We start from the raw sequence: 56187 nt of genomic DNA on the forward strand, positions 1-56187 counted from the left end.
GGAGAGATACCCAAGTGGCTCAAGGGGACCCTCTGCTAAGGGGTTAGACTGCGTAAGTGGTGCGAGGGTTCGAATCCCTCTCTCTCCGCCATATTTTTTCTAAGTGATTGTGACGGAAAGGCCGTTCAACAGCTGGTCTTTTTTTTACGCCTCAAATAAGCAAAAGATGAATCAAACCAATAAATGGATTGAAGAAATCGAAAAAAAAAGCTTGTACTGAAGCGGAAAAGATGTTACAATAACAAACGTCGTCTGAAAGACGATGGTTATATCAAGGCCCGTTGGTCAAGGGGTTAAGACACCTCCCTTTCACGGAGGTAACAGGGGTTCGAATCCCCTACGGGTCACCATTTTCCTCAATGTAAGTGAAGCAGCTCTCAAGAGTTCGTTTTACAATCATGAGAGCCATTAGCTCAGTTGGTAGAGCACCTGACTTTTAATCAGGGTGTCGAAGGTTCGAGTCCTTCATGGCTCACCATTTTCTTTAAAAGGTTTTCCCCTATACGTGCGGTAGTGGTGGAATGGCAGACACGCTATCTTGAGGGGGTAGTGGGCGTACGCCCGTGGAGGTTCGAGTCCTCTCTACCGCACCATAACCTAACATTTAAACCCTTGCGGCGCAAGGGTTTTTCTTATGTTTACATACCTCTCGCCATTTAGATAATGAGGAAAGTAAAGAATTCGATTATTCTTTACTCGCGTCAGTTGTCTGCCATCTATTCGATCGGATTCTTAATTAATATGTAACAGGCGGGTTAGTAGGGAACTGAAATGCGGTTAAACCTTGCTTAGCAAGTTACCTAATGCCGCTACAACGGCTATAATTACAACAATAATGCCAGCAAGACCAATGACCACAACTTTAGATTTTTTCATGTGACCTCCCAGAGCCTAAGAATAAATTCTATTATACTACGATAACGATGCAATGTTAACGAAGCAGGTTCGCTATATAGCGAACCTATTTTCGTTGCAGCGGGGAGACCGGCTGCCTGTAATTGATTCAGCGAAGCAATTTTCGCTTTCCGTGAACATAGGTTCTCGAGTAACGAAAATCACTTCGCTATAGGGCAGAGTTGGGTTCAAACCGAGCCGCCCAGCGAAAAACGATTCGCTAAAGAACGAACCAGCTTCTCTATATGCAACTGCCCAGCAGGGAGGATGCATATTATGCATATCAATGGCTGATCAGGCTTGAAGCAAGCAGGTTCCTGTCCCCGGCCCCAGCCTCAGCCTCAGCCCTTGCGTCAGCCCCAGCTCATCCGGCATTCACACGCTATTACGCTCATCACGCACGCATTAAAAAAAGGAAGGGCGCTTATCCAAACGCTCTTCCTTTTTCGTCCTTTAGGAACTTGTTAACGTATACTTCATAACCAGCCACACCATCGTAATGACAATGGCGACGCTGGACGCGACGGATAGCCATTTGAAGAACCAATACGATTTAGGGTTTTTATCCTTTATGCGATCCACGCTCCTCTCGCTTCCGGGGTGAGGCGTATTGACTCGACACGTATGCGGACAACGCCCGCTGGGGTCTCGACGGTTACGACATCGCCAGGCTCAGTCAGCAGCAGTGGATAGCCGACAGGCGACAGAAACGAGATGCGATTATATTCTGCGTTTGCTTTGTTAGGAAAATCGATCGTGAATGATTCCGATTGCTCCGATTGTTCCGATATATAGGATATTGTAATTTGGCTGCCGATGAGGACAACGTTATTTAATAGTTCTTCGTTGTGTTCGGCAGACTCGAGCAGTTTTTCCACCGCCCTCGTATAGTTGGAAAGGTAGCTGTTCATCTCATTTCTTTTTTTGCCGTAAACCGGAAAGTAATTATCGAGAAACTTTTTCTTTTCTTCTCCTAATACGACGAGCTGACGGACGAGCCGAGACTTCAAGCCTGACTCCGGGATACTAAGGTTCATAGTAGATTTCACCCCCGGTCCGAACATGATTGTGCTCTACGGGTTTGCTTGCGGTTGTTGTTGCCATAGCAGTCACTCTGATCTCCTCCTAATAGTAATAAAGACCCCTTAGTTAAAGAGGTCTTGATGCTACTCTAACATAGATTGCCCATAAGAGCCAGTGTAAGCGCTTTACTTCCTGCACGGAAAAAGTTGCACGGTTTAAACCGAACCGTCACAATAGAGGAAAAGGAGGAGATCAAGAAGATGGATTTGTTGACCTATAAGGAAACGGACGGCCTTCGTCTAGGCGTACGAACAGCTGCAGGAGTTTTGGATGTCGGGGCGGCTGCCGAGAAATTAACGGCAAGCCCCCATACAGCAGCCCCTGCGACGCTGCAGCAGTTGTTTGACGGCGGTGATACTGCACTGGCTTCTTTGCAGTCTCTCGTTAATGAAGCAGAGGGAGACCGCTCATTATTTAAAGAAGAGGCAGGTTTAACCCTAGGGCCATGCGTGCCGAATCCCGGCAAAATCATATGTATCGGCCTCAATTACCGCAGGCACGCGGAGGAGACGAATATGCCGATTCCGGCTTATCCAATCCTGTTCAATAAATTCGCCAACGCTCTAGCGGCGCATGGAGAGGACGTACCCTTGCCCCGCAGCAGCGAAAAGATCGATTATGAAGCGGAGCTCGCCATCGTTATCGGCAAGACGGCCAAATATGTAGGTAAAGATGAAGCCCTTGATTATGTATTCGGCTATTGCACAGCCAATGATTTGTCGGCCCGGGATTTGCAAAGCCGGACAAGCCAGTGGCTGGCCGGCAAGTCCTGCGATAAATTTGCGCCGCTTGGACCGTATCTCGTGACGAGAGACGAGGTTGCAAATCCGAATGATCTGGCTATCAGCTGCAAAGTGAATGGCGAGCTGCGCCAAAACTCCAACACCTCGGATATGATTTTTAACTGCGAAGAAATCGTGAGCTACATTTCCCAGTGCATGACGCTTGAGCCCGGAGATGTTATTTTGACAGGTACGCCTGAAGGGGTTGTGCTCGGCTATCCGCCGGAGAAGCAAGTGTACTTGCAGCATGGAGACGTCGTGACGATCGAAATCCAGCGTCTTGGCGCTTTGACGAACCGGATGGTTACGGAGTAATGCCATATCGCATCAGCGACTTTTGAGCAGCTTCGTACATACGCTTCCGTAAATAGTCGCCTTCCGTGACGAGAATACGCTTGCCAAGAAAACGGATGCGGGATAGCACAAAATCGCTCTCATCTCTTAAGTAAATGAGTGTAATCCGGTACGTATCCGTTGACTCCTCATAGCTTACCTCTTTATCGAAGCAGGAGAACGCATATAGAATGCGGGACAGCTCCCGATTAAACTGAGGAATGATTTGGATGACCGCCTGCTGCTGCTTTGAGGCATAGTAGGCGGTCATCTTTTTTTCCGCCGCTTCCGCTTGTTGCGCTGGAATAAGGGCTTCAGCCGCCTCTGCAATGTTTTGCAGCTTGGTTACCATCACGCAACGTCTGCGCAAATGGAACCAGAGCAAATACCACTCCCGTTTGACCATGGAATATTCGAGCTTATACGGATAACCGTGCTGACGCATTCGGACGGATCCGTCTTTCACCGCATAAGTCAGCTGAAGACCGAGCCTGTTGGTTAACGCTTCGCGAAGCGGCCGCAGCAGCGGGTGATAAAGCTGGCCTGTCAGACTGGCTGCTTTTTCTAAAATTTCTTCCGCTATATGCTCACTCTCATCTATCGCTCTGTCCCCATCCCGGTTCATCAGCGATCGAAGCTTGACCAGTGTAGACGGAGAAAAAGCGTGCTCGGCCTCCGGCCGGCGCAGCATAGCAGACAGCCATTCGCGTTCTTGCGCCGTAACCGCAACAGCTTCGGCATCCTCTAGACGGGCTATCATTTGATAATTATAGATTTTCTCGAACAGGCTCATAGCCGGCGGCCAGCTCCTTCCATTCTTCAATGAACTCCTGTCTTAATGAGCGGGGCTCGAGCACCTCGCAGCTGGAGCCAAAGCTCCGCAGCCAAGGCTTAATCTCCATTGTTCCATTAACGGATATCTCATAGATGAAAGTCTGATCACTTTCCTCCGTAACCGTTCCCCATTGTCCTTGCAGCCGCACCCGTTCTCGAATAAAATTCGAAGCTGATCCTTCGGGATGATAAAATCGCGCTTTTACCGTCACTGTTCTGCCGGTGTCGACGAGCCAGCTAAAACGAATTTTCTGCTGCAAAGCTTGCAGCTTTTGTTCAAACTCCGTTTCCTCTACGGCAGTACTCTCCTGCAGCTGTGTTAGTCCTTCCATTCGGTAAATGGCTATTCCTTGACGGCTGCTATGACAAAGCATATACCAGCGCCCATATTGATGGTCGTAGGCGACACGCAGAGGCAAAGTGGTGTGCTGACGCCCTTCGGATTCGCGCTCGAACAGCGGATTCGTATTTTTGGAGCCATAGCTTTGCGGAGCTTTTGGGGTGAAATAAAGGAAGCTGAGTTTTTTTCGCTCGCGAATCGCTTTCAAAATCGTATAGAGATGCGATTCATCCAATATACGAGAATGGTAATGGTATTTATAGAGGAAGGAGCTTTCCGGAATCGAGCGCTGCTTTAACGTTTTTTTCAAGCTGTCCCGCAGCAGATAGCCTTGCACGGATGGAATTTGCGTATTCGCCATTACATCAATAAAGGCATATAAATCGCTCAGCTCCGCATCCGACAGCTCCGTTATGAACCGATTGTCAGCCGTGTAGCGGTGTGGTCGCGAGCCCGATTCCTTGCGTATAACTCCTGTGCCTTCCAAATATTTGAGGTCGCTGCGGATCGTTTTTTCGTCAGGCATAGCCATATCCTCAGGCATCCCGTCGCAGCATTGCTGGAGCACCTCGGCAGCTGTTAAAGACTCTCGCTGCAGCGCGATGATGATCTGCGACAGCCGTATGCTTTCCGATTCTTTGACCGATTTGGAGCGGAATAGAAACAGCAGCACCGGATCGGCGGATTCATAATAGCTGCTTCGAAGCAGCTCAGCCAATGGTAGGCTTTGTTCCTCTTTGGGCTGCTGCCACGCTGTTCCCGCAATTTCCTTTAAGCGGCGCATCGTTTTGTCGAAGGTGTGCACGGAAATGCCAAGACGATCGGCAAACTGCTGGCGGCTGTATGCCCCGCTGGTTAGAGCGAGCATGCGCAGAAACTGTATCTCTTTATCAAAGCTTTCCCTTGCCAATCTTCCGTTCCCTCCCATTCCATGATTAAACTCTATTGTAGCAAGAGTAGAGTGGGCGGAGTGAATTTTTATGGAAAAAGACAGAGTCGTCATACTTTTACCATGTTCTGCATGAAGCTGGTGCGTAATAATAGGGAAAGCGAGAGGGGAGCTGGCCCGGACCCGGGCAGGGATTTCATTCCACAGGAATAATCCCGCAGTGCCGGCGCGGTATCCGCGCAGGGCGTGCTGTCTAGGAGCAAAGCATTCTCGCTGAAGGGGTTCGAATCCCCGCTCGCTATCTAAGCGATTCATTGGTGAAGAGTATAAGCATATTCAAACAAAATCAGCGATTGGCGGCGTTGCTCAGCAGGCTCAGACAGCTGCACCGCAGCCCGGCTATGCAACCCGCGGATACCGAATGACTGCCGTGTCAACCATCTGTTGTTCCGGTCTGCCTGACTAGCAAGCCCAAAGCAAGCAAGGCTTGGACGTAAGGCGGCAAAGAGCGGCGGTATTGGCCCGAACGCCATTCTTAAGCCGGATTCCGCCGAGGAAGCGGGAGCGGCGCGGCCAATCGCAACAACCGTAATTAACTTTATTGTGACAGCAATAAATGAGGAGGATATACATATGAACAAATGGACCATTCAAAACGATCAAAGAGGGCTGCTGTTTAAGAAGGGCAGCTACGTTCGTCTGCTGACACCTGGGGACTATCGGTTCCTGCCTTGGGCAGGCTATTCCGTTGAAGTGCTGGAGCTCGCAATGCCTTTCCAGGTGCCAGGCAAAGACTTGGAGCTGTTTATCCATGACAGCCGTTTGCTCGAAGAGCTGGTCATCGTCGATGTGCAGGATGATGAATATGTGCTGCATAACGAAGACGGACATTGCAAAAGCATACTGATGAGCTCCGGCAAGTACGCCTTCTGGAGAGGCTTGAAGCAGCATACCTTCGTCCATTTCGATATCCGGCAGCCGGAGCTTCCGGCTAAGCTGAGCGCAGCCGCGCTCAAAAAGCTTACTGGACTCTATACGACGCATGAGGTTGCCGATCAGGAGATTGGCTACTTGTTCTACGACAATGTTCAGCAGCGGAAACTGGGGCCGGGCAAGTACCGTTTCTGGAAGGGACCGGTTTCAACGTCAGTGCAAACGATTGATACTCGCCGCCAGCAGCTTGATCTAATCGGCCAGGAAATGATGACGGAGGATAAAGTGACGCTGCGGCTCAACTTCGTCTGTCAGTATAAGGTGACAAATCCGCTTAAAGCATTGGAAATCAAGGGATTCGAGGATCAGCTCTACATTCAGCTTCAGCTAGTCTTGCGAGAGTATGTTGGAACGCTTAAGCTTGACGAACTGCTGCGCACGAAGCAGGAGATCGGAACGTTCGTGCTGGAGAGAATGCAGCAGAGGAGCGAAGAGTACGGCACTGAGTTTTGCTCCGCGGGGGTTAAGGACATCATTTTGCCCGGTGAGGTTCGAGACATTATGAATACCGTGCTGCTCGCTGAGAAGAAAGCGCAGGCTAACCTGATCACTCGCCGTGAAGAGACGGCATCGACCCGCAGCCTGCTTAATACAGCCAAGCTGATGGATGAGAATGCGACCCTGTTCCGGTTGAAGGAGCTTGAGTTTTTGGAAAAAATAAGCGACAACGTCGGCAGCGTCTCGCTTACGGGCGGCGGCAACCTGCTGGAGCAGTTGAATCAGCTGTTGGCAGGCGGCAGACAGGCCAAGCCCATCGAATAGATTCGTAGAAAGGGGGAGATAGACGATGGAAAAAGATTATACCCGCTTAATTCAAGATGAACTGGCGCGGATAGAAGAAGAGGAAGGCGTCCGGATTGTGTATGCTTGCGAATCGGGCAGCAGGGCTTGGGGCTTTCCTTCGCGGGACAGCGATTATGATGTCCGCTTCCTCTTTATTCGTCCGGTAGAATGGTATTTGTCCATTACGGAAAAGCGGGATGTGATTGAGCGGCCCATTAGTGATTTGCTTGATATTAACGGTTGGGATTTGCGGAAAGTGCTCCGGCTGTTCCGCAAATCGAACCCCCCGCTGCTAGAGTGGCTGCAATCGCGTACCGTTTATCAAGAAACCGGCTCGGCAGCGGAGGCGCTGCGCAGCTTGTTGCCGCTTACCTTTTCCCCAAAATCATGCATGTATCATTATTTAAATATGGCGAGAGGTAATTATCGTGATTACTTGCAGGGCGAACGGATTCGGCTGAAAAAATATTTTTATGTGCTGCGCCCAATATTAGCTTGCGGCTGGATTGAGCAGCATAACGAAATGCCTCCGATCGCATTCGAGGAACTGATGAAGGAGATTTTGCCTCTAGACGGCGAGGTCGGCAAGGAAGTCATCAGCCTATTGGAGAGGAAGCGCGCAGGCGAGGAATTAGACAGCGCTCCGCCTCTGAAAGCGATAAATGATTATTTGGAGGAAAAGATTGTTTATTTCGAGCAAGCGGCATCAGCAGCACCGGCTGTTCATGAGGATACCGAACAAAAGCTGGATATTCTCTTTCGCGAATTGTTGACCGAAGCGTGGCAAACGGATTGAAATGGACTGTAAATAAAAGGATTGACAGCCATTCAAACAATCGTTACACTAATCACATATATCCGCTAGGATTAATTGGTTATTGAGATAATTACACATTTATAAATGCGAAGCAGTTCACCAGAACACTGGAGACTGATCGGATTCCGTATGGAAATCCGTCAGTCTCTTTTTTATTTTTCCACGGAAAAGGATGGGATGGAGACATGGGAGAGCAGGAGAAAAAAACATGGAAATTCGATACGCTGCAGGTGCATGGAGGACAGACGGCAGATCCGACAACCGGTGCGCGGGCGGTGCCGATCTATCAAAGCACCTCCTTCGTCTTCAAGAGCACCGAGCATGCGCAGGCGGTCATCAACTTCGATGAAGCCGGTAATACGTATTCCCGCATCGGCAATCCGACAAACGAGGTGCTGGAGCAGCGGATTGCAGCGCTGGAAGGGGGCGTAGGTGCGCTAGCTGTAGCTTCGGGCTCAGCAGCCGTTACTTTCTCTATTATCAACATCGCCGAAGCGGGCGACGAGGTGGTGTCCGCCTCTACGCTTTATGGCGGAACCTACAATCTATTTGACGTTACGCTGCCTAAGCTAGGCATCCATACGACCTTCGTCAATCCGGACGACCCGGAAAACTTCCGCCAAGCGATCACGGAAAAAACGAAGGCGCTGTTCGTAGAGTCGATCGGTAATCCAGGCTTGAACATCCCTGATATTCAGGCCATTGCCGACATCGCTCACGAGCACGGCATTCCGCTTATTGTCGACAATACGTTCGGTTCGCCGTATTTGATCCGGCCATTCGAGTACGGCGCCGACATCGTCGTTCACTCTGCTACCAAATATATTGGCGGCCACGGTACGACGATCGGCGGACTTATCGTCGATGGCGGCCGCTTCGATTGGGAGAACGGCAAGTTCCCCGGCTTCACGAATCCGGACAGAAGCTATAACGGCTTGAAGTATGTCGAGAAATTCGGAGAGCTGGCCTATATTACGAAGGCTCGCATTCAATATTTGCGTGATATCGGCGCATCGCTGAGTCCGTTTAATGGATTTCTGCTGCTGCAGGGGCTAGAAACACTTTCCTTGCGGGTTGAGAAGCATATCAGCAATACGAAGCAGATTGTGGATTACTTGAACGGTCATCCCGAAGTCGCTTGGGTCAATTATCCGGGGCTGCCAGACAGTCCGTATTACGAGCTGTCGCAGCGGTACTATCCGAAGGGGCCGGGATCGATTTTCACATTCGGGTTAAAAGGCGGATACGAGGCAGCCAATGTATTCATCAACCATTTGCAGCTGTTCTCCCATCTTGCCAACGTGGCTGACGCCAAGTCGCTCGTTATACATCCAGCTAGTACAACGCATGCACAGCTGTCACCCGAGGTGCTGCTGCAGACGGGCGTCGGACCGGATTTGATCCGCTTGTCGATCGGAATTGAAGATCCCCAGGATTTGATCGACGATCTGGAGCAGGCGATTCAGGCTGCGGCGCAGTCAGCTGCGGACAGCGTTGCAAATTCAGCGGGAGCCGCAGGCTAAAGGGGGCGGAAAAATAACGGATGCCGGAACTCGCACAATGGCTGGAAATAGAGCAAGAGCTTGATGTCCCGGTAACGATGCGGGACGGGGTCAAGCTGTCAGCCGATATCTATCGTCCCAAGAAAGGAGGGCCTTACCCGGTTCTCCTCATGCGAACGCCTTATAACAAATCGGATGCGCAGACGATGAACTATGCGCATCCCTCGTGGTATGCCAGGCATGGCTACATCGTCGTCATTCAGGATACTCGGGGCCGATGGCGCTCGGAAGGAGAGTTCCAGCCCTATGAGAAAGAAGCGGATGACGGCTATGACACCGTGGAATGGGCGGCTTCCCTCCCGAACGCTTTACCGAAGGTTGGCATGTACGGCTTCTCCTATGTCGGAGCTGTCCAATGGCTTGCGGCGGTCAACCGTCCGCCCCATTTGACATGCATCGTGCCCGGCATGATCGGCTCCGATGCCTATCAGGGCAAAGCTTACCGGAATGGAGCTTTTGCATTAGCGCTTTCGCAATCCTGGGTGCTGTTCGCAGCGCAGGATACGGCGCTTAGGCGCAACCGGCTGGATTGGGCAGCGGAGCTTGGTGCGCAATATGCCGGGATACATAGCGTCTACCGCAAGCTGCCATTGACAGCTTTGCCGGATGCCGTAAAGGAGACGGCGCCCTATTATTTCGAATGGTTCGATCATCCGACCCGCGATGATTATTGGACGCAGCTGTCGCTTCGCGAGCAATACGAGCGGGTTCAAGTTCCGGCGCTTCATATCGGGGGCTGGTACGACATTTTCGTCGACGGTACGATCGATAATTTCAATGGCGTCCGGCAGCATGGCGGCACGGCTGTCGCCAGAGGCCATCAATATTTGCTGATCGAGCCATGGTTTCATATGCCTTGGTCGCGATATGTCGGCGAGCTTGATTTCGGGGAGGAAGCTTCCAACCGAATCGACGCGCTGCAAATCGAATGGTTCGATTATTGGCTGAAGGGGGAGCACAGCAATCGTTTCGAGCAGCAGCCGGCGGTTCAATATTTTGAGATGGGCAGCAATCGTTGGCGTGTATCGGAAAACTGGCCGGTTCCCGGAACGAAAGCGACGCCTTACTTTTTGCGCAGTACGGAACGCGCCAACTCTATTAATGGCGACGGCGTACTAAGTTTGACCGCGCCCGCAGCGGAGCCGCCGGACGTCTATGTGTACCATCCGTCGATTGCGGTGCCGGCTTTGGGAGGCCGGTCGGGCGCTGTCCCTGATCTAACCCCGATGGGGCCGAAAAACCAGCTTCCTGTGGAAATCCGCAATGACGTGCTCGTATATACGTCGGCGAAGCTGGAACGGGAGCTAGTTATAGCGGGAGAGATTACGATAGAGCTGTACGCAGCGACCAGCGCGGAGGATACCGATTTTGTCGCTAAGCTCGTTGACGTCTATCCCGACGGCAGAGCCTACAATATCGCAGAAGGCATTATCCGCGCCAGCTACCGCTATGGTCTCGACAGGCGGGAGGCGGTGCCGCCAGGAGAAGTATTAACGTATTCATTCTCGCTTGGTCCTACAGCCTATGCTTTTAAACCCGGGCATGCCATTCGGCTGGATGTGACCAGCTCTTTATTCCCGACCTTCGACCGGAATCCGAATAAACTGGTCAACCCGGGCCAGGCGACCGAGGCGGACTTTGTGACGGCGACGCAAACGATCTATCACGATAAGGAGCGTCCATCCAAAGTATGGCTGCCTGTCGTCCAGCGCTAGCAAGTGAAAAGACAACAGCAGGAGCAGCAGGAGGTAAACATGCAGAAAAAGTATATTTGGTTCGACTTAGGCTACACACTTGTCTATCAGAATCGAGAGTCGCTCTATCAACAGTTTTTATTGGAAGAAGGAATAGAAAAACCGCTGGAGGAAATTGAAGCAGCCTATCATTTAACCGACAAGCTGTTCATGCGGCAGTATCCAGGAGCGCTGGGCAGGGGGCTGCATACCTTTTACCCCTGGTATATTGGGGTGTTGAACTATTCGCTAGACGTCCGGTTCGATCTTCATACGCAAGCAGCGAGGCTGATTGAACTGCAACAGGGGGATGGCGGGCAGACGTGGCGGGCATTTCCATTCGTCCGGGATGTGTTTGAGGCTTTAAGAGCCGAGGGCTGCGGCATCGGTCTAATCAGCAATTGGGATACGGGCTGTAAAAGCGTTCTGGCAGCTAACGGCTTGATCGATTATTTCGATGAGCTTATCGTCTCCTCTGAGGTTGAGCTGGAGAAGCCGGATGAACGCATTTTTACGCTTGCAATGGAGAAGGCAGGTGTCAGTCCAGAGCAATGCGTCTATGTCGGCGACAATTACTATGATGATGTGGTTGGCAGCGCGAAGGCCGGGATGGACTGCTATTTAATTAACAGATTCGGAAGATTGGGAGTCGAGGAGCTGAAGTATGACCGGCTAATTACTTCGATTCAGGAACTTCCTGTACTGCTTAGGCAAAGTAGAAACTTAATTCAAACCTATGACTGAAGGGGATAGAAACATGTTGAACAACAAACGTCATTATTTATGGGTATCGATCATTTTATTGCTTTCGCTCGTAACGGCCGCATGCGGCAGCAGTAATAGCGGCGGCAATAAGAATAACAGCAGCGGGAAAGAGACGGCTGCTCCAAGCGCAACTGCTGAACCGAAACAGGAGGAGAACAAGCCGGAAGGCGGCAAAGTCGAGGGCGGCAGCGTCGTCGTATCGATTCCGCAGGATTTGGACTATCTGGACCCTCATTTGGCGGTAGCTGCAGGCACGCAGGAAGTATTGTTCAACGTGTTCGAGGGGCTGCTCAAGCCGAATGAGAAAGGCGAGCTGTATCCGGCAATTGCAGAATCATACGAAGTGTCGCCGGATGGGCGTGTCTACACGTTCAAGCTGCGCTCGGGCGTGAAATTCCATAACGGCAATGCAGTTACAGCGGAGGATGTGAAGTTCTCGTATGACCGTCTGGCAGGAACGGCAACGGGCAAGCCTCTGTCCCCTGCATTCAATAGCGTGGAGTCCATCGAGGCACCTGATGCGGCGACCATTATTATTAAATTAAAGGAAAACAATACCTCTTTCTTGACCTCTCTTACGGCAGCCGTTATCCCTAACGGCTATGAGGACAGCAACAAAAACCCGATCGGCACCGGGCCGTTCAAATTTAAGGAGTATTTGCCGGGTCAACGAATTAGCGTGGAGAAATTCGCGGATTACTACGTAAAGGGCGTTCCCGTGCTGGACAAGGTTGAATTCCGTATCATTACCGATCCGGAAGCGTCGCTGCTCGCATTGAAATCCGGCGAGGTCGACATTTATCCGCGGATCGGAACGGAGAAACTGGAAGAGCTCGGCGATAAATTCCAGGCGGTAAGTGCGCCGCAAAATCTGGTGCAGCTGGTAACCTTCAATATTGACCGTAAGCCGTTCAACGATATTAAAGTTCGCCAGGCGATTAATTATGCCGTCAATGTCGATGAGATCATCGCCGGGGTAGCGCTGGGCAAAGGTACGAAGCTTGGCTCCAATCTCAGTCCCGTGCTGGCGAAGTATTATCAGGAGGGACTGGAGGATACGTACGCGACGGATATCGAGAAGGCGAAAAGCCTGCTTGCCGAAGCGGGACTCAAGGATGGCTTTGAGACGACACTATCTGTCCCTTCGAACTATCAGTTCCACGTTGACACCGCTCAAGTTATCGCACAGCAACTGGGCAAAATCGGCGTTAAAGTGAAAATCGAGCCGGTCGAATGGGCCGTGTGGCTGGAACGCATTTATAAAGGAAGAGATTATGAGCTGACGATTATCGGCTTGGACGGCAAGCTTGATCCGTATCAGATCTTGAATAAATATTTATCCGACTCGCCAAACAACTTCTTCAATTACAAAAGTACAGAGTACGACAATACGCTGCAGTCGGCGGTTGCCGAGGTGGATGACGCCAAGCGCGTAGAGCTGTACAAAAAAGCGCAAACGATACTGGCTCAGGACGCGGCGGCAGTGTACATTATGGACCCGAATCTGAATGTCGCGTTGAACAAAAAGCTGGCCGGCTATAAGCAATATCCGCTGTATGTGCAGGATCTGTCGACCGTTTACTTTACGAACTAAGGGAAGGAACTGCGAGGATGAATTACTACGTGCGGCGGCTCTTAACGCTTCTATTAACGGTGTTCTTTGTCGTTACGCTAACCTTTGCGGCTTTTCGAATCATACCGGGCAATCCGGCGCTCACCATATTGGGAACGGAAGCATCGGATGAGCAAATTGCGCTGCTAGAGGCAAAGCTCGGCATCGACCGGCCGCTGCCGGAGCAATTTGCCGATTGGCTGAAGGGAGCGCTAGCGCTTGATTTCGGACAATCGCTGCGTTTCTCCGAACCGGTGCTGAAGCTGATTCAGGACCGGTTTCCCGTTACGATCAGTTTGTCGTTGCTTGCTCTGGCAATTACTGTTGCAGCAGCCGTGCCGCTCGGTATTGCGGCAGCCCGTTCGAAGGGGAAAGTGGCGGATATGATCATCTCAATCGGCACACAGCTTGGCCTTGCGATTCCATCCTTCTGGATGGGAATTGCACTCATTCTCGTGTTTGGCCTAGCGCTGCGCTGGTTTTCGGTCAGCACTTACGTGCCCTGGTCGGAGAGCCCCTATTTAGCTTTGAAGTCGCTGCTGCTGCCGGCGATCGCGCTTGCGGTACCGCAAATTGCAATCGTTGTGCGCTATTTGCGTACGACGCTGCTGGAGCAGTTGAATCTGGATTACGTCAGAACGGCGCGAAGCAAAGGATTGAAGGAGCGTTCCGTGCTTTTTCAGCATGTGCTGCGCAACGCCTTGCTTCCCGTTATTACTGTCGTCGGTATCAACTTCGGAGAGCTGCTTGCCGGCAGTCTCGTTGTGGAGCAAGTGTTCACGCTGCCGGGGTTCGGCAGCCTGCTCATTACGGCGATCGGCAATCGCGACTATCCGCTGGTGCAGGGGATGGTTCTTCTGATCGCTTTCATCGTCGTGACGGTGAATTTTATCGTCGATTTATCATATCGTGTGCTGGATCCAAAAATCAGAATGAAATAGGGGCATTGCGATGAATAAAAAAGCGAGCTTCAGCCTGTTGCTCGGCATAAGCTTTGTCGCGCTGCTGCTGGCCGTTATGCTGATCAGTTTGTTTTATACGCCGTATGAGGCCAATGAAATGAATATCGCCGAACGGCTGCAGGCGCCTAGCGCTAAACATTGGCTCGGCACCGACAATTTCGGCCGTGACGTGCTCAGCCGGGTTATGGTAGGGGCACAAACTGCGTTTCTAGTCGGTTTGCTGTCGGCGGGTATTGGGCTGGTGTTCGGTTTTATTATCGGTACGGCAGCCGGTTATACCGGCAAATGGCTGGATGAGCTGCTTATGCGCGGTATAGACGGGCTGTTAGCTTTTCCGGGTATATTGCTCGCGCTGCTGCTTGTCTCCATCTTCAAGCCAAGCATGTCGCAAACGATACTAGCAATTGGCGTTTTATCGATTCCTTCCTTTGCTCGCGTCGTGCGCAGCGGTGTGCTTCAGCAGAAGGAAGCGGAGTATGTGAAGGCGGCCAAAGGGCTTGGCGCAGGCCATTTGCATCTTATTTTCAAACAAATATTGCCCAATATCGTCTCGTCGATTTTGACGACCGCGGCGCTCAGCTTCTCGGCTGCTATCTTAATTGAAGCAGCGCTCAGCTATTTGGGCTTGGGCGTACAGCCGCCCGATCCGAGCTGGGGACGGATGCTGAACGAAGCGCAAAGCTTTATCGGCAAAGCGCCGTGGTTTACGTTGGCACCGGGTGTATTTATCATACTGACGGTGCTTGGCTTTAATCTGTTAAGCGATGGTATTCGAGATTTAAGGGATACCCGGCAATGATAGGGAATTGGGAGGTGACGCGATGAACCCGCTGCTCGACATTCGCGATCTGAGGCTGGAGCTGCAGCGCACGCGCAAGGAAAGCGTCGCCGTATTGGACGGTGTATCGCTTTCGGTCGGAAAAGGAGAAACCGTTGGCATCGTTGGCGAATCCGGCTGCGGCAAAAGCGTGCTGTCGCTATCCATCCTTGGTTTGCAGCCGAATGCAATGCGCATTACTGGCGGTGAGATGTGGTATAAGGAGGAGCATCCGCTGCATGGGCTGAAGGAACATGAGATAAGGCGTTACCGGGGAAGCGAGATAGCGATGGTGTTCCAGGATCCGATGAGCTCGCTGAACAACGGATTGACGGTAGGCGCTCAAGTAACGGAGATGTTCCGGCTTCATTCCCGTTGCTCTCGCGCGGAAGCGAAGGAAAGGGCTATTGCGTTATTTCGCAGAGTTGGCTTGGCCCGACCAGAAGCTTTGCTCAAGGAATACCCCCATCAGCTGTCTGGCGGCATGAGGCAGCGGATCATGATTGCGATCGCGATCAGCTGCAATCCGGGCTTGCTTATTGCCGATGAGCCGACGACAGCGCTGGATGTTACGATTCAGGCGCAAATTCTCGATCTGATGCGGCAGATCCGGGAGGAGAACGATACGGCTATTATGCTCATCTCGCATGACCTGGGCGTAATTGCAGATATGTGCGATCGCATCGCCGTCATGTATGCCGGACAGATTGTCGAAGAAGGGCCAACTGCTGCGATCTTTGAGGATCCGCGCCATCCATATACGATCGGTCTGCTGCAATCGATACCTGCGCCGTCCAAGAAGCGGGAGAAGCTGTTTTCAATTCCCGGGACAGTACCGGGGCTTGCTGAGCGGCAAAGCCTGGGGTGCCGTTTCGCGCCTCGCTGCGGATTGGCTACGAAGCATTGTTACACAGAGGCGCCATTATTATTCGGAGCATCCGCCGGTCATGCGGCAAGATGCTGGCTGCTGGCCGAAAGAGGAGGGCAGACCGATGCCGTCGTCAGTTGAGCCGATTATGGAATTGATCGATATTCGCAAACAATATGGAAGCGGCGTTTTGAGCCGAAAGCACGCGGTTCGCGCTGTAGACGGCATATCGCTGACGATTAAGCCAGGGGAAACGCTGGGGCTTGTCGGCGAAAGCGGCTGCGGCAAATCGACGGTTGGTCAAATCGCCGCGAGACTGCTGGAGCCAAGCGATGGCAATCTGCACTATAAAGGCCAGACGTTAGCCGGGCATAAGGGAGCGAAGCGGCTGCGCCAGCAAATTCAATATGTATTCCAAGATCCGTACACCTCGCTTAACCCGAGCCATACGATCGGAAAGACACTGGAGCAGCCTCTTATTATTAACCGTCTGGGAGGCGATAGCAAGGGAAGAAAACGTCTCGTTAAGGAGATGCTGAGCAAAATCGGTTTGGATGATTGGCATGCAGACAGCTATCCGCATCAGCTTAGCGGCGGACAAAGACAGCGGGTTGGCATTGCCCGTGCGCTTATGCTGAATCCGGAGTTCATCGTACTGGATGAACCTGTATCGGCGCTTGACGTATCGGTGCAGGCGCAAATATTGAATTTGCTGAAAGAGCTGCAGCAGGAGCTTTCATTGACTTATTTATTCATCTCGCATGACCTTAACGTCGTTCATTATATGAGCGACCGGGTTGCGGTCATGTACTTGGGTCAAATCGTCGAGCTAGCCGACGTTCAGCAATTGTATGAGCGGCCGCTTCATCCCTATACGCAAGCACTCGTATCGGCGATTCCGGCGGAAAGCAGACATACGAAGCGAGAGCGAATAGTACTGCATGGCGAGCTTCCAAGCGCCTCCGAGCGGATGAGCGGCTGCGCATTTCGAACGAGATGTCATCATGCGCATGAGCGCTGCGCTGCCGAGCAACCGAGTCTGGCCGAACTGGAGCCGGGTCATTGGGTCCGCTGCCACTTGCATTCCCTTGCCTGAATAGATGGAGCTAACAAGGCTGAGATTCCCGGTCCATGGGGAATTTCAGCCTTGTTTTCCTCTTTTGCACAAGCGGTGTATAATGGGGAACGAATAGGCAGATCGGTATAGTAAAGGAGTTGATGGGGATGTCTCGTGAAATTCGCTCGAATGAGCTCGTGGCATTAAAGGAAATTGCGGAAATGCTCAATACGTCGAATGAGATGGATCTCATCCTTAATGATGTGCTCGTTAAACTGCTGCAATTAACCGGCTTTTCAACGGGCTGGATTTTTATGATCGACGACGATACGCCCGGCAACGAATGCGCGGCGTCGCATAATTTGCCGGAAGCGCTGACTGTTGGCAACTACGCGCTCATGTGCGGCGAGGATTGCTGGTGCGTGGAGCGCTACCGCGAGCATGAGCTTCATCAAGCGGTTAATATTATTGAATGCAGACGGATCAATTACGCCGTTTCGCTTCAAATCGGAAGCACAGAGGGCATTTCGCATCATGCGACGGTGCCGCTGACAGCAGGCAAAGACCGGTTTGGACTGCTTAATGTAGCCCAGGCAGGCAAAGACTTTTTCAGCGAAGAGGAATTGGCGCTGCTGCAGGCGGTCGCGTTCCAGATCGGAACTGCGATCAAGCGGATTCGGTTATACCAGGCGCAGGAGAAAAATGCGATGCTGTACGCAAAGCTTGGCGACGTTATCCAAAAGCTGAACGCGATTCAAAACGGCGATCAACTGCCGCTTCAGGCAGTAAAGCTGATCGGAGATGCATTTAATTGGCCGCATGTGTCTTTCTTTATCTATGAAAGAGATTTGTCGTTGCGGGCTCATTATACGAATGGCCGGGTCAACAAGGATTGGCGCTCGCTTAAGCTTCATGAGGCGGGACCAGTCAGTATGGCCTTTCAGGAAAACAGACTTGTAATCGAATCTAACGGGGCGGTTGAATCCTGTCATTCGCTGGCTGCAATCGGCATTCCGCCCTACGCATCAGCAGCGGCTATTCCGCTCCGGATCCGGAACCGGACGATTGGGGTGCTGTTTGTCAGCAGTCCGGGCAGCAAGCAATTTGACGAGCTCCATGAGGACTTTATGTATTCGCTTGGCGACCATTTCACTTTGAGTATGGAAAACCTGCGCGTCTACGAGCAGCGGCGTGAACTGGCTCGCATGGAGGAGCGGAACCGGATGGCACGTGATTTGCATGATTCGGTTATCCAAAAAGTATTTTCCCTCTCTTTCCTCGCGAAAGGAGCGGAGACGGTGCTGTCCGAGGGAGCCCCTGTCGTAAAGGAATCACTACAGGAAATTCAGCAATTGGCTCAAGAGGCGCTCAAGGAAATGCGCGGCCTGATCTGGCAGCTTCATCCTCCGGGTCTTGAGAACGGTCTTCTTCCTGCCTTGAAGCAATACGGGCAAGGGATGAACCTCGACATATACACTCAGGTTGACGGGGTGAAGGAGCTTCCGCGTGCCGTTGAAGAAGCGTTATGGCGAATTGGTCAAGAGGCGCTTAATAATGTAAGAAAGCATGCGGGAACAACCGAAGCTTATGTTCATCTCGTAAAGACGGATATGATGGCGACTCTGGAAATTATGGACAGAGGCCGGGGCTTTTCGATGGAACGCAAAAAGTCGGACTTAACGATGGGCATGATGTCGATGAGGGAACGTGCGGAATCGCTTAATGGTCAATTGACGATTCGAAGCGGCAAAGGAAAACCGACCATTGTGAGAGCTGAAATTCCAATTACGGCAGCGGAAGAAATCTGCAGCGAGAATGAGGGTTTAGTGTGAAAATAAAAATATTGCTGGTCGACGACCATCAAATCGTGCTGAAAGGCATTTCCTTTTTTCTAAGCATGCAGCCTGATTTTGAATTGGTTGGAGAGGCGCAGAACGGCAAGGAAGCAGTAGAAAAAGCAGGAGAGCTGCAGCCGGACATCGTATTGATGGATTTGAATATGCCGGTTATGGATGGCATTGAAGCAAGCGCTCAGATAGCGGAGCAGCATCCTCACATTAAAGTGCTCGTATTGACGAGCTTCTCGGATCGCGGTCACATCCTGCCTGCGCTCCAGACGGGAGCCGTCGGTTATATGCTCAAGGATGTGGAGCCCGAACAGCTGGCGGAAGCGATCCGCAGCGCTTATATGGGCAATATTCAGCTTCATCCCGATATTTCGGCTGCGCTGCTTCATCAATTGCAGCCGCAGTCCACGCAAGCTTTGAACAGTGGAGCGGCTGTTATTCCGGCCCAGACGGGAGCGGAAGCGATTGAATCGTTAACGCCGCGGGAGCAGGAGGTGCTGCAGCTGCTTACGAAAGGGCTCAGCAACAAAGAAATTGCGCAAACGCTGGTCGTAGCCGAGAAAACGGTAAAAACGCATGTGAGCAATATTTTGGGTAAATTGCGTCTGTCCGACCGGACGCAGGCGGCGCTTTATGCCGTACACGCTCTTCATCCGCAGGAATAGCTTTCTTAGAAGTGGTCTTACGTCTATAGTCTTACGACTAGTCCTCCGTCTTCGGAGGACTTTTTTATGCGATATTTCCGTCTAATTACCGATGTGCCGCTGCTCTTTTCGTACTAAACTACAGGTAGTTACAAAAAGTTAGTGCAACTATTGCTAACTACAATAATTGCTTGAGGCAATAAAAATTAAAAAACATTATGTGGAGGGAATTACTATCATGAGTACTGTACTTTTCGTTAAAGCAAACGACCGTGACATTGAGCAAGCGGTTAGCGTTAAATTGTATCACGCATTTTTGGATAGCTACAAAAAGAGCCATCCTGAAGATACAGTAATTGAGCTTGACCTGTTCAAACAAGAGCTTCCTTACATGAATGCCGACATGATCAACGGTAATTTCAAAGCGGCTCGCGGTTACGACCTGACGCCTGCTGAGCAAGCGCAAGTTGAAGTGGCTGGCAAATATATCGATCAATTTCTGGCGGCAGACAAAGTCGTATTCGGCTTCCCGCTTTGGAACCTGACGATCCCTGCTGTACTGCACACTTATATCGACTACATCTACCAAGCAGGCAAAACGTTCAAATATACCGAGCAAGGTCCAGTTGGCCTTATTCCGGACAAAAAAGTCGCATTGCTTAACGCACGCGGCGGTATCTACTCCGAGGGTCCAGCTGCTGCAGCGGAAATGTCCCACAACTATGTGAAAAACATCATGAGCTTCTTCGGCGTAACGCAATTCACTGACGTTATCGCAGAAGGCCATAACCAACTGCCAGCACAAGCGGCTGACATTGTTGCAAGCGGCGTTGCTGCTGCTGAGAAAGCTGCAGTAAGCTTCTAATTGACTATTCATGAACGGATAATAGCAAGAAAAGACAAGCGGGTATATTTTATATACCTTGCTTGTCTTTTTTCCGCTTTAGGAGAACGGAGACGATCAATGGAGCTCGGAGACGAGGTTGATGAAATGGCGTCCCGCTTGGGAGAGGTAATGATCCTTGAGCCAAATGAGGCCGGATGTTGAGACATGCGGCGATACTTCAATCTCATAGGCATGAATGCGGGGCGTATGGTGCAGTTTAAGGACGGTAGCCGGAACAATCGATGAAGCGAAGCCTGTGGAGACGAATTCCATTAGCAAGGCGATGTCGGAGCATTCGCCGAGCAAACGGGGCGTAATTTTGACGCTGGCGAATTGTTCGATGATACGGTGGTAGATACCGAGGCCTTCTGTGCTTGGCAGCATAAGCGGGTAAGGCTCAATCGTCCGGTAGTTTACCGGTTTGCCCTCCAGTCCGCTTGGATCGGAAGTGACGAAGTAGAAGGGCTCTCCTTGGAGATGCAGCACGGAAAACTCGCTCAGCTCCAGCGGCAGCCGGACGATCGCGAGCTCGATTTCTCTTGATCGGACGAGTCTGCATAGCTGGGATGATTCATTTTGCTGAATTTTGTACGTAATGTTGGGAAACTGCTGCTTATAGCGGAGCATGAGCTCCGGGAGCCGGGCATCCGACAGCGTATTGATTCCGATCGTCAGCTTTCCCCGGACGCCTTGTCCCGTTTCTTGCACTTCCTTCTGGCATTCTTCCATTTCTTTCGTAATCTTAAGCGCTTGCCGGTAAAGCGTCTTGCCTGCATCCGTCAGTTCTATCGTTTTTCCGATACGGTGAATGAGCTGTACGCCAAGCTCATTTTCCATTTTTTTAAGCTGCTGGCTCAGCGGGGGTTGTGCCATATGCAGCTTTTTAGCTGCGGCAGTAATGCCTCCCTCTTCTGTAATCGCAATAAAATAACGCAGCTGGCGGAGATCAAGTCCCATTTTACGCGTCCTCCAATCTATACAAATCCATATGATAAAAGTATGCAAATTCAATTTTAATAATATTTTTCATATTGTGATGCCTATGGTAGCATGGTTGCAGCATAAAAACAAAGGGGCGCTTCGCCAGTATGAGACATCTTATGAATAACAGCTTGAGCACGCTGCAATGGTTTATATTTATGATTACCAGTTCGATTGCGCTTCCGATCGTTATCGGCAGCGCATTTCATTTGTCTGCGGGAGAAGTGGAAGGGCTTGTGCAGAGGACGCTGTTCATCGTTGGCTTGAGCTCGTTTCTGCAAGGATGGATAGGTCACCGCATGCCGCTGATGGACGGGCCTGCGGGCTCCTGGGTCAGCGTATTTGTATTGTTCGCGGATGTTGCAGTTCGCCATGGGCAACAGCCCTCGCAGTCGCTGCAATTGCTGGAGGGCGGATTGCTCGTAGCCGGTGTGCTGCTAATTCTATTGGGGGCAACGGGAGCGATTTATAAAATATTGCCGTTGTTCACGCCGCTCGTTACCGGCTCATTCCTGCTGCTGCTCGTCGTGCAGCTTAGCGGTGTTTTTTTGAAAGGGATGCTTGGCATTCATGGGGAGACGGACATACCGAATTATGGTGCCTCCCTTATCGCTTTCGGCATTTTTGGTCTCGTCGTCTGGCTGTCGTCGAAGGGAAAAGGATGGAGTAAAACCTATGCGATCCTAATTGGAATAGCGGGCGGCTGGATCATCTTCGCTTTGATAGGCAAGGCGCCGTTTGCGCTTTCGGCTGGAGATACGCCATTTGTTAAGCTGCCTGAGGTATTCGCATGGGGCCCGCCTGAATTTAATGCCGGTATCGTGACAACGGCGGTGTTGTTTACGATTACGCTTGTATCGAATACGATAGCAGCGGTAACGGCGGTTAGCGAGCAGCTTCCCGAGGCAAACAAGGATATAATGAAGAGAAGAATGAACAGAGCAAGCTTGATTGGCGGCGTCTCTCATATGCTGACGGCATCCGCTTCAACGGTAGGAGTCGTACCCCTCCCGGTATCGGCCGGTTTCATCCGGATGACCGGGCAGCGGTCAAGAGGACCGTTCCTCGCGGCTTGTCTGCTGCTGGTGGGAATTGGGACTCTGCCTGTTGTGCTGCGTATGCTGTCGCAGGTTCCGGGGCAGGTGGCAAGCGCTGTGCTGCTGGCTTCCTTCGTACAACTGGCAGGCATATCATTCGCAAGCTTGTCCAAGGAAACGAACAACCAGCGCGGGTTGACGATTCTAGGCGTTGCCATGCTTGTCGGGATCGGCATTATGTTTCTGCCGCCAAATGCTCTGGCTGGACTGCCGCCTACTTTACAGGATGTTGTCGGCAATGGTCTGCTCGTGGGCACGCTCATCGTAATCGCCTTGGAGCGGCTTTGGAAGAAGCCGGCTGCTGTCCTTAATAGCGGGCCATGAGGTGCGGGAATTGTGTAGATCGACAAATTTTGACAACAGTAGTTCTGAAGTAGTACGATAGTAGTCTAATCAACCTAGACGGCTAACGGAGATGATAGGGATGGACAAACAATTTTTTGATGAAATGAGAAAAATCAGCCATGAGGATGAGCTGCGATCGAAGCTGCTGATGCATGGCATGAAGAGGCTGCTGGAGGAGAAGCAGGAGAAGAAAGTGTACCGCGGACCGCTCGCCTTTTGGGCTCGCCGAAAGGCGCTGCGACAGGCTGAAACGTATGTCGCACCGTGGAACCCGAGCGACTCCATGACTCCTTAAAAGCACGGCCGTTCAAAAAAGTTGTGACTTTTTGACTGCGAATGCGTATACAATCCTATAAATATCCAATCGAGGGGAGATATACGTATTGAGCAACTTTGGGTCGCAACCAGATTTGGAAGCCGTTAAGCCGCATACAAAGATGGGCGGGAACGGGCCGATGAAGCCGGGGACTGTCGTTAAAATCATCGTCGGCATCGTCGCTGCCATCATTATTGTGATGGGAGTGTTCACGTCATTTTACACGGTACAGGAACAGGAGAGGGCGGCGATTTTAACCTTCGGCACCTATACGGAGGAGAAGACCGCAGGTCTTCATTTCAAATGGCCTTATCCGATTCAAGACGTCGTAATCGTACCAGCAGAGCTTATCCAAAGCATTACGATCGGCTACCGCCAGCAGGGCGACAAGGTCGTTCCGATTGATGAAGAAGCGATCATGATTACAGGGGACGAAAATCTCGTATCTGCAGACGCCGTCGTCCAGTGGAAAATAAGCAATATTGAAAAATACTTATTCAATATGGATAAACCCGAGCAGTTTTTACGCAACTCGGCATCGGCTTCCATCCGCTCTGTAATTGGCTCCGAGAAGCTGGATTACGCCATTACGGACGGTAAAACCGTCATTCAGGAGAAAGTGCGTGAACGGCTGGTTGAGCTCCAGGCTAAATATGATACAGGCATTCAAATTCTCGGCGTGAAATTCCAGGATATCGAGCCTCCAAGCGGTCAAGTGGAGGAAGCGTTCCGTGAAGTTACGAATGCGCGCGAGGAGAAAAACACGAAGATCAACAATGCCGCAAAGTATGAAAACGACCGGATTCCGAAAGCAAGGGGCGAAGCCCAGGCGCTGATCGAAAATGCGGAGGCGGAGAAAAAATCACGGATTTTGAACGCTCAGGGTGATGTGGCGAAATTTAATGCCATCTACAGCGAGTATGCGAAAAATCCTTCTGTAACAGAAAGCCGGCTTGTACTGGAGACGCTGGAGAAAATATTGCCGAACGCGCAAATTTTCATCACCAATACGAACAGTGATACCGTCAACTACTTGCCTTTGAATGAATTGATGAAGCCGAAGTCCGGCTCGCCAGCCTCCAATCAGGGAGGTGCGGCACAATGAAGAATAAACACTGGTTTATAGTAGCCGGTATCATTATTATAGCGATCCTGTTATCCGGCTCGATGTTCGTCGTCAAGGAAGGGCAGTACAAGGTCGTGCTCAAATTCGGCGAAGCCGTCCGATATGCCGAAACGCCAGGTTTGAAATTCAAGCTGCCATTTATTGAGAACGTCGTCGAATTGCCAAAGTACCAAATGACGTACGAGAGCAGTCCGACGAACATGCTGACGAAGGATAAGAAGCCGATCATCGTCGACAATTACACGGTATGGAGAATTAATAATCCAAAGCAGTTTAATCAGAAAGTAAAATCGGTGGGCGTCGGCATCCAGCGGATCGATGAAGCCGTGTACAACTCGGTGCGGCGTAAGCTGGCGGAAATCAACTTCGATCAGATCATTAGCGAGAACACGGCCCGCGGCAATATTAATGACGAGATCACCAAAGATGTAGCGGATGCGCTTACTCGCGATGAATACGGCATCGAGATTATCGACGTTCGGATTAAACGTACCGACTTGCCGGAGAGCAACAAGCAAAGCGTATTCAATCGGATGATTTCCGATCGTCAGTCGATCGCTGCACGTTACTTGTCCGAAGGGGACGAGGAGTCGCGTAAAATTACGTCGAAGGCCGATCGTTCGGCGACGGAAATTATGGCGCAGGCGGAAGCAGACGCGAAAAAAATCATAGCCGAAGGCGAGAATGAAGCAGCAAGAATCTATAATAACGCCTACGGAAAAAACCCAGAGTTCTACAGTCTGTACCGGACGCTGGAGAGCTATGTGACGACGCTGCAAAATGAACCGGTCATTATGCTCCCGATTGATTCGCCTTATGCGAAAATATTGTTAGGCAAGTAACAATCAGTCAGTAGTCAGCATTAAGTTATCGGCATATGGCCGATAATAGGCGGTCTGCCCCGAATGCAATCGGGAGCAGGCCGTTTTTTTTGTACACTCATAATAAAATGGACGGGCTTTAGAACAACCACAGTTAAATGAGACGTATAATTGGCTCATTTCAATCAAGCGCTTTCAAAGGCTGCATGATACAATAATACATAAGAAAACGGATTAAATTCGAAACAGGAGAGGGTGTTCGAGTTTGGCTACATTTAGAATCGGCTTGGTCGGTTTAGGAAATATGGGTACGGGACATGCGAATTATTTGATTGAGGGCGGCATTAAAGGGGCAGAGTTGACTGCCGTAACCGATGTTCGTCCAGAGCGTTTGGCGGAAATTGCAGAGCAATGGGGCGAGCATATCCATCGCTTTGAGTCGCCTGAGGAGATGTTCCGTTCGGGAACGGTCGACGGCGTTATTATCTGTACTCCGCATTATGATCACCCGGCACAGGCGATTTCGGCATTTGAGCACGGACTGCATGTACTGATTGAGAAGCCTGCCGGTGTCTATACGCGCCAAGTGCGCGAGATGAATGAGGCTGCTGCTAAGAGCGGCAAGGTTTTCGGTATTATGTACAATCAGCGGACCAATCCGCTGTATGCGAAGCTGAAGGATCTGATTTCATCAGGCGAGCTGGGCGAGGTACGCCGTACAAACTGGATCATTACCGATTGGTACCGGACGCAAAGCTATTACAATTCCGGCGGCTGGCGTGCAACTTGGGCAGGCGAAGGCGGCGGTGTTCTCATCAATCAAGACCCTCACCAGCTTGATTTGTGGCAATGGACGACTGGCATGATGCCAACCCGTGTACGCGCATTTTGCCAATTCGGCAAGCACCGCGATATTGAGGTGGAGAATGATGTAACCGCCTATGTAGAGTATGAGAATGGAGCAACGGGCGTATTCGTCACGTCTACGTTCGAATCGCCGGGCACTAACCGCTTTGAAGTATCGGGTGACCGCGGCAAGATCGTGATTGAGAATGGCAAGCTCACCTTCTGGCGTCTGCGGACCCCGGAATCCGAATTCAATGCCAACTTCAAGAGCGGCTTCGGGCAGCCGGAATGCTGGAAGTTCGACATTCCAATTCAGCATGGCGGCGGGCAGCATAAGGAAATTACGGAGAACTGGGTGAGCGCAATCGTGAACGGCACACCGCTGCTGGCTCCGGGCGAAGAAGGCATCAAAGGCTTGACGCTGTCAAATGCCATGCTGCTGTCCACTTGGACCGACAGCTGGGTTGACCTTCCGATCGATGAGGATTTGTTCTACGAGAAGCTTCAAGAGCAAATCGCCAAATCGGATTCAGCGAAAAAAGCCGATCATTACGAAACGTTAAGCGTGAAGGGCACGCATTAATAGCTAACATCGAACCCAAGCAAGAAGGCTGTTTCAACACTATGCTGACGGACTCGTGTCGGCACCGGGGAGGAAATTCAAGCAATGTCCACAGCAAACGGAATGAACTATGCACCGCAAGGCAAGCCCCGTCCTGTCGTAAAGGCAGGCGAGTTCCCATTCGCTGCCATGTCGCTTGACCATGGCCATATTTATGGCATGGTTAACGGTTTGCGGGAAGCGGGGGGCACGTTGAAATGGGTTTACGACCCGGACCCTGCGAAGGTAAAGGCATTTCAGGATGCCTACCCGGAAGCGCGAGCGGCCGAGTCGCAGCAGCAGATTTTGCAGGATGCTGAGATCCAATTAGTCGCAGCGGCGGCTGTGCCGAATGAAAGAGGTCCGCTTGGCATTAAAGTGATGGAAAGCGGCAAGCATTATTTTACCGATAAGACGCCGTTTACGACGCTGGAACAGTTGGCTGCAGCCAAGACAGCGGCCAAGGCGACGGGGAAAAAATATGCGGTTTACTATAGCGAACGGCTTCATGTGGAAAGTGCGGAGTTCGCGGGTCAGCTTGTACATGACGGGGCGATAGGCCGAGTTATTCATGTCATGGGGCTGGGCCCTCACCGGCTGAATGCAGCGATGCGTCCGGACTGGTTTTTCCAAAAAGAGAAATATGGCGGTATTCTATGCGATATCGGCAGCCATCAAATCGAACAGTTTCTCTATTATGCGGGCTGCAAGGATGCGGTTGTCCAGCATAGCAAGGTAGCCAACTACAACAATAAAAATTACCCGGAGCTTGAGGATTACGGCGATGCAACACTGGTTGGCGACAACGGTGCGAACAATTATTTCCGCGTAGACTGGTTCACACCGGACGGGCTGTCGGCTTGGGGCGACGGGCGTACGATGATTGTCGGCACGAATGGTTATATCGAGCTGCGTAAATATGTGGATATCGCCCGCAGCGCATCGAAGGACAATTTGTATCTCGTCAACGGGGAAGGCGAATTTAAAATCGATGTGCAGGATAAGGTCGGGTTTCCGTATTTCGGAGCGCTAATTCTGGACTGCTTGAACGGCACGGAGCTGGCGATGACGCAAGAGCATACGTTCAAGGCGGCAGAGCTGTGTTTGCAAGCACAGAAGCAAGCGATCCGGGTGGAATAGCGAAGCGAATACGAGAAGAGGAGAATGCCCAATGAAGCTATCCGTATTTACAGTAGCGACCCCGGAATTGACTCCGGAGGAGCTTGCGGCTGCAGCACGTGAAGCCGGTCTGCACGCAATCGAGTGGCGGTATAAGGATGCGCCGGAGGGCGCGGAAGGGATGCAGCCTTCGTATTGGGGACATAATTTGAGCACGCTGCTGCCATCGGGCGGCGACGCGATGATCGATCGGCTGCGTCAGGCAGCAGAAGCGAGCGGGCTGAAATCGATCAGCGTCACACCTTATCTGCAAGCGGGCGATTTGGAAGCGACGGAAGAAGTATTGAAGGCGGCAAACCGGATGGGTGTGCTATATATCCGTCTCGGGGTGCCGGGCTATGACCGGAGCCGGCCGTTTGGCGAGCTGTTTGAGCTGGCCCGCCGCTATTTGCTCGAATCCGAGCAGCTGTGCAAGAAATATGGCGTCAAAGGGTTGGTTGAGACGCATCATCAGACGATAGCGGCCAGCGCATCTGCAGCATATCGTCTAGTTGAAGGACTCGATCCGAATCATATCGGCGTTCTGTATGATCCTGGCAACATGGTTCATGAAGGCTATGAAAACTACCGGATGGGCATGGAGCTGCTGGGGCCATATTTGGCTCATGTTCATGTGAAAAATGCCAGCTGGAAGGAAGACGGCGTTTCAGAGGACGGCAGCGTTCGCTGGAAGTCGGAGTGGTGCGGGCTGAAGAATGGTGTTGTGCCGTGGAAACAGGTCATCGATGATTTGAAAGCGGTCGGCTATGAAGGCTATCTTGGCGTCGAGGATTTCAGCGGTCAATTCCAGCAGTCTCTGGACATGCTGCGGAATTTCACCGAATATGTGAACGGACTGCTTCAGGAGAGCTAGTCGTATGATGGATTATGGATATCGCTCGGAAGGGCCGATTGAACCGATCTTTCATTCTCATACCAATTACGAGGTATATTACTTTCATGAAGGCCAATGCAACTACTTGATTGGCGACAACATTTTTCATATGGCTCCAGGCGATTTGATCATAATGTATGGCATGACGCTTCATTGCGCCAAAATCGATCCATCCTATCCCTATGTCAGGTCGATCATTCATTTCGATCCCGGGATCGTAAGGCCCTATGCGGAATTGCCGCATGGGGTCAATTTGCTGGAACCCTTCGAGCAGTTGAAAAACTACCGCCTTCGCCTTCGCGGTGAAGATAAGGCGGAGGTAGAACGAATATTGGAGCTGATGCGTGTCTATCAGCTTCGTGAGGATGCGATCGGCGAGAACAGGTTTCGGCTTGCTTTCGTCGATTTGCTCTATTTTATTTTCGGATTATGCGCGTTGCCATTAAAGGAACGGCAGGAGTACTCTTCCGACAAGGAGGCGTCGGTCCAACGCATCATTTCACTTCTGGAACAAAGCTACAAGGACGATCTCCACATGGAGCAGCTTGAGGCGCAGCTTCATATGAGCAAGTCCTATCTCTCGAAGCTGTTCAAGGAAGTGACCGGCGTCACGATTTTTCATTATATATACCGGCGGCGTATTAATGAGGCGAAAATCATGTTTCTGATGGAGCCGGAGCTCTCGGTTACAGAAGTGGCATTCCGATTGGGCTTCAAGCATCTGGCCCATTTCAGCCGCTTGTTCAAACAGTTCGCGGGAATAACACCGGAGCAGTTCAAGCGGGGGAACGGTGAAGTGCGGGCTGTTGAATGAGAAAGGCTGCATGGCCAGCCGATAGGACCCTTTTTCCTGTAAAGGAGAAAGGGTCCTATTCATGCTGCCCTTGTCATACAAATGCTTCAGTTTGCAGGAATGCAATGAGTAGTCGAACCTGCCCGTCTAGCCCGTGGATGGGTTGTTCGGGGTATGGCCCTTTTGGTTCCGGTTAACAGCAGCAGAAGCGGCTACATTGTTCTCTGCTTCGGCCGAGTTGACCCGGAACGCATGCATCTTGCCTTGGAAAGAACGTTTTTTGTTATGAGACATGGACGTTTCCTCCTTATGAAGCGATTGCCCAGACGAGCCGGGACAATTATAGAATGGCCTTTATGGACAGTTAATATCGGGGGTAAAATAAGTATGGATCGCCATTTCAACGGAAACGGGAAGTGATGTTTAATGAAATATGAACTTGGTCCTTGCTTGCTGGCCTTCCGATTGTCGGAAGCCGGAATAACGGTAGCGCAATTGGCGCAATTGCTGCAGTATAAGCCGGAGAGGCTTTTTGATTACATAGAAAACAAAAGAGTGATGCCTTTAAAAACGGCGATTGCCGTAGCCGACACCTTAGGCTGCCGTGAACGTGATCTTTATGAGCTAAAACCATACTAAAAAAATCTGTTGCAAAAACTAATGACATTAGTTAATATAAAACTAACGATATTAGTTTATTAAAGAAGGTGGTTAGCTATTGTGCGAATGACAAAGTCCAATCTGGTTTATCAGCTTACCTACTTGCCTAATATATTCCCGGTTAATTGTTACCTTATTGAAGAAGAGGATGGCCTTACATTAGTGGATGCTGCCCTCCCCAACAATGCGGAGGCGATTATGAAAGCGGCCGAAACGATCGGCAAGCCGATCGTCCGTATCGTATTGACGCATGCGCACAGTGATCATATCGGCGCTTTGGATCCGCTCAAGAGCCGCCTTCCCGAAGTGAAGGTTTATATATCCGCAAGAGACGCTCGGCTATTGGCAGGAGATGTCTCGCTTGACCCGGGTGAATCACAGCTTCCGATCAAAGGCGGAGTGCCTAAGCCGGGAGCGATTAAGACTGTGCCTGACGTACTGCTGCAGGAAGGGGACCGGATCGGATCGCTGCTGGCCATCTCGACACCGGGGCACACGCCAGGCTCTATGTCTTTCCTGGATACGCGCAGCCAGACGCTAATAGCGGGAGATGCGCTTCAATTGCGGGGAGGCATCGCGGTAAGCGGACAGCTTAAACCGTGGTTTCCGTTCCCGGCTCTAGCTACCTGGAACAAGCAAGCGTCGCTGGAGAGCGTTCGTAAGCTGCTGACTTATAAGCCTGCTTTATTAGCCGTCGGGCACGGGAATATGCTGCCTGACCCAATCGCGGCTTTAACAAAGGCAATTGCGACAGCCGAGCGGAAACTCACTTAAACATTACTGCAGGCAGAGAAGTACATTTCAATGAATAGAGGGGGATCTTATAGATGTCGCCACGACAAGGATTGGATCAGCAAACGATATTGCAAGCAGCGGCAGAAATAGCGGATGAGCGGGGGCTGCAGGAAGTAACGATGGCGCTGTTGTCGCAAAAGCTTGGCGTTCGCTCGCCATCGCTGTACAACCATGTGGAAAGTTTAAGCGGCTTGCGCTTCAAGCTCACGCTTCACGGGTTGAAATGCTTGAATGAAAAGATGCTTCGGTCGGCATTTGGCCGATCGGGTGACGATGCGGTATTTGCTTGTGCGAAAGCCTATATCGAATTTGCGAGGGAGCATCCCGGCCTGTATGAAGCTACGCTTGCCTCGCAAATTCATACGGATGATCCGGAGTGGAAAGCTTTAAGCAATGAACTGGTTCAGCAATTGATTGAGCTTTTGCGGGCTTATGATCTGGAGTATGAGGAAGCGATTCACCTCGTCCGCGGCTTGCGCAGCATTTTACACGGCTTTGCTTCATTAGAAAGAGCGGGAGGCTTCGGCATGCCGATCCATCTCGACGACAGCATTAACCGGGTGCTTAGCGTTTATTTGCGCGGCATTCATGTCGACAAGAAATAAATGCCTCTCTTTTCCGTCATATAACGTCACTCCTCTGCAGTAAGTATAAGAAGCAGAATGACTTATATCGATTGGAAAAGGGAGGCGTTTTGCCGTGAACAATTTGCCGCGAAATTCATTACTTTCGCTTGGAGGGCTGCTTTTCCCGATTATTGTACATGGCATCCATATGCTGCTGCCGCTTCTCGCAACGAGCGGGGCGACGCTTACGAGCAGTATCCATAAACACCAGAACGGCGGACAAAGTTTGCAGGACCCGTTCATGGACGGCTTAATTCTCGGTATTACGGTTATATCCACGTTATTTACGATCTGGTACCTATATCGGATTTGGACGCGCAAGGACTGCAGCCGCACTGCGGCATGGAGTTACACGGCTATATCGGTGTTCTGCTTTGGACTTATCCTATTTCTTATGTAATAAGTTTTGAAATAGCCAAATCATGTTCGTAAAATTGCTGTTGCACGTCCTGCCTTTCTCTGTTCTAATGGAGTCAAAACATATCACCTGACGAACGGATGGATTAGTAGGATGGAGACCAAAGGCAGCATTCACAGATTCGGCATGAACATGACGCCGCGCGTCTGGCACAACTCCAAAATCGATTTTGGAGCCTCGATTATTTTTAGCCTTTTTAATGTCGTTTTCAATCAATTTTTCGTCGCTTTCGCCCTTCAACAGGGGGCAAGCTCACTCCAAGTCGGGGTGCTGTCGGCGGCTCCGGCCATCGGGCTGCTATTCTCTCCTCTATGTGCAAGCTGGATCGAGAAGACCGGCAATCCCAAGCCTTTCGTTATGATACCGAATGCGATCGGCAGGCTGCTGCTTTTGCTGCCGGCCTTTTTCGCTTTTCCTTCCGTATATGTGGCAACGGCGCTAGCTATCCAATTGCTGATGGGGATACAAGCGCCAGCTTACGCATCGCTCGTATCCAGTATGTACCCTACCGAGGTGAGAGGGCGGCTGATGGGCTATGTCCGTGTTGCCATGGGCATGCTGATGATTCCGCTGGCTTACCTGGTCGGAAGCTGGGCGGACGCTGCCGGCCCCCGTTTCCCGTTAATTTGTGCGGCTGTAGCTGGCTTTGCTTCCATACTGCTGTTCAACACGGTGAAAATGCCGAAGAAACCCGCGGTAAAACCTATAGGTCCGCCAAAACGATTTTCATTTGCCGAGCAATGGAGGCTTGTAAAAGGCAATCGGCTGCTTGCCGTTATGCTTGGCGCAACGATGCTGGCAGGCTTCGGCAATATGCTCTCTAATCCGCTTTATCAAATTATTCAGGTCGAGGTGCTGGAACTCAGCAATTCGCAAATCGGCTTTGCCCGCGTCTCGTATTTTACGGCGCTGCTGCTGACGTATTTAATTGCCGGCTGGGCCATCGACCGTTTCAATATGAAATACGTTCTATTATGCGGTATTGCCGCCTACGCCATCGTCCCGATGCTTTACGGCTTTTGGGGCACCTATTCAGCCGTCCTGCTGGGCAACGGCATTCAAGGAATCGGCGAGGCGATTTGGGATATCGGCATTCTCTCCTTTATTTTCAGGCTTGCTCCGGGAAGAGAGGCTGCGGTCTTCGGCATTCATCTGATGCTGTTCGGCATTCGCGGTTCCATCGGCCCGCTGCTCGGCGCGGGCTTGTACGACAGCCTGGAGCTCCCGCTGCTGCTTGGAACAGCATCCGCCTGCGGATGGATCGGCACGATGATCTTTATTATCGGCAACCGCAATAAGAAAAAGGTCTCTATTCCGGCCAAGGCACCATCGCTATAGCGTTACTCGTTCTCGCGTTCATATGTCATTCATATTGCTTTGGTACAATCACTCCGCGATACCACTCGTTGCGACGATCCCCTGTCGTTCAACAAAGAGGAAAGGCGGTAGTGAAATGCAAATGAATAAATGGAAGCTGCTGCTTAGTGCAGCGGTTATTACAGCGGCTTTAAGCGGCTGCGGGGCAAATGCGCAAACGGACGAGCCTGTAACTGCTGCTGTCGGCGAGCTGCCGGACCAACAGCGTCCCGGAGGCATGATGCTGGGCGGGACGTTAGGGAAGATTAAATCGATTGATGGACAAAGTATTACGATGTTTGTCTCCTCGTTCCAGCCCGGCAATCGAAACGGCGGCGGTTTAGACGGAAGCGGTACTGGCGGAGGCAGAGGAGGCCAGCAGGGCGAAAGGCCGCAGCGTCAAGACGGGCAAGCTCCTTCGGAAGGCGGTATGAATTTTGAAGACATGTTCACCGATGAGACGACGGTAATTACGGTTACGGATGAGACAAAAATCGTTGCGACAACTTTCGAGAACAATGAGCGGAAGGAAACGGAGCAATCATTGTCGGATCTGAAGGCGGACGACGTCATTACGGTCACGCTAAAGGAAGGAACGCAGGAAGCTGAATCGATCCGGCTCGGCGGCTTTGGCGGCGGAGGCATGATGGGTGGCGGCCGCCCGCAAGGACAGCAAGGTGACGGAACGGCAGAGCAGCCTGCGCAATAGCCCCAGAAAAAACAGATAAGGCCTAGATTTACAAGAACAGCGGTTAGGTTGCCGCTTCTTGCAAGTCTAGGCCTTTCTCTCCTTATAAGGGACCATGGATTAATACAACGAAATCGTCAAAGTATCTTTTTCGTACAAGGAATGAAGCGTAGCTTCACTGCCGTTAATCTCGACGCTAATCAGCGAGAGAATACAATTCTTCAGCGCGTTTTTTCCGGTTTGAAGTTTGCGTGTAAGCACGTCCGTTAGCTTGTCTATCGCTTTTTTGTTCGTATCGGTCAGGTAGACGGGAATCGTTTTGTTATTGAACATTAGTGTCGTTTTCATCATTGTTCCTCCACTCTATATTTGGAATTATGTTTTACGCCGTCTGGCGCAAGATGGCTTTAGAAACGGTTTTACTTCTATACGGTCATAATAGTAAAAAAGTTTCGGCAGCCTGTGACAAACTTTTATGTGATTGTGATTATTCAAATTGCAGTTTATCTGATTGTATTGTACACGATAAAGATTAATCATTTCTTAAAAATAAATTAGATTTTGGTTACAAAATGATGTCTAGGCCAGTCTCCGCCCTATTTTCTTGCCGATTTGGACGAAATGACCGGTTTTTTCTAGGAGGAATGCCGTTGCCGGGGGATGAATGACAACGGTTATGAAGTTGAAATACCCCCAGATGACAGCCTTGAAACAGTCCAGAAAAAAATATTTGAGTCCACATTGTAAGGACTGAAAATGTATAAGGATTGCGCGGGTTTGTATACTAATGAAGGCTGTTTCCCCAGCCCCTTGCTCTTATTTATGGAAAGCCGGTATCATTGGGCTTGAAAAATCCCCTTAAAAATTAGGAAATGACAAAATCGCATATAAAAAGAGTAATAAATCACCTATTTTTTGCAGGAATAGAGTTTTATAATGAAAGACGAAAGCAAAAACAAACAGATTTTAATCGAAGTAAGGAGTGTATACGCATGGGAAAATTTCCAATCGGTCTGCAATTGTATACGTTGCGCGATGCAACAAGCGAAGACTTTGAAGGAACGCTGCGCAAAGTAGCGGCATTGGGCTATGAAGGTGTCGAATTTGCCGGCTACGGCGATATTGAAGCGGAAAAAATGCGCGATCTGCTGGAAGAGCTTGGACTGAAAGCAATCGGCAGCCATGTCGGACTTCATCTGCTCGAGGAGCGGATCGATGAAGAAATCGCTTATCTGAAAACGATCGGCGCCAAGTATGCGAGCATTCCTTGGTTGAACGAAGACCAACGGAGCGCTGAAGCTTGGGCGACCCATTTCGTCAAATTTGAGGAATATGGTAAGCGTTTCCGGGATGCAGGCATTCAACTTCTTTATCATAACCATGACTTTGAATTCGAAGTTTCGATTGACGGCCAATTCGTGTTCGACGCGCTCTATGAGCGTATCGGCTCCGATTTGCTGAAGGTTGAAATGGATATCGGCTGGGTTCAATATGCTGGACAGGACCCGCTCGAATATATCGCTAAATATGCGGGCAAATTGCCGCTTCTTCATCTGAAAGACTACCGCAAAACCGAGCAAGGCATCGATACAGTTGAGCTTGGCCGCGGCGAGTTGCCTTTGTTGCCAATTATCGATAAAGCGTCGGTATCCGGCGTAGAGTGGATTATCGTGGAGCAAGACAACTGTGCGAATCCGCCGCTTGAAGCTGTAGCGGAAAGCATTCAGTGGCTGAAAGACAACTATTTGAACAAATAATTTTATTTTAAAGGGGCAGGGGAAAATTATGAGTAAAGTAAGAGTAGCGGTTATTGGCTGCGGTTCGATTTCGAAGCACCGTCACATTCCAGAGTATGTTTCCAACGAGAATGTTGAGCTAGTTGCATTCGTCGATCCTGTAATTGAACGGGCTCAAGGTTATGCCGAGCAGCATGGCGGCAAAGCATTCGCCGATTATGAAACGATGCTGGCTGAAATTAAGCCGGATGCAGTTAGCGTATGTACGCCAAATGCAACTCACGCTGAAATTTCGATCGCAGCTGCAAAAGCAGGCGCGCATGTATTGGTTGAAAAACCGATGGCATCGACGGACGAAGAAGCGGCAGCTATGATCGAAGCGGCAGCAAGCAACGGTGTGAAGCTGATGGTAGGACATAACCAGCGTTTTATACCTGCCCACGTAAAAGCGAAGCAAATTTTGAAATCCGGCGTTCTGGGCAAAGTGCTGACATTCAGAACTTCCTTCGGCCACCCGGGTCCGGACGGCTGGAGCATCGACGGTGCAGGCAGCTGGTTCTTCCGTAAGAATGAAGCAATCATGGGCGCTATGGGCGATCTTGGCGTGCACAAATCCGACCTGATCCGCTGGCTGCTTGATGACGAAGCGGCTGAAGTTGCAGCATTCATCGCAACTTTGGACAAACCGGGAGATGTCGACGACAACGCTTCTGTACTTGTTCGTATGAAAGGCGGCTCCATCGGTACGCTGGTTGCGAGCTGGACGTACTACAAAGGCGAAGACAACAGCACGGTTCTCTGGTGCGAGAAGGGCGTAATGAAGATCGGCACGGATCCAGAAGATCAAGTTATCGTCGAGCTGCGCAACGGAACCGTTGAGAAGCATAAAGTGGGCGCGATCTCTACGAACGAGAAGCAGCTTGCCAGCGGCGTAATCGATGCTTACATCGATGCGATCGTAAACGACACAACGCCTGAAGTAACTGGTGAAGAAGGCCGTAAATCGCTTGCTGTTATTTTGAGCGCATTTGAATCGCAAGCTTCGGGCAAATTTGTCGAAGTGAAATAAATAGGTCTTAATCTCTCATACCTGCGACGGACTGAAAAATCCATCGCAGGTATTACTTTTAATTTAGTATTCTGTATTGTATAATAGTAAACAGTAGAGCATAGAGGGGCGTTGCGGATGAATGTGCAATTCAAGAAAGGCGTGCTCGAGGTCTGTGTACTCGTTCTTGCCTCAAGCGAAGACCGGTACGGCTACGAGCTCGCAGTGAAAATATCGGAGAAATTCGAAGTGGCTGTCGGCAGCGTATACCCGCTGCTCAATCGGTTGACGCAAGAAGGCTATTTCTCCACGTATTTGAAGGAGTCGACAGAAGGACCCCCGCGCAAGTATTATCGGTTGACGGAACAGGGCTGGCATCATATGCGCTTACTCATCAAGGAATGGTCCTCTTTCACAAGTGCAGTAAATGAAATTATTGAGGAAGGAATGAGACTGTGAGCAGCATAACGAGAGAGAGTTATATGAAGGAATTGGAGAGTCTGCTGCAGAAAGTGCCGGAGCCGCTGCGCAAGGAATGGCTGTATGACTACTACATTCATTTTCAACAGGCTTACGAGAACGGACAAACGGAGCAAGAGGCAGCGGCTGAGCTTGGAGATCCGCGGCTGATTGCGAATGAGCTACTGCTCAGCTACCGTGTCGCACAAGCCGAATCGAAAAACAATGTCGGCAATTTGTCTAGAGCGGTATTTGCAACGGCAGGAATGGGATTGTTTAATTTAATATTCGTCCTTGGGCCGTATATCGGAATAGCAGGCGTATTGTTCTCGTTATGGGGGACTACAGCGGCACTCGCTCTGGCAGGTGTAGCTACCGTCATCGACAGCCTCTGGAACGGAACGTTCTCCATCGGCCAGGCGGTATCACTAGGCATTATCTGCATATCGTTATCGATGCTGCTGGCAATTGGAATGCTCAAGCTGACGAGAATGTTTTTCGCAGCCACTTTAAAATATTTGCAATTCAATACGCGTGTTATTAGGGGGGCAGGCAAATGAGGAAATGGGTCGCCAGCGCTTTAATCCTATTAGGAATTGGAATCATCGGTGTCTTTCTGACGTTTGACCGCGACGAGATGTGGAACTTTGGTACAGAGCCCTATTCGAAAAGTGAGACGATCGATGCGAGCTCCGCCCGCAATATAGCAATTGAGACAAAGTCGTTGAACGTCAACGTCGTCAGAGGCACACAGAAAGAGGTCGTTGTCCGTCTGGAAGGCCGGGCAAGTGCGAAATACGCCGATCGCTTCGATATGGATGTTGAACAGTCGGGCGATACGCTGCACATTATAGGCAAATACAAGGATGCCCTCACGATTGGTTTTAACTTCGAGAACATCAAGCTCATTGTTGAGCTGCCGGAAAAGGCGTGGGATCAATTCGAAGTGAAGTCTGCCAGCGGCAATATTCGTTTAGCAGATATTCAAGCAAGCCAGCTTGAATTGGCGAACAGTTCCGGCAATATAAAGGTAGAGGATTATGCGGTTACACAGCTTAATTTCGCTATAGGGAGCGGTAATATCGTATTAGAGGATGGTACCGGCGAGATCAAAGGGGATACGAGAAGCGGTAATGTTCATATTGATTCGGAACAAATCTTAAATCCAATAACACTGAAAGTCCGCAGCGGCAACGTCAAAATAGAGAGCGAGAACGAGCCGGAATCCGCAAAAATTCAGTTCCGTACAGGTTCTGGCAACAGTAAAGTGAAATGGAGTCAGTTCAGCACAGTGAATAGTAATGACGGTGGGCTGGACGGCGTTGTTGGTTCCGGCAGCGGGAATATCGTGATCGATGTTGAAACGCGCTCCGGCAATTTGCGGATTCAATAAATAATGCAGCATGTAAGAAGCGGTTCCTGCGGTCATCATGGATGATCGGGAATCGCTTCTTTTGCGATTATGGCTTGGCTTGTTTACACTTGTACATCCGTAAAATGCTGTTGTAAGGCGGTTGAAACGCTTGAAAACGCTTTCTGAACGGATTCTAATCTTGCACATATGCTATACGCCGCGTATAGCAAGTTGAGATGCGTTTCGTTCAAGCTAGACGCAATAATAAGCTCAAATTACAAAAATGAGCGCATTCTCATAAAGGTGCAAAACTGCCGATTAAGCCTATGAAAACGCGCTTTTTACCAGTTTTTGAGCCGTGAAACCCCCTGAAGGCCATGTTACGATAGGTTGCGTCAGGAAGCACAGCAATCCACAATTTGCAAATCCATTGCAAAAAAAACATACAACCTTGAGGAGGATGATTTACATGAAGATGCAAACATTACGAGTGGGTGTCGCAAGCTTAGCAGCAGCAGCTTTGATTAGCGTAGGGGTAACGACTCCAACTGCAGGTGCAGCACCGGCTGTGAAAACAAACTCCAATGTCATTACTATTAATCAAGATTTTATCAATCAAATCGCGAAGCAATACGGTATTGATTTGAACAAAATTAATTTCGGCGGCATTACAATTAAGTTCCCAACGAACGGCGGAGACACGAACGGCAATTCAGGTTCGACGACGAAGCCGGGAACAGGCAACAGCGGTTCGGGTTCGACAACGAAACCAGGAACAGGCAACAGCGGTTCGGGTTCGACAACGAAGCCGGGAACAGGCAACAGCGGTTCGGGTTCGACAACGAAGCCGGGAACAGGCAACAGCGGTTCGGGTTCGACAACGAAGCCGGGAACAGGCAACAGCGGTTCGGGTTCGACAACACAACCTGGCACAGGTAATAATGGCTCCGCATCGATTTCTCAGTTCCAACAGCAAGTAGTCGATTTGGTTAATCAAGAACGTTCCAAAGCGGGATTGTCTCCATTGGCTGTAGACAGCTTATTGACTAAAGTTGCAACGGAAAAAGCAAGAGACATGGACGTGAACCATTACTTCAGCCATACGTCCCCAACTTACGGATCTCCATTTGATATGATGAAGCAATTTGGCGTGACTTATTCCTATGCTGGTGAGAACATCGCTGCTGGTCAAAGAACGCCGCAAGAAGTCATGACAGCTTGGATGAACAGCCCGGGTCACCGTGCGAACATTCTGAACGCTAATTACAAAAAAATCGGCGTTGGTTATGTCAATAACCAATGGGTACAAGAGTTCACTGGCTAATTTAATTGAGCATGGGCGTCATGCTGAATACATGGCGCCTTTCTTTTTATACGACATATAACGATTAGGGAATACCCTGTACTTAAAATACAAGTCAGGCTGTCATACAGGCCGGACATTAGGAGGATATATTTTGAAAAAATCCGCCATTACAGCAGCAGTTCTAGGTTTATCGCTTATGCTTGCCGCAGCTCCAGCTCATGCAGCAACAGAAACTTCTACTCATACAATCAAAGAAGGCGATACCTTATGGAAGCTGTCTCAACAATATAAAGTTAACTTCGAACAGCTGGTGAAAGCCAATGCGAAGCTTGATCCGCAAAATTTGGCTATCGGTTCTAAAGTTGTTATTTCTGCCGCAACCGAGAAGAAGGCAAGCAAGCCAAGCGCGAAATCGGAAGCAGCGAGCCAATCGGTAAAGGCGCAATCGGTTACAGCAAGCAATGGTACTGTCCATGCCTTCAGCGACAAGCTGCAAGTGAAAGCGACGGCTTATAGCGCTGCCGCTTCTGAGAACGGCAAATGGGGAGCTGTCGATTACTTCGGCAATCCGTTGAAGGTGGGGACGATTGCAGTCGATCCGAACCTGATTCCGCTCGGTACGAAGGTTTATGTGACTGGCTACAGCCACGACGGCCTGCCAAGCGGCGGTATGATTGCTACTGCTTCCGATATGGGCGGGGCAATTAAAGGGAACCGTATTGACATCTTTGTTCCTGGCAGCTCGTCGCAAGCCAGCACATTCGGTATTCAAGATGTGAATGTTTATATTTTGAAATAGTTTTCGGAATAGGAAAAAGGCGCGGAAGCTCTTGCTGGACAAGAGCTTCCGCGCCTTTTATTATTTTTGGTTTTTGTAGGCGGTCTTGCCGAGCAGCTCAGGCAAGGTGACGAATTCATAACCTTTTTGCCTGAGTGAAGAAATTAATCGCGGAAGCGCATTGACGGTTCCCGACAAATCTTGACTGGAGCCCCCGCCGGCATGCTGCAATATAATAGATCCGGGCTGAAGCGTTCTTCTTATGTTGCGTAACACGGTTTCTGTAGAAGGATTGTTTCGCCAGTCTACGGAATCGACATCCCAATTCACGACTACAAACTCGTTCTTTTTGGCCCAAGCCACCTGCGAAGGAAGGATTTCACCGTAAGGCGGCCGTATGTAGCGCGGATGATAGCCAATAATGCCGTGTATGATGGCATCTGTACGGCTTATTTGTTTACGGAAGTCTTCTTTGGACAGCTTGGACATTACGGCATGGTTATAGGAATGATTACCGACAGCATGGCATTCACGGTTCATCCGCCTTACAAGCTCCGGTTTTTGTGCGGCTCTAGAGCCAACCACGAAAAAAGTGGCGCATACATCGTATTTAGCCAATACATCCAATACCGCAGGCGTAAACCTTGAATCTGGCGCATCATCAAAGGTTAACGCTACTCTCTTCTTGTTCCGGGGACCGTTAATGACAAATGTGCCAGGAAACTGCTTTTGCAGCTTTGTCCAAGACATGTCTGCTTTACGCGGCTTCGATTTTTCTTTCTTTTTTGTTTTTTCATCCATTTCTGCTTCGATCTTCGCTTGATAGGAGACGGAGGCTGCTGCTGCACTCCCGGAGTTGCATAATTGGAGAGGAATGAGGATTGCCGTTGCCAATAGAACTAGGCACGAATATTTTTTGAAGTTGGAAGCCCGATCCAACGCCATCGTATGTATGTACCTCCCTTTATGAGCCTGCTTTGTTTCAGTTCATCAGAATACTGTCCGGCTATTGTTCCACCATGTCTCTCTTTCATTCATAAAGAGCAATAAGAAAGACCATCGTCTAGGGAAGACGATGGTCTTAGTTGAGACAAGTTTTATTTCATCTTGAAGACTTGAATTGTACGCTGCAATTGTGTTGCCATTTGCAGCATGCGCTCCGTCTCGACGACAACATCCTGTACGGACGAGATTTGCTCATTCATGGATGCGGATACTTGCTCCGTTCCAGCGGCGGACTGTTGAGTGATGGAAGAAATATTTTGAATCGCGTCGGAAATTTTTCTTGCGCTGTCCAGCATCGCATCACTTTCGTTAGCAAAAGCAGCAATCTGTTTCGTAATAAATTGTACGCTTTGTACGATTTCTACAAATACCTGCTCCGATTCACGAATGCGTTCAGTCTGCAGCTGTACGACTTCTTCATTGATTTTCATATTATCAATCGTATGCTTGATTCCTTGGTCGATGCTTTTTACCAAGTTGAATACTTGCTTAGTTGAAGATGTCGATTCCTCAGCCAGCTTGCGGACTTCTTGAGCAACGACAGCGAAACCTCGGCCGTGCTCGCCTGCCCGAGCCGCTTCAATGGATGCGTTCAGGGAAAGCAGATTAGTTTGCTCCGCAATGTCCGAGATCGTCTTCGTAATGGCAGAGATACCTTGCGCTTTGCGTGCCAGCTCAGTAATCGTCTCTGATACATTGGCTGTAGCTTCGACGTTGCGGCGCATCCCTTCGGATTGCACTTCCAGCGCTTGACGGCCTTTATCGACTAGTTGAAGTGTCAGCTCAGAACGTTCATTCATTTCCTTCGTGGATTGCGCATAGCCTGCAACCATTTTCTCAATCTCTACAATAGAGTCGCTCATATCCGAGACATCCTCGGATATTTCATTAGCCCCCGTAGCAAGCTCATTCGAAGAGGCTGCCACTTGCTCCATCGCTTCTTTAATATGGGTATTGCGCTCAAAGATGCTTCTGCTTGTTTCCGAGACATGCTTGGTAATGCTGGAGGTTTCGGTTAAAATGTCGCGAAGCTTGTCGATCATGCTGTTGAAGGCATGGCCGAGTTCTCCTAATGAGGCATTGGAAGTATCGATTTTTTGTGTAAAGTCGCCTTTGGAAATACGGAATGCGGCAGTGGACATATCCTCGTAAGCGCCGCTTAAGGAGCGCTCAATGAAGGCGATGAGCGGATAAGCAGCTGCAGCTAAGATGACCGCAACGATTATTCCCGCTACTACAGATCCGCCGGTAAACGAAAGCACTAGGACCATAGCAATGGTAAACAGCGCCAAAGTAAAGTAAGTCGAAATCAATAGCTTATTACGTACCGATAACGAATAGTACCATTGGATCATTATGTAAGCGCTCCTTTTAATTTAATATCCATATTATAGCACCGGTATGTCGATTGGTCTATAAATGAATGCCGTCAAATTTTCAATAATAATGGTGATTTCTGACGAGTAATGCTGTAAGACGATAACGTTTTTTATCGAATTATGCAATTTTTATTATTTACTATATTGTAAATTAATTGAAGGGGACATATAATCATACTTGAGAACTAGTTGTAAACATAAGGTTTAATTATAGAAAGGAGGAAAATTAGTATGAATATGGATGCTATGCCGTTGGCAAGGCAAGTCGATTTCGTATTTAAACAGCTGGAGGAAGAGCTGGTGAATTCACCTTCGGGTACCGTAATGATTCATATCCGTAACAATGCAATCGGAAAATTTGGCCTCCGCCAGAACCCGATCGAAAGCAAAAACGGGAGTTTTGAGAAGCGGGAGCGGGGGATGACACCTACGCAAGTACAAGCTTTTCGGAAAATGGCTATTGATGCTTTGCAGTTCAGACGCAATTGGACACATGGGGAAATAATGTATGATTTCGCTGTCAGGCCGAGTTCGGGGACTTGGTCGGCTAGCATCTGTTACGAGTCCAATTACAATACGTCGAATTGGAGCTATCGTTATCAGCCAAAAGCTCCATCTATGCGCGAGAATTACCGAGATAATATGGAATCCTAGTGGAAGAGAAGGCAAAAAGGACCGCTGATCCTAATCAGCGGTCCTTTTTGCTGTCATCTGGTTCTCTAATATGGTCTTGGCCGTGATCATGCGTATGCTGGTGAAAGGCGTGATCGTTGGCTGAGGTGGAGCTCGGCAGCAGATAGCCTAAAAGCAAAGGCAGCAAAAACAGTCCGTAAATGAGCAGGCTTTTAATTCCGCCGCTTGCATGAGAATGACCTTCATGCCCGTGCTCATGCTCGTGATGTTCGTGTTTATGCCCGTGATGATGGTCGTGCCCGCATTCACAGTCGATGACGGAATGCGTAGGGTCTGGCCGGAGTGCTTCATACGCTTGGTGAATAGCAGCTGCCAGCAAGCCAAGCGAGGAAAGCTTTACGTAAAGCTCCATACTGGGCTCTACGAACGAAGAAAGCTGCCCGGTATGATGAAAGTAGGCAATCAGCATCGCGAAGCCAGATAGCAATGCCGCTCTTATCCAGCGGTCATTCATAGCAATACCTCCATAAGCCAGGCTCCCGCCAAAACCAGGGTAAAGGTCAACGCAATGAGCGCGGCTACGATTTTGAGCTTAAAGGCGGAAAGCAGCATCATCGTATTTTTCAAATCGATCATCGGTCCAAAGACAAGGAAAGCCAGCAGCGGACCTGTACCGAATATGCCGTTGAAGGAAGCGGCGATAAAAGCGTCGGAAGTGGAGCACAGAGACAGCAGGAAAGCGAAGCCCATCATGAACAGATAGGAGAATAAGGGCTGATCGGCGACGGCGATAAGGACGCTTTTATTAATAAAGGTCTGAATGACTGCCGTTAGCATGGCACCGAAAATTAAATATTTGCCCATCTCGAAAAATTCGTCGGCGGCGTGTCCAAGCGTTGCTGACAATCGGGAACCCCAGCCATAGCGGACTGAATGGGATGTTTCCGAAGGTCCATGATGATCGGCTCCTTCATGGATAAATACCGATTTATGCTCTTCTTTAAGCGGGTTGGAACGCATGAAGCGATAGAAAAGCAATCCGATTATGACGGATATGACAAAAGCTAGTCCGATCCGGGAGTACGCGATGATTGGCGCTGAACGAAAGGCCGAATAAGTGGAAGTAAATACAATAGGATTGACGATTGGTCCAGCGACCAAGTAGACAATTCCGATATAGGCCGGCATTCCTTTCCGGATCAGACGGCGAACGACGGGAATCATGCCGCATTCGCATAACGGGAACAACAAGCCGAGAAGAGCGCCAAACAGGATACCAACAACAGGGTTGCGAGGGGTAAACTTTCGAATCATATCGTCGGTTACGAATACTTGCAGCAGCGCTGAGAACAAAACACCAAGCAAAATAAACGGGAAAGTTTCTAATATAAGGGATAGAAACAACGTTTTAAAGGTTTGCAAATTAGGATCGTGAAGCAGTGTTTTCGACCAGGGCTGGTTCGTAATCAAGAGCGACAACATAATGAGACAGCCTACACCAAGCAGCGGAGGCCCGAATTTTAAAACGAATTTAGTCATAGAACGACTCCTCTGAACCGGTGCGAATTAATTATTAATCAGTCTATGCGGGAGGAGAAGAGATAGGACAACTTTATCGGATATACGAATTTGGATAATTTTTCATATCCCTTGACTTTCCTTCTTGGGAAGGTATAATCGTTGTAAATGCGATGATGGGAATAAGTAGGCATAGGTGTTGATGCGTCCAGAGAGCCGGTGGTTGGTGCGAACCGGTGCAAGCCTAATGACTGAATGGATCCCGGAGCGGAGAGCGGAAAGCGGTATGATCGGTACCGTCTATGCTTATCCGGTTGTTCTCCGTTACGGAACAAATGAAGGCTTTTGCCAGTAGACGCTAACCACCGATTAGGCAGCGATACAGCAATAGCGAATTAGGGTGGCACCACGGTCCCTCGTCCCTTGCGGCGGGGGATTTTCTGCGTTTATAAACAGGTATGAACAGTGATTAAAAGTTTAAAAGGAGTCGATAACGATGGGTAGAGTATTGTCAGGCATTCAGCCAAGCGGTCAGCTTACGCTGGGGAACTATATCGGAGCGATGCAAAATTTCGTCAAGCTGCAGCATACAGAGGAATGCTTCTTCATGGTCGTGGATCTTCATGCGATAACAGTGCCGCAGGAGCCGGCTAATTTGCGCGAGCAAACGGAAGCGGTAGCGGCATTGTTTATTGCGGCAGGGATCGATCCGTCCAAAGCGAATGTGTTCGTACAATCACATGTTCCCGCGCATGCGGAGCTGGGATGGTTGTTGACGACGCTCACAAATATGGGCGAGCTTGAGCGGATGACACAATTCAAAGACAAGTCTGCTGGCAAGGATTCCGTTGGCGCCGGGCTATTTGTCTATCCGTCACTGATGGCGGCCGATATTCTTGTCTATAATTCGAATCTTGTGCCGGTAGGCGAGGACCAGAAGCAGCATCTGGAGCTTACTCGTGATTTGGCGCAACGCTTTAACTTCCGCTTTGGCGAATATTTCACAATTCCGGAACCTTATATGCCGAAAGTAGGCGCGCGGATTATGTCTTTGGACGATGCCAGCAAGAAGATGAGCAAGAGCAATCCGAACGCAGGAAGCTTCATTGCGCTGCTTGATCCGCCGGATGTCGTTCGTAAAAAAATTAGCCGTGCAACGACGGATTCGGGACGTGAGGTTAAATACGATCCTGCGAATAAACCGGAGATTAGCAATCTGATGAGCATCTACTCGCATTGCGCAAATTTGCCGATGCAAGAGATTGAAGCCCGTTACGAAGGGCAGGGCTATGGTCCGTTCAAAAAAGATTTGGCGGAGCACGTTGTCGCGGTGCTGGAGCCGCTGCAAACGAGGTACAATGAAATTCGCAGCTCCGGGGAAATTCATAACATTCTGAAGCAAGGCGCCGAGCGGGCAGCCGTTATCGCAAACCGTACGGTCGCCGAAGTAAAAGAAAGAATGGGCTTTATCGCCCCTAGATAGTGAATTAGAGAAAGGGCCGGCGCGAATATCGCGCCGGCCCTTTTCTCGTTATCCCCGCCGCCGCAATCTCGCTTTGACGATAAAGCCGCTGCCGATCATAAACAGCGTTAGAACGGCCATTAACAGAGCCAGCCAGCCGTTGATGGAAATGGATACGGCGGTTGCCAGCATGAATAGGACGGACAGGACGGCGAACAACAAAGACATCGGTTTGGACATGTTCAAACTCTCCTTCATAGCGATAAATAAAATAATTTTAGAATGTAGCATAGTTTGCGAATGGGTGAGCATAATAAGTTTGCAAGCTTGCAAAACACACAAAAGTTCCTATACTGAAAGGAGAAATTCCGCATGGCTAGCAACAAAAGCAGCAATCAATTGGTGGTACCTCAAGCTCAACAAGCTCTCAATCAAATGAAAATTGAAGCAGCACAAGAGCTTGGTGTGCAAATTCCAGCGGACGGTTACTATGGTAACGTTTCGACACGAGATGCAGGTTCATTGGGCGGATACATTACTAAAAAGCTTGTACAAATTGCCGAGCAACAACTGTCCGGCGGTTCCAGCAACCTTCGCTAAACTTTTCTATACACAATGAGTTTTACCTAAGGCTCAAGGGAAACCTTGAGCTTTTTTAGCTTTTATTCCGTTACACAACAAACAACACAATAAGAAAGCCCCTTTTATTGTCCATCAGGGGCTTTCTTGAGTCAATACCAATCATTTCTTCATTAATAAGAGTTCATCCGCAGCCGTTTCATTAACCGTTCATCGCTTAGCCAGCCTACATAGGAGCCGACCGTTTGATAGTCACGATCCATGAGAAGAACGCCAACAAACGGATACTGCTTGCGATGCCGGTAGCGCACGTCAGACCAGCGCACCTCATATCCCCAATTATGCTCCTTTACTTCGGCACATGCAAACTTGGTGAAGTAAAGGAAGGAGCGAATGGCCGGGTCATTTCTCGAGTTGGCGACGGCAGGGTGATCGGAGCATTTCACTTGGTCTACCCAATTTAATTTCCCGCCCCTGAGCTCGCCTATTTTATAGCTGCCGTCCTCAATATGCTTCACGACATTCCAGCCGGTGAGTGAGATGGTCGGAATCACGATATGGATGTCGGAAGCCTTTTTTTGCGAATCAAGCTTCTGAACCGTTCGGAGCGTCGATCGCTGCGCAACCGTTCGCCAAATGAAGTAAACAACCGTAAGAGCGTAGAGCGCGGTGAAAATTGCTGCGGCACTCCATAATCCTATTGCCCAAAGCCCGATGGCGACGATATGGGTGATGAAAATAAATGGATCGAAAATATGGATGATATTCCACGAAATCCATTTGTCAGTGAAGGGACGCATAGCCTGTGTGCCGTAAGCATTGAATAGGTCGGTGAATACGTGAACACATACCGCGAGCAATACCCAGGAACCGATATGAAGCCAAGGCAGGCTTCCTCGGTAGACCAATTGAAGAATGGCCGTAATAAGCACGGTCCATATGGCGATTGCGGGCAAGGAATGGGAGACGCCGCGATGGTTGCGGATGTAGCTGGCATTGCCTTTAAGACGCAGTATGGTATCGAAGTCAGGTGCTTGCGAACCGACTATGGTGCCGATTAAGACGGCAGTGTGAATCGAGGGATTGGAAGCAATAACGGGATCGACGGTTGCCAGACCGGCCAAACCGATGCCCATTACAAGATGCGTGCCTGTATCCACGGTGTGGTCCTCCTTCTTAGGTTGCGCTGCGTTGAATCCGCGAGTTAGATGTAGTATCAACGGAGAGAAGCGACTTTATCAATGGAACGGAAGCCAGTATAATTTGGAAAGGAAGGAGCTGGAGCATGATGCAATCGATATGTTTTGCAGAATACAAGATTGAAGAGCACAGCCGGGCAGAATTTTTAGCCTATACCGAGCAACTGCTTAAAGAGCAGAAACATGTACATTTATATGAAGGAACAGATCAAATAAATCTATTCGTGGAAATTTGGTATGCGGACAATGAGGCGGAAGCCGAGCAAATAAAAAAAGAACGCTGCAGCGAGCGTTCTCCTTGGTATCGCGTATCCGAATGGATTATCGGCGGTGCGGGCAAGATGCATGTCTGGAGTTTCAAGCCCGCTGGTACGCAAAGCAGTTAGATTTCTTCTTCACGGTTATTCATAGGCGTGGTGTTGGTGACTACGCCTCCTTCGAACGGATACTCGTATTGGATAGGCCCGTCAAAGGTTACATAATCCAGATTCAGCATCAGAAGCAGATAGCGCATTCCGGTCGACGGGTCGCTGATGATGATGTGATCACGTCCGGCAGCTTCGATAATGCCGCGGAAAATTTTAGCGTTCCACTCCCGGTTGTTCTCGTAAGTCATGTAGAAGCTAGCCATTTTGCCCCGGTTCAGGCGCAAAATATTTTCTACATACGATTCTTCCGCTACAGGAACCGCAACGATATTGCCCCCTTGAGAATTAATAAAGGAGCCGCTAGGCACCATAGGCGGAGAGGCTTGAGCCCCAACCATCGGAGCGTTTTTGCCCATCATCATGGGCATCATGTTCGGCATCGCATTTGGCATCATGTTTGGCATGGCGTTTGGCCCCATCGCATTCGGCATCATGTTTGGCATAACATTTGGTCCCATCGCATTGGGCATCATGTTCGGCATAACATTTGATCCCATCGCATTGGGCATCATGTTCGGCATAACATTTGATCCCATCGCATTGGGCATCATGTTCGGCATAACATTTGATCCCATCGCATTGGGCATCATGTTCGGCATAACATTTGATCCCATCGCATTTGGCATCCAGTTAGGTGTCATCGCATTGGGCATCATGTTTGGACCCCAGGAAGCGGGCAAGGTCGCAGGTGTATTAGGGGCTTTCGATGCCGGCAGAACAGCGGAAGCGTTAGCTTCTTTGGAAGCTGGCAGTGTAGCGGTCTGACCGCTCGGATAGCCATAGCCCTGTGTTGCTCCGCCCACATTTCCATAATTGCCGTATCCGTCTGTGTGGACTGGGCTTACCCCGCCTTTGTAATCATAACCTTTAGACATTCTGTTGTTCCTCGCTTTCGATCTTGGAAATGAAAAGGTTGCTAGTAAACGCTCGGACAGTCTTCTGGCGTTGCAATAAAGAAGCAGTGCGCTTTATAGCGTCCACTGTTCGCTTGGTCATACCATGTACCCGGGCAGCCTCCGGCCGGACGGAAAAACCAAAGCGCATTCGATGCCGGGTGTTGGCGCTCGCCGCTCATGCCCCATTGGGCGAAACGGATATCGCTTTCTCTCGCTTTTTTTATAATCCAAGCAATTGCTATAGCGTTGGCCTTTCACTTCCCTTCGCGTTCATACTGGCCGCTTCAAGCCGTTTTTATAGGCGTTAAACTACATACTCAGTGTATTGAGCGCCCAGCAAAAGGGTTCCAAATTATTTGTCACAATTTGAGTGGCGAATTGATGAACAATAAGCATGAACGTTGTCATTGCCATCTTTTTTCGGTATGATAAAGAACGATTCATCAATGAAATGTTTAGGCGCCAAACTTGCGTTTTGCGGCATACCTTAGGAGGCTCGCTTCGTGTTTAAAGACTTGATTGCATTAACAAAACCGCGGCTGCTCAGAATGAATGTTTTCGCCGCTATCGGCGGTTTCTGGGTAGCATCGAAGTGGAATATCGACTGGCTGGCGCTGTTGTGGGTCGTAATCGGATCTACGATTACAATCGCTTCCGCATGCGTCATTAATAATTACTGGGACCGGGAACTGGACCAGAAGATGGAACGGACGAAAAACCGTGCGCTTCCAACGGGGCGATTAACGCCGGGATTCGTACTCTCCTATGGCATCGCGCTTGGTGTCATTGGACTAGCCGTACTGTTTCTGCTCGTCAATCCTTTGACCGGCTGGCTAGGCTTTCTCGGTTGGTTCGTCTACATCTTCATCTATACAATATGGCTCAAAAGATCGTCGACCTGGAGCACCTCGATCGGCGGTATTTCTGGAGCTATGCCGCCGGTGCTGGGCTATTGTGCTGTAACATCGGAAGTGGATGCAGGAGCGTGGCTGTTGTTTGCCTTCCTGTTCCTGTGGCAGCCGCCGCACTTCTGGTCGCTTGGCATTCGCCGGGTGGAGGAGTATCGGGCGGCACAATATCCGCTTCTTCCAGTCGTCAAAGGCATCAAGCGGACAAAGCTGCAAATGATTCCGTACACGGTTCTGCTAATTCCAACCTGTATTTTGCTTTACACTTACGGTTACGCGGGTATCGTGTTCCTGATTATTTCTGTATTGGCGAGCGTTATTTGGGCCGTACACACAATAATGGGATTGAAAGCTGCCAATGATGAGAAATGGGCGAAAGTCAATTTTCTAATTTCGGTCAACTACTTGATGGTTGTATTTATTGTCATGATCGCCAATACGATTAAATAATGGTCTTACTGTGGGGAGGATAAACGAGGCATGTTGTTTTTGAAAAAGCACAGCTTCAAAATCGCCGTGTTGGCATTATGCGCGGCTATGGGTATTTATTTATCAGTAACCTATTTTGGAAATCAAAAAGAGTCGCTGCCTGTACTTCAAGCAGCGCCTGCATTTACGTTGAATGATATCGACGGCAATGAAGTATCGCTGGATTCGACAAACGGCAAGGCAAGGTTGGTTTATTTCTATTTCGCCAACTGTCCAGACGTATGTCCGCCTACGACATTCCTTCTGTCCGAGACGCAGGACTTGCTTCAAAAGGACGGCGTGCTAGGCAAGACTGCGGAAATGATGTCGATAACGTTTGACCCTGAGCGAGATACGCCGGAAGTGATTCGCGCATTCGCGGAACGTAATTTCGCGGAGCCGGGTGCAGGCTGGCTGTTTTTACGGGGGGAAGAAGCAGCAACAATGAAGCTTGCTCAAGATTTTGGCGTTGGTGTGAAAAAGGATGAGGCGAACAATTCCTTTATTCACTTTAATGTTATTACGCTCGTTGATAAAAAAGGCCAAATTCGCAAATGGATTAGCGGCAATGACGAAGAGTTGACGCCAGAGCAGCTCGCATCTGACTTGAAGCTGCTGGCTAAGGAATAGTAAATGGACATTTTGCTTCATATTTTATGGACAAATGTATTGCCGCTCACATTGATGATAGCTGTTGGCTTCACAATGCAGCGGCTTTTTTCTTTGGATATCAAGACGTTGTCGAAGCTTAATTTCTATGTATTTTCGCCGGCCGTTATTTTTAATTTGCTCTATACGACCAAGATTTCTGCCCAGTTGATCGGCAAAGTGCTGCTGTTCGCCGTTGTTTTTCTCGTGCTGCAAGGAGCCGTCGTCGAACTGGCCGTCAAGCTGAGAGGCTTGAAGGGCGGCATGAGAGGGGCGATGCGCAACAGCGTTCTGTTTTATAACAGCGCAAACTATGGCATTCCGCTCAACCAATTGGCTTTTGCAGCCAATCCGTATACACTGTCCGTGCAGATTATCGTCATGGTCACGCAATCATTGCTTCCGAATACATACGGCATTTACAGCGTCAACGCTCATAAGCTTGATCTGCGTTCGACGATGCGGACGATTTTGTCCCAACCGATCATTTATGTCATTCCGTTAGCCTTTATATTTAACGGCTTCGGCATTAAGCTTCCTCAGCCGGTGGAAACACCGATCGTCTACTTGGCGAATGCCTTCATTGGAACGGCGCTTCTCACGCTGGGCGTACAGCTTGGCAGTATGAAGTGGAGATGGGACCGGAGGTTATTCTCTAACGTCATTCTTTCCAACTTCTTAAGGTTAATTATTGGTCCGGCTCTGGCTGCTCTCATTATTTGGGCATTAAATGCCTTTATCGAGATTGATAAAATGATGGCCGCTGCTTTGATCGTGTCCTCTGCCGTACCGACCTCCTTAAGCAGCGTACTGTTAGCGGTCGAGTTCGACAATGAGGCGGAATTTGCTTCTCAAGCTGTCTTTCTATCGACCGTGCTGAGTATCGTGACGGTAGCCTTTGTCATCTATATTCTTCATATTTGATCCTCTTTGGTCCAACCAGGGGCGGGCTCAGGGTACATAATATGTTCCTCGAGGCCCGCTTTTTCTAATTGCTCGATTAAATAATCCTCCGGTGTATGCTCGACGCCTGGATAACCGCGGCGGGTATAGATGTGCTCGGCATCGGGAAACAAATCGCGAAGCATGCCCCGGATTCGTTTGCCGGAACTGTCATTATCGGTGAACAGGTATACCTGTTTATTTCCTGCTTGCTTGCGAAGGCGCTCTAACTGCTCCGGTCCCGGCGTTCCAAATGTGCAGTAGATGGGGACGGCTTCATGCAGCACTCTGCGTAACCGGCTTTTATCGTTTTTCCCTTCGACAATAATCGCGATTTCCATAACGCGTTCACTCCTTTGCAGCGGGGAATGCATTGCATTTATAGTTTACCATTTCCGCTCAAAAAAAAGCGTCCCTGCCGCTCCAATGAATGGAGCAGCCTAGGACGCTTCTTTTATTCAATAAAAGCAGGGTTAGCAGAATGTGCAGAAAATGATGACGAGCAGGATGAACAATACAAGTATGAGTCCAATGTTCGATTCACGATGGTGATGATGGTGGCCATGCTGGCCGCGATTATCGCTTTGATGTTGATGGTTGTTAGAACCGCCTACAAATTGGGACATTTTAAAACTTCACCCCTCTTTCCGATAGTCAGGGTCATTGGGCATTAGCTGCCGTTTGACATACCTCATTGTATGTATAGGAGTGATATTAGCCTTGTGTGTTTACCTAGTTTTGAGAAAAATGGGTGCGAGAGGTGTAAGGGCGCCTGGTGTGAAACGGCAATACCATTACGGCGATCATTAGAGCAAGGAAGGCGATATAGTAGGGCGATAGATAGTCCCGCAGCTGCCCCGCAAGCATAGGACCGATGAAGGCGCCAATGGAGTAGGCTATCGCGAGTACTGAGAAAGTTCGGCCATACCGGGCTCCGCCGCTTAGCTCAATGAGCAGCATAGGGATTGCCGGAATGATAATCCCTTTGCCCATGCCGACGAACAGCAGCATAAGGGCAAATGGAAGGGGCGTGCCTGCCGCAATGAGAAAATAGATGAGCGCCAGAATGAGCGAGCCCCATAACGTTCGATGAAATGCTGGAATCCTGTTCAGGAACAGCATGCTTAGCGTAATGAGCGCGCCGACGCTTACGACTGAGAAGAGTAAGCCGGTCGTCATCATTCCTTCTTTCGTACTGGCCATTAGCGGAAGCTCGAAGGAAAGGATGCCTTGCGCGCAACTGGTTGCAATCGGCAAGATGAAGACGAGCCATGGAATGGGTGCGGCTTCGATCCGCGTTACAATTTTGGATTTGCTGTTCTCAGGCGGTAATTCCTCTGCTGCGGCTTTAATATCTTTAATGAATATAAGCGCGCATATCGAGGTGACGATCAACACCCAACCCAGCATGTAGAAAGCTGTTGTGAAGCCGATCTTGGCGACCATGTAAGCTCCTGCGGCCGGCGACACGACGGTAGCCAGCGTATGCACGAAGCCGTTGCCGGCCATCAGCTTGCTCTGCTCGGCCCGGTTCGTTGTCAGCTTGGCAAGCAGAGCAAGGCAGGCAGGGGATAGAAAAGCGAGTACAAAGCCGCTGATGGAGCGAAGCAGCAGCAGCTGCCAAGGGTCTGTTACTTGCGATTGAAAAAGCAGGATGATGCCCGCTCCCATAAGGCTGAACACGATGAACAGCCGGCTGCCAAGCCGGTCGACGCCATAGCCTGCGATAATGTTGCCGGGAAGATGGGTAATCGAGTACATGCCCATCATCAATCCGATAAAGGACGGGGCGGCCCCAAGCGAAATCGCAAAAGGGGTGAGAATCGGATATTGCGCATGCAAATCGAAAAAGGCGACGAACAGAAACAAATAGAGCCATACAGCTGTTTTCACGGGGCGGATCCTCCTTGCGCTAACGTTCATAATCTACTTGTACGTCAAAGCTGGACAGGATATGTCTGCTAGATCAAGACGCTGGCGTTTACGGTAGATTCTGGGTGGGGTATAATGTTTGATAATGGGGGTTCGCCCGCGTTATAATAGGGGGGATTAGGTTGGATTTTTTGAATTTCTCAAGCTATGATTGGCACACTTGGAGCACGTTTCTGAAAGAGCACTGGCTATTGCTGGCCGTAGCGCTCGTCGTGCTGCTGCTTATCGTCCGCATCGTTAAGACCGTCGTCAAATGGGCGCTTGTTGCCGTCATCGTTGTCGGCATCGTCATTTACAGCGGATACAGCATGGACGATTTGAAAGCAATCGGCACGAAGGTAGCCGATAGTGTGAAGCAGGAAGCCGTAACGGCTATGGTCGGAGAAGTGGAGAAAGCGACCTTCACGACGAATTCCGACGGAAGCTTCACTGTAAAAACAGACAATTTGATTCTGACAGGCGAACCGGGAAGCGGTGAAGTAACGGTATCCTTCCGCAACACGCCGCTGGGCACCTGGAAAATTGACAATACGGTTCAAACATTAATTGACCAAGCGAAACAAAACAGCAAAGCGTAACCTGACGGAATAGCCGTCTGCTTAAGCAAGGAGGATGTGATAGAATGGATTGGGTTCGTACGCTATGGTCTTGGGAACCAGTCTCTCTCATCGTCCTCCTGCTGCTCATTGTTTCTCTTGCGCAAGGGATGAGGAGGGGCGCATCGGGTTCTGCGAGGCGTCTTTTCTATTTTGTATGGGATGGAATATGGATTGTTGTCTGCTTGCTGGCAGCCGCAAAGCTTGCAGAAAGCCTCTCGCCGGTTCTGGCGGAATGGCTAGCTGGCCGCGTTGAAGTTCCGAAGCAGGAGCTTGGCTCTTTATCGCGGATTTGGTATACATGGCTGACGAGCTTGAAAGATTTCGCGCTGCTCCGGTTTGGGGTATTATTCTTGGTTGGATATTTGCTTCTCCGGCTGATCGTATCTGTCCTGCTGACTCCTGTACTGGGCATGCTGCTCTCGGGATCAGAACGACAGGAACGTGGACGTCATGCAGCCTCGGGAATTCCTGGGGGAAGAGCGGCCAGCAGAACGGCAGGCGCTTTAATTGGCGCTCTGCACGGTGCGGGCCGAGCTTTCGTATTTATTGCTGCCTTATTTATTTATGTCTCTCTTGTACCGAATGGCATATGGACCGATGAGATTAAGCGGTCGCCGCTCTACAATGAAGCCGCCGCCGTATTGGAGCCGGTAGCCGGCGATATGCTGGCAGGTCAAGGACCAGTGCTGGCGAAAGCGGTGCAGGCCGAATTTCAGAACATTTTACAACGTAAATATGAAATCATTGATTACGCCATTCCCGCCGATATCGAGCAGGCAGCGCTTCAGGTTACGAAGTCTGCTGACGGTGATGAAGCGAAAGCACGAGCTCTGTACGAATGGCTCGGCGCACGGATTGCGTATGATTGGGATAAAGCCCGGAATTAT

General features: G+C 50.0%; 60 protein-coding genes, 4 tRNA genes, 4 pseudogenes and 1 other annotated feature (1 of these 69 running past the window's edge). Of the genes and pseudogenes, 50 read left to right on the forward strand and 18 right to left on the reverse strand.

The genetic code is table 11. From position 1 onward, the window contains the following. The 4 genes from IEX98_RS08395 (at window position 1) to IEX98_RS08410 (ending at window position 593) form a co-directional block, all read left to right on the forward strand. Window positions 1-91, forward strand: a tRNA-Ser gene (locus IEX98_RS08395). 184 nt (window positions 92-275) lie between these two features. Further along, a tRNA-Glu gene (locus IEX98_RS08400) sits at window positions 276-350 on the forward strand. A gap of 52 nt (window positions 351-402) precedes the next feature. After that, window positions 403-478: transfer RNA gene (locus tag IEX98_RS08405), tRNA-Lys, on the forward strand. 29 nt (window positions 479-507) lie between these two features. Beyond that, window positions 508-593, forward strand: a tRNA-Leu gene (locus tag IEX98_RS08410). Between the two features lie 754 nt (window positions 594-1347). Here the strand turns inward: IEX98_RS08410 and IEX98_RS29350 are convergent. Both IEX98_RS29350 and IEX98_RS08415 read right to left on the reverse strand, forming a co-directional pair. Beyond that, window positions 1348-1476, reverse strand: a complete 129-nt coding sequence (locus tag IEX98_RS29350; protein WP_268237826.1) for a hypothetical protein — start codon at window positions 1474-1476, stop codon at window positions 1348-1350. Next, window positions 1464-1931 (reverse strand): GreA/GreB family elongation factor, encoded by a 468-nt coding sequence (locus IEX98_RS08415; protein WP_188888449.1) that lies wholly within the window; start codon window positions 1929-1931, stop codon window positions 1464-1466. Before IEX98_RS08415 ends, IEX98_RS29350 begins: the two co-directional genes overlap by 13 nt. A gap of 246 nt (window positions 1932-2177) precedes the next feature. On the opposite strand from IEX98_RS08415, the gene IEX98_RS08420 reads away from it, so the two are divergent. After that, complete coding sequence (locus tag IEX98_RS08420; protein ID WP_188888450.1) at window positions 2178-3074, forward strand: fumarylacetoacetate hydrolase family protein; 897 nt, start codon at window positions 2178-2180, stop codon at window positions 3072-3074. On the opposite strand, the gene IEX98_RS08425 is transcribed toward IEX98_RS08420, so the two are convergent. Beyond that, window positions 3064-3885 carry a WYL domain-containing protein gene (locus tag IEX98_RS08425; protein ID WP_188888451.1) on the reverse strand — a complete coding sequence of 274 codons (822 nt, stop codon included), beginning with the start codon at window positions 3883-3885 and terminating at the stop codon, window positions 3064-3066. The genes IEX98_RS08420 and IEX98_RS08425 overlap by 11 nt on opposite strands. Further along, window positions 3860-5176 (reverse strand): helix-turn-helix transcriptional regulator, encoded by a 1317-nt coding sequence (locus IEX98_RS08430; RefSeq protein WP_188888452.1) that lies wholly within the window; start codon window positions 5174-5176, stop codon window positions 3860-3862. Before IEX98_RS08430 ends, IEX98_RS08425 begins: the two co-directional genes overlap by 26 nt. A 612-nt stretch (window positions 5177-5788) precedes the next feature. Here IEX98_RS08430 and IEX98_RS08435 point away from each other — a divergent pair. The 15 genes and pseudogenes from IEX98_RS08435 to IEX98_RS08495 all read left to right on the forward strand — a co-directional run bounded on the left by IEX98_RS08435 (window position 5789) and on the right by IEX98_RS08495 (window position 20480). Then, window positions 5789-6910, forward strand: a complete 1122-nt coding sequence (locus IEX98_RS08435; RefSeq protein WP_188888453.1) for a slipin family protein — start codon at window positions 5789-5791, stop codon at window positions 6908-6910. 25 nt (window positions 6911-6935) lie between these two features. Further along, window positions 6936-7727 (forward strand): nucleotidyltransferase domain-containing protein, encoded by a 792-nt coding sequence (locus IEX98_RS08440; RefSeq protein ID WP_188888454.1) that lies wholly within the window; start codon window positions 6936-6938, stop codon window positions 7725-7727. 206 nt (window positions 7728-7933) lie between these two features. Beyond that, the gene (locus IEX98_RS08445; protein ID WP_188888455.1) at window positions 7934-9271 is read left to right on the forward strand and encodes an O-acetylhomoserine aminocarboxypropyltransferase/cysteine synthase family protein; all 1338 of its coding nucleotides are present in this window, start codon (window positions 7934-7936) and stop codon (window positions 9269-9271) included. A gap of 20 nt (window positions 9272-9291) precedes the next feature. Further along, window positions 9292-11025 (forward strand): CocE/NonD family hydrolase, encoded by a 1734-nt coding sequence (locus IEX98_RS08450; RefSeq protein ID WP_188888456.1) that lies wholly within the window; start codon window positions 9292-9294, stop codon window positions 11023-11025. A gap of 39 nt (window positions 11026-11064) precedes the next feature. Continuing rightward, window positions 11065-11787 carry an HAD family hydrolase gene (locus IEX98_RS08455; RefSeq protein WP_188888457.1) on the forward strand — a complete coding sequence of 241 codons (723 nt, stop codon included), beginning with the start codon at window positions 11065-11067 and terminating at the stop codon, window positions 11785-11787. Window positions 11788-11800: 13 nt separating this feature from the next. Then, window positions 11801-13402, forward strand: coding sequence for an ABC transporter substrate-binding protein (locus tag IEX98_RS08460; protein WP_188888458.1), 1602 nt, complete (start codon window positions 11801-11803; stop codon window positions 13400-13402). Between the two features lie 17 nt (window positions 13403-13419). Next, on the forward strand, window positions 13420-14361 hold the full coding sequence (locus IEX98_RS08465; RefSeq protein ID WP_188888459.1) for an ABC transporter permease: 942 nt from the start codon (window positions 13420-13422) through the stop codon (window positions 14359-14361). A gap of 10 nt (window positions 14362-14371) precedes the next feature. Continuing rightward, window positions 14372-15181: an ABC transporter permease gene (locus IEX98_RS08470; protein WP_188888460.1), complete on the forward strand. Its 810-nt coding sequence runs from the start codon at window positions 14372-14374 to the stop codon at window positions 15179-15181. Between the two features lie 22 nt (window positions 15182-15203). After that, window positions 15204-16208, forward strand: a complete 1005-nt coding sequence (locus IEX98_RS08475; protein ID WP_188888461.1) for an ABC transporter ATP-binding protein — start codon at window positions 15204-15206, stop codon at window positions 16206-16208. A gap of 7 nt (window positions 16209-16215) precedes the next feature. Continuing rightward, window positions 16216-16677 (forward strand): annotated as a pseudogene (locus IEX98_RS29510) (ATP-binding cassette domain-containing protein); the annotation flags it as partial. A gap of 195 nt (window positions 16678-16872) precedes the next feature. After that, window positions 16873-17163 carry an oligopeptide/dipeptide ABC transporter ATP-binding protein gene (locus IEX98_RS29515; RefSeq protein WP_374705331.1) on the forward strand — a complete coding sequence of 97 codons (291 nt, stop codon included), beginning with the start codon at window positions 16873-16875 and terminating at the stop codon, window positions 17161-17163. A gap of 128 nt (window positions 17164-17291) precedes the next feature. After that, complete coding sequence (locus tag IEX98_RS08485) at window positions 17292-18956, forward strand: GAF domain-containing sensor histidine kinase (protein WP_188888463.1); 1665 nt, start codon at window positions 17292-17294, stop codon at window positions 18954-18956. Further along, a pseudogene (locus IEX98_RS29520) lies at window positions 18953-19376 on the forward strand (response regulator); the annotation flags it as partial. The gene IEX98_RS08485 and the pseudogene IEX98_RS29520, both read left to right, overlap by 4 nt. A 62-nt stretch (window positions 19377-19438) precedes the next feature. Next, window positions 19439-19636: pseudogene (locus IEX98_RS29525) on the forward strand (response regulator transcription factor); the annotation flags it as partial. Between the two features lie 217 nt (window positions 19637-19853). Continuing rightward, window positions 19854-20480, forward strand: coding sequence for an FMN-dependent NADH-azoreductase (locus tag IEX98_RS08495; protein ID WP_188888465.1), 627 nt, complete (start codon window positions 19854-19856; stop codon window positions 20478-20480). A gap of 96 nt (window positions 20481-20576) precedes the next feature. Here IEX98_RS08495 and IEX98_RS08500 read toward each other — a convergent pair whose 3' ends face one another. Then, window positions 20577-21458 (reverse strand): LysR family transcriptional regulator, encoded by an 882-nt coding sequence (locus IEX98_RS08500; protein WP_188888466.1) that lies wholly within the window; start codon window positions 21456-21458, stop codon window positions 20577-20579. 143 nt (window positions 21459-21601) lie between these two features. Here IEX98_RS08500 and IEX98_RS08505 point away from each other — a divergent pair, with 143 nt between their 5' ends. The 8 genes from IEX98_RS08505 (at window position 21602) to IEX98_RS08540 (ending at window position 29501) form a co-directional block, all read left to right on the forward strand. After that, entirely contained in the window at window positions 21602-22903 is a 1302-nt protein-coding gene (locus IEX98_RS08505; RefSeq protein ID WP_229692051.1) for a purine/pyrimidine permease, read from the forward strand. Between the two features lie 100 nt (window positions 22904-23003). Further along, entirely contained in the window at window positions 23004-23219 is a 216-nt protein-coding gene (locus IEX98_RS08510) for a hypothetical protein (RefSeq protein WP_188888468.1), read from the forward strand. Between the two features lie 88 nt (window positions 23220-23307). Next, the gene (gene hflK / locus IEX98_RS08515) at window positions 23308-24345 is read left to right on the forward strand and encodes an FtsH protease activity modulator HflK (RefSeq protein WP_308421762.1); all 1038 of its coding nucleotides are present in this window, start codon (window positions 23308-23310) and stop codon (window positions 24343-24345) included. Continuing rightward, window positions 24342-25208 carry a protease modulator HflC gene (gene hflC / locus IEX98_RS08520; RefSeq protein WP_188888469.1) on the forward strand — a complete coding sequence of 289 codons (867 nt, stop codon included), beginning with the start codon at window positions 24342-24344 and terminating at the stop codon, window positions 25206-25208. The genes hflK and hflC overlap by 4 nt, the downstream gene beginning before the upstream one ends. 244 nt (window positions 25209-25452) lie before the next feature. Continuing rightward, a complete protein-coding gene (locus tag IEX98_RS08525; protein WP_188888470.1) occupies window positions 25453-26616 on the forward strand; it encodes a Gfo/Idh/MocA family protein in 1164 nt (387 codons plus the stop codon). Between the two features lie 84 nt (window positions 26617-26700). Then, entirely contained in the window at window positions 26701-27774 is a 1074-nt protein-coding gene (locus IEX98_RS08530; RefSeq protein ID WP_188888471.1) for a Gfo/Idh/MocA family protein, read from the forward strand. 31 nt (window positions 27775-27805) lie between these two features. Further along, entirely contained in the window at window positions 27806-28666 is an 861-nt protein-coding gene (locus IEX98_RS08535; RefSeq protein ID WP_188888472.1) for a sugar phosphate isomerase/epimerase family protein, read from the forward strand. A gap of 4 nt (window positions 28667-28670) precedes the next feature. Then, the gene (locus IEX98_RS08540) at window positions 28671-29501 is read left to right on the forward strand and encodes a helix-turn-helix transcriptional regulator (protein ID WP_188888473.1); all 831 of its coding nucleotides are present in this window, start codon (window positions 28671-28673) and stop codon (window positions 29499-29501) included. A gap of 126 nt (window positions 29502-29627) precedes the next feature. Here the strand turns inward: IEX98_RS08540 and IEX98_RS08545 are convergent, their stop codons facing one another. Then, a complete protein-coding gene (locus IEX98_RS08545) occupies window positions 29628-29774 on the reverse strand; it encodes a hypothetical protein (protein ID WP_188888474.1) in 147 nt (48 codons plus the stop codon). A gap of 132 nt (window positions 29775-29906) precedes the next feature. Here IEX98_RS08545 and IEX98_RS08550 point away from each other — a divergent pair, with 132 nt between their 5' ends. The 6 genes from IEX98_RS08550 to IEX98_RS08575 all read left to right on the forward strand — a co-directional run bounded on the left by IEX98_RS08550 (window position 29907) and on the right by IEX98_RS08575 (window position 34044). Continuing rightward, on the forward strand, window positions 29907-30119 hold the full coding sequence (locus IEX98_RS08550) for a helix-turn-helix domain-containing protein (RefSeq protein WP_188888475.1): 213 nt from the start codon (window positions 29907-29909) through the stop codon (window positions 30117-30119). An 81-nt stretch (window positions 30120-30200) separates the two neighbouring features. Then, window positions 30201-30914, forward strand: a complete 714-nt coding sequence (locus tag IEX98_RS08555) for an MBL fold metallo-hydrolase (RefSeq protein WP_374705327.1) — start codon at window positions 30201-30203, stop codon at window positions 30912-30914. A 53-nt stretch (window positions 30915-30967) separates the two neighbouring features. Then, the gene (locus IEX98_RS08560) at window positions 30968-31540 is read left to right on the forward strand and encodes a TetR/AcrR family transcriptional regulator (RefSeq protein ID WP_188888476.1); all 573 of its coding nucleotides are present in this window, start codon (window positions 30968-30970) and stop codon (window positions 31538-31540) included. 94 nt (window positions 31541-31634) lie between these two features. Next, window positions 31635-31961, forward strand: coding sequence for a hypothetical protein (locus tag IEX98_RS08565; RefSeq protein ID WP_188888477.1), 327 nt, complete (start codon window positions 31635-31637; stop codon window positions 31959-31961). A 111-nt stretch (window positions 31962-32072) separates the two neighbouring features. Next, window positions 32073-33317, forward strand: coding sequence for an MFS transporter (locus tag IEX98_RS08570; protein ID WP_188888478.1), 1245 nt, complete (start codon window positions 32073-32075; stop codon window positions 33315-33317). 115 nt (window positions 33318-33432) lie between these two features. Then, complete coding sequence (locus IEX98_RS08575; RefSeq protein WP_188888479.1) at window positions 33433-34044, forward strand: hypothetical protein; 612 nt, start codon at window positions 33433-33435, stop codon at window positions 34042-34044. A 99-nt stretch (window positions 34045-34143) separates the two neighbouring features. Here IEX98_RS08575 and IEX98_RS08580 read toward each other — a convergent pair whose 3' ends face one another. After that, window positions 34144-34371 carry a 3-dehydroquinate dehydratase gene (locus IEX98_RS08580; RefSeq protein WP_188888571.1) on the reverse strand — a complete coding sequence of 76 codons (228 nt, stop codon included), beginning with the start codon at window positions 34369-34371 and terminating at the stop codon, window positions 34144-34146. Between the two features lie 644 nt (window positions 34372-35015). On the opposite strand from IEX98_RS08580, the gene IEX98_RS08585 reads away from it, so the two are divergent. The 7 genes from IEX98_RS08585 (at window position 35016) to IEX98_RS08615 (ending at window position 40725) form a co-directional block, all read left to right on the forward strand. Further along, on the forward strand, window positions 35016-35780 hold the full coding sequence (locus tag IEX98_RS08585) for a sugar phosphate isomerase/epimerase family protein (RefSeq protein WP_188888480.1): 765 nt from the start codon (window positions 35016-35018) through the stop codon (window positions 35778-35780). 28 nt (window positions 35781-35808) lie between these two features. Next, the gene (locus IEX98_RS08590) at window positions 35809-36828 is read left to right on the forward strand and encodes a Gfo/Idh/MocA family protein (RefSeq protein WP_188888481.1); all 1020 of its coding nucleotides are present in this window, start codon (window positions 35809-35811) and stop codon (window positions 36826-36828) included. Window positions 36829-36945: 117 nt separating this feature from the next. Next, a complete protein-coding gene (locus tag IEX98_RS08595; RefSeq protein WP_188888482.1) occupies window positions 36946-37266 on the forward strand; it encodes a PadR family transcriptional regulator in 321 nt (106 codons plus the stop codon). Continuing rightward, on the forward strand, window positions 37263-37826 hold the full coding sequence (locus tag IEX98_RS08600) for an HAAS signaling domain-containing protein (RefSeq protein ID WP_188888483.1): 564 nt from the start codon (window positions 37263-37265) through the stop codon (window positions 37824-37826). Before IEX98_RS08595 ends, IEX98_RS08600 begins: the two co-directional genes overlap by 4 nt. Then, window positions 37823-38659: a DUF4097 family beta strand repeat-containing protein gene (locus tag IEX98_RS08605; RefSeq protein ID WP_188888484.1), complete on the forward strand. Its 837-nt coding sequence runs from the start codon at window positions 37823-37825 to the stop codon at window positions 38657-38659. The genes IEX98_RS08600 and IEX98_RS08605 overlap by 4 nt, the downstream gene beginning before the upstream one ends. Window positions 38660-39089: 430 nt before the next feature. After that, on the forward strand, window positions 39090-39944 hold the full coding sequence (locus tag IEX98_RS08610) for a CAP domain-containing protein (RefSeq protein ID WP_188888485.1): 855 nt from the start codon (window positions 39090-39092) through the stop codon (window positions 39942-39944). Window positions 39945-40077: 133 nt separating this feature from the next. Then, on the forward strand, window positions 40078-40725 hold the full coding sequence (locus tag IEX98_RS08615) for a 3D domain-containing protein (RefSeq protein WP_308421763.1): 648 nt from the start codon (window positions 40078-40080) through the stop codon (window positions 40723-40725). Window positions 40726-40785: 60 nt separating this feature from the next. Here the strand turns inward: IEX98_RS08615 and IEX98_RS08620 are convergent, their stop codons facing one another. Next, on the reverse strand, window positions 40786-41649 hold the full coding sequence (locus IEX98_RS08620) for a polysaccharide deacetylase family protein (RefSeq protein ID WP_188888486.1): 864 nt from the start codon (window positions 41647-41649) through the stop codon (window positions 40786-40788). Window positions 41650-41801: 152 nt separating this feature from the next. Continuing rightward, the gene (locus tag IEX98_RS08625; protein ID WP_374705332.1) at window positions 41802-43061 is read right to left on the reverse strand and encodes a methyl-accepting chemotaxis protein; all 1260 of its coding nucleotides are present in this window, start codon (window positions 43059-43061) and stop codon (window positions 41802-41804) included. 258 nt (window positions 43062-43319) lie between these two features. On the opposite strand from IEX98_RS08625, the gene IEX98_RS08630 reads away from it, so the two are divergent. Further along, a complete protein-coding gene (locus IEX98_RS08630) occupies window positions 43320-43742 on the forward strand; it encodes an O-methyltransferase (protein WP_188888488.1) in 423 nt (140 codons plus the stop codon). Between the two features lie 34 nt (window positions 43743-43776). Here the strand turns inward: IEX98_RS08630 and IEX98_RS08635 are convergent, their stop codons facing one another. Both IEX98_RS08635 and IEX98_RS08640 read right to left on the reverse strand, forming a co-directional pair. Next, entirely contained in the window at window positions 43777-44235 is a 459-nt protein-coding gene (locus IEX98_RS08635) for a DUF1980 domain-containing protein (RefSeq protein WP_188888489.1), read from the reverse strand. Beyond that, a complete protein-coding gene (locus IEX98_RS08640; RefSeq protein WP_188888490.1) occupies window positions 44232-45260 on the reverse strand; it encodes a permease in 1029 nt (342 codons plus the stop codon). The genes IEX98_RS08635 and IEX98_RS08640 overlap by 4 nt, the downstream gene beginning before the upstream one ends. A gap of 143 nt (window positions 45261-45403) precedes the next feature. Continuing rightward, window positions 45404-45666, forward strand: a binding site (T-box leader). A gap of 69 nt (window positions 45667-45735) precedes the next feature. Between IEX98_RS08640 and trpS the strand changes: the two genes are divergently transcribed. Beyond that, window positions 45736-46722, forward strand: coding sequence for a tryptophan--tRNA ligase (gene trpS / locus IEX98_RS08645; RefSeq protein WP_188888491.1), 987 nt, complete (start codon window positions 45736-45738; stop codon window positions 46720-46722). Window positions 46723-46770: 48 nt separating this feature from the next. Here the strand turns inward: trpS and IEX98_RS08650 are convergent, their stop codons facing one another. Beyond that, window positions 46771-46941: a DUF5325 family protein gene (locus IEX98_RS08650; RefSeq protein WP_188888492.1), complete on the reverse strand. Its 171-nt coding sequence runs from the start codon at window positions 46939-46941 to the stop codon at window positions 46771-46773. A 132-nt stretch (window positions 46942-47073) separates the two neighbouring features. Between IEX98_RS08650 and IEX98_RS08655 the strand changes: the two genes are divergently transcribed. Continuing rightward, window positions 47074-47301, forward strand: a complete 228-nt coding sequence (locus tag IEX98_RS08655) for an alpha/beta-type small acid-soluble spore protein (protein ID WP_188888493.1) — start codon at window positions 47074-47076, stop codon at window positions 47299-47301. Window positions 47302-47453: 152 nt separating this feature from the next. Here IEX98_RS08655 and IEX98_RS08660 read toward each other — a convergent pair whose 3' ends face one another. Then, window positions 47454-48440 (reverse strand): metal-dependent hydrolase, encoded by a 987-nt coding sequence (locus tag IEX98_RS08660; RefSeq protein WP_188888494.1) that lies wholly within the window; start codon window positions 48438-48440, stop codon window positions 47454-47456. 125 nt (window positions 48441-48565) lie between these two features. Between IEX98_RS08660 and IEX98_RS08665 the strand changes: the two genes are divergently transcribed. After that, the gene (locus tag IEX98_RS08665; protein WP_229692052.1) at window positions 48566-48865 is read left to right on the forward strand and encodes a hypothetical protein; all 300 of its coding nucleotides are present in this window, start codon (window positions 48566-48568) and stop codon (window positions 48863-48865) included. Here the strand turns inward: IEX98_RS08665 and gerQ are convergent. Both gerQ and IEX98_RS08675 read right to left on the reverse strand, forming a co-directional pair. Beyond that, entirely contained in the window at window positions 48862-49350 is a 489-nt protein-coding gene (gene gerQ / locus IEX98_RS08670; RefSeq protein WP_188888574.1) for a spore coat protein GerQ, read from the reverse strand. The two genes, IEX98_RS08665 and gerQ, sit on opposite strands and share 4 nt — an antisense overlap. 473 nt (window positions 49351-49823) lie before the next feature. Further along, window positions 49824-50018, reverse strand: a pseudogene (locus tag IEX98_RS08675) (cell wall hydrolase); the annotation flags it as partial. A 288-nt stretch (window positions 50019-50306) separates the two neighbouring features. On the opposite strand from IEX98_RS08675, the gene cyoE reads away from it, so the two are divergent. From cyoE to IEX98_RS08690, 3 genes are read left to right on the forward strand one after another with little or no spacing between them, the layout of a single operon-like run. Continuing rightward, complete coding sequence (gene cyoE, locus IEX98_RS08680; protein ID WP_188888496.1) at window positions 50307-51161, forward strand: heme o synthase; 855 nt, start codon at window positions 50307-50309, stop codon at window positions 51159-51161. Window positions 51162-51191: 30 nt separating this feature from the next. Beyond that, window positions 51192-51809 carry an SCO family protein gene (locus tag IEX98_RS08685; protein WP_188888497.1) on the forward strand — a complete coding sequence of 206 codons (618 nt, stop codon included), beginning with the start codon at window positions 51192-51194 and terminating at the stop codon, window positions 51807-51809. A gap of 3 nt (window positions 51810-51812) precedes the next feature. Beyond that, entirely contained in the window at window positions 51813-52751 is a 939-nt protein-coding gene (locus IEX98_RS08690) for an AEC family transporter (protein WP_188888498.1), read from the forward strand. Here the strand turns inward: IEX98_RS08690 and IEX98_RS08695 are convergent. From IEX98_RS08695 to IEX98_RS08705, 3 genes are all read right to left on the reverse strand, one after another. Then, window positions 52742-53110, reverse strand: coding sequence for a toprim domain-containing protein (locus IEX98_RS08695; RefSeq protein WP_188888499.1), 369 nt, complete (start codon window positions 53108-53110; stop codon window positions 52742-52744). The two genes, IEX98_RS08690 and IEX98_RS08695, sit on opposite strands and share 10 nt — an antisense overlap. A 132-nt stretch (window positions 53111-53242) precedes the next feature. After that, window positions 53243-53395: a hypothetical protein gene (locus IEX98_RS08700; RefSeq protein ID WP_188888500.1), complete on the reverse strand. Its 153-nt coding sequence runs from the start codon at window positions 53393-53395 to the stop codon at window positions 53243-53245. Window positions 53396-53501: 106 nt separating this feature from the next. Further along, window positions 53502-54662, reverse strand: a complete 1161-nt coding sequence (locus IEX98_RS08705; RefSeq protein ID WP_188888501.1) for an MFS transporter — start codon at window positions 54660-54662, stop codon at window positions 53502-53504. A gap of 161 nt (window positions 54663-54823) precedes the next feature. Here IEX98_RS08705 and IEX98_RS08710 point away from each other — a divergent pair, with 161 nt between their 5' ends. Both IEX98_RS08710 and IEX98_RS08715 read left to right on the forward strand, forming a co-directional pair. Continuing rightward, window positions 54824-55279 carry a hypothetical protein gene (locus IEX98_RS08710; RefSeq protein ID WP_188888502.1) on the forward strand — a complete coding sequence of 152 codons (456 nt, stop codon included), beginning with the start codon at window positions 54824-54826 and terminating at the stop codon, window positions 55277-55279. A 44-nt stretch (window positions 55280-55323) separates the two neighbouring features. Beyond that, window positions 55324-56187, forward strand: the 5' portion of a protein-coding gene (locus tag IEX98_RS08715) for a transglutaminase domain-containing protein (RefSeq protein WP_188888503.1). 297 nt of this gene lie beyond the right edge of the window; 864 of the gene's 1161 nt are visible here — the first part of the coding sequence; its start codon is at window positions 55324-55326; its stop codon lies off the right edge, out of view.

The organism is Paenibacillus radicis (ex Gao et al. 2016) (assembly GCF_014641555.1).
Classification (GTDB): Bacteria; Bacillota; Bacilli; order Paenibacillales; family Paenibacillaceae; genus Pristimantibacillus; species Pristimantibacillus radicis.

Bases quoted from the DNA above. Each gene is read 5' to 3' on its own strand.
- IEX98_RS08415 (WP_188888449.1), bottom strand. From the start codon at position 1,931: ATGAACCTTAGTATCCCGGAGTCAGGCTTGAAGTCTCGGCTCGTCCGT.
- IEX98_RS08420 (WP_188888450.1), top strand. From the start codon at position 2,178: ATGGATTTGTTGACCTATAAGGAAACGGACGGCCTTCGTCTAGGCGTA.
- IEX98_RS08425 (WP_188888451.1), bottom strand. From the start codon at position 3,885: ATGAGCCTGTTCGAGAAAATCTATAATTATCAAATGATAGCCCGTCTA.
- IEX98_RS08435 (WP_188888453.1), top strand. From the start codon at position 5,789: ATGAACAAATGGACCATTCAAAACGATCAAAGAGGGCTGCTGTTTAAG.
- IEX98_RS08440 (WP_188888454.1), top strand. From the start codon at position 6,936: ATGGAAAAAGATTATACCCGCTTAATTCAAGATGAACTGGCGCGGATA.
- IEX98_RS08445 (WP_188888455.1), top strand. From the start codon at position 7,934: ATGGGAGAGCAGGAGAAAAAAACATGGAAATTCGATACGCTGCAGGTG.
- IEX98_RS08450 (WP_188888456.1), top strand. From the start codon at position 9,292: ATGCCGGAACTCGCACAATGGCTGGAAATAGAGCAAGAGCTTGATGTC.
- IEX98_RS08455 (WP_188888457.1), top strand. From the start codon at position 11,065: ATGCAGAAAAAGTATATTTGGTTCGACTTAGGCTACACACTTGTCTAT.
- IEX98_RS08460 (WP_188888458.1), top strand. From the start codon at position 11,801: ATGTTGAACAACAAACGTCATTATTTATGGGTATCGATCATTTTATTG.
- IEX98_RS08465 (WP_188888459.1), top strand. From the start codon at position 13,420: ATGAATTACTACGTGCGGCGGCTCTTAACGCTTCTATTAACGGTGTTC.
- IEX98_RS08470 (WP_188888460.1), top strand. From the start codon at position 14,372: ATGAATAAAAAAGCGAGCTTCAGCCTGTTGCTCGGCATAAGCTTTGTC.
- IEX98_RS08475 (WP_188888461.1), top strand. From the start codon at position 15,204: ATGAACCCGCTGCTCGACATTCGCGATCTGAGGCTGGAGCTGCAGCGC.
- IEX98_RS29515 (WP_374705331.1), top strand. From the start codon at position 16,873: ATGTACTTGGGTCAAATCGTCGAGCTAGCCGACGTTCAGCAATTGTAT.
- IEX98_RS08485 (WP_188888463.1), top strand. From the start codon at position 17,292: ATGTCTCGTGAAATTCGCTCGAATGAGCTCGTGGCATTAAAGGAAATT.
- IEX98_RS08495 (WP_188888465.1), top strand. From the start codon at position 19,854: ATGAGTACTGTACTTTTCGTTAAAGCAAACGACCGTGACATTGAGCAA.
- IEX98_RS08500 (WP_188888466.1), bottom strand. From the start codon at position 21,458: ATGGGACTTGATCTCCGCCAGCTGCGTTATTTTATTGCGATTACAGAA.
- IEX98_RS08505 (WP_229692051.1), top strand. From the start codon at position 21,602: ATGAATAACAGCTTGAGCACGCTGCAATGGTTTATATTTATGATTACC.
- IEX98_RS08510 (WP_188888468.1), top strand. From the start codon at position 23,004: ATGGACAAACAATTTTTTGATGAAATGAGAAAAATCAGCCATGAGGAT.
- hflC (WP_188888469.1), top strand. From the start codon at position 24,342: ATGAAGAATAAACACTGGTTTATAGTAGCCGGTATCATTATTATAGCG.
- IEX98_RS08530 (WP_188888471.1), top strand. From the start codon at position 26,701: ATGTCCACAGCAAACGGAATGAACTATGCACCGCAAGGCAAGCCCCGT.
- IEX98_RS08535 (WP_188888472.1), top strand. From the start codon at position 27,806: ATGAAGCTATCCGTATTTACAGTAGCGACCCCGGAATTGACTCCGGAG.
- IEX98_RS08540 (WP_188888473.1), top strand. From the start codon at position 28,671: ATGATGGATTATGGATATCGCTCGGAAGGGCCGATTGAACCGATCTTT.
- IEX98_RS08545 (WP_188888474.1), bottom strand. From the start codon at position 29,774: ATGTCTCATAACAAAAAACGTTCTTTCCAAGGCAAGATGCATGCGTTC.
- IEX98_RS08550 (WP_188888475.1), top strand. From the start codon at position 29,907: ATGAAATATGAACTTGGTCCTTGCTTGCTGGCCTTCCGATTGTCGGAA.
- IEX98_RS08560 (WP_188888476.1), top strand. From the start codon at position 30,968: ATGTCGCCACGACAAGGATTGGATCAGCAAACGATATTGCAAGCAGCG.
- IEX98_RS08570 (WP_188888478.1), top strand. From the start codon at position 32,073: ATGGAGACCAAAGGCAGCATTCACAGATTCGGCATGAACATGACGCCG.
- IEX98_RS08575 (WP_188888479.1), top strand. From the start codon at position 33,433: ATGCAAATGAATAAATGGAAGCTGCTGCTTAGTGCAGCGGTTATTACA.
- IEX98_RS08580 (WP_188888571.1), bottom strand. From the start codon at position 34,371: ATGAAAACGACACTAATGTTCAATAACAAAACGATTCCCGTCTACCTG.
- IEX98_RS08585 (WP_188888480.1), top strand. From the start codon at position 35,016: ATGGGAAAATTTCCAATCGGTCTGCAATTGTATACGTTGCGCGATGCA.
- IEX98_RS08590 (WP_188888481.1), top strand. From the start codon at position 35,809: ATGAGTAAAGTAAGAGTAGCGGTTATTGGCTGCGGTTCGATTTCGAAG.
- IEX98_RS08595 (WP_188888482.1), top strand. From the start codon at position 36,946: ATGAATGTGCAATTCAAGAAAGGCGTGCTCGAGGTCTGTGTACTCGTT.
- IEX98_RS08605 (WP_188888484.1), top strand. From the start codon at position 37,823: ATGAGGAAATGGGTCGCCAGCGCTTTAATCCTATTAGGAATTGGAATC.
- IEX98_RS08610 (WP_188888485.1), top strand. From the start codon at position 39,090: ATGAAGATGCAAACATTACGAGTGGGTGTCGCAAGCTTAGCAGCAGCA.
- IEX98_RS08620 (WP_188888486.1), bottom strand. From the start codon at position 41,649: ATGGCGTTGGATCGGGCTTCCAACTTCAAAAAATATTCGTGCCTAGTT.
- IEX98_RS08630 (WP_188888488.1), top strand. From the start codon at position 43,320: ATGAATATGGATGCTATGCCGTTGGCAAGGCAAGTCGATTTCGTATTT.
- IEX98_RS08635 (WP_188888489.1), bottom strand. From the start codon at position 44,235: ATGAATGACCGCTGGATAAGAGCGGCATTGCTATCTGGCTTCGCGATG.
- IEX98_RS08640 (WP_188888490.1), bottom strand. From the start codon at position 45,260: ATGACTAAATTCGTTTTAAAATTCGGGCCTCCGCTGCTTGGTGTAGGC.
- trpS (WP_188888491.1), top strand. From the start codon at position 45,736: ATGGGTAGAGTATTGTCAGGCATTCAGCCAAGCGGTCAGCTTACGCTG.
- IEX98_RS08650 (WP_188888492.1), bottom strand. From the start codon at position 46,941: ATGTCCAAACCGATGTCTTTGTTGTTCGCCGTCCTGTCCGTCCTATTC.
- IEX98_RS08655 (WP_188888493.1), top strand. From the start codon at position 47,074: ATGGCTAGCAACAAAAGCAGCAATCAATTGGTGGTACCTCAAGCTCAA.
- IEX98_RS08665 (WP_229692052.1), top strand. From the start codon at position 48,566: ATGATGCAATCGATATGTTTTGCAGAATACAAGATTGAAGAGCACAGC.
- gerQ (WP_188888574.1), bottom strand. From the start codon at position 49,350: ATGCCAAACATGATGCCGAATGCGATGGGGCCAAACGCCATGCCAAAC.
- IEX98_RS08685 (WP_188888497.1), top strand. From the start codon at position 51,192: ATGTTGTTTTTGAAAAAGCACAGCTTCAAAATCGCCGTGTTGGCATTA.
- IEX98_RS08690 (WP_188888498.1), top strand. From the start codon at position 51,813: ATGGACATTTTGCTTCATATTTTATGGACAAATGTATTGCCGCTCACA.
- IEX98_RS08695 (WP_188888499.1), bottom strand. From the start codon at position 53,110: ATGGAAATCGCGATTATTGTCGAAGGGAAAAACGATAAAAGCCGGTTA.
- IEX98_RS08700 (WP_188888500.1), bottom strand. From the start codon at position 53,395: ATGTCCCAATTTGTAGGCGGTTCTAACAACCATCAACATCAAAGCGAT.